The 55432-nt window shown below is 69.0% G+C and carries 60 protein-coding genes, 1 tRNA gene and 2 rRNA genes (1 of these 63 cut by a window edge); 48 read left to right on the forward strand and 15 right to left on the reverse strand.

Annotated elements, in window-relative coordinates; translation table 11 throughout:
* From ACTIFV_RS17665 to der, 18 genes are all read left to right on the forward strand, one after another.
* Nucleotides 1–711, forward strand: a 23S ribosomal RNA gene (locus ACTIFV_RS17665); the annotation flags it as partial.
* A gap of 103 nt (nucleotides 712–814) precedes the next feature.
* Nucleotides 815–931, forward strand: a 5S ribosomal RNA gene (gene rrf / locus ACTIFV_RS17670).
* A gap of 498 nt (nucleotides 932–1429) precedes the next feature.
* Complete coding sequence (locus ACTIFV_RS17675; protein WP_439594120.1) at nucleotides 1430–2359, forward strand: hypothetical protein; 930 nt, start codon at nucleotides 1430–1432, stop codon at nucleotides 2357–2359.
* Entirely contained in the window at nucleotides 2359–3393 is a 1035-nt protein-coding gene (locus tag ACTIFV_RS17680; protein WP_439594121.1) for an HAD-IIA family hydrolase, read from the forward strand. Before ACTIFV_RS17675 ends, ACTIFV_RS17680 begins: the two co-directional genes overlap by 1 nt.
* Before the next feature lie 40 nt (nucleotides 3394–3433).
* Nucleotides 3434–3592 (forward strand): hypothetical protein, encoded by a 159-nt coding sequence (locus tag ACTIFV_RS17685; protein WP_439594122.1) that lies wholly within the window; start codon nucleotides 3434–3436, stop codon nucleotides 3590–3592.
* Nucleotides 3593–3602: 10 nt separating this feature from the next.
* Nucleotides 3603–4397, forward strand: a complete 795-nt coding sequence (locus ACTIFV_RS17690; RefSeq protein WP_439594123.1) for a TlyA family RNA methyltransferase — start codon at nucleotides 3603–3605, stop codon at nucleotides 4395–4397.
* The gene (locus ACTIFV_RS17695; RefSeq protein WP_439594124.1) at nucleotides 4394–5329 is read left to right on the forward strand and encodes an NAD kinase; all 936 of its coding nucleotides are present in this window, start codon (nucleotides 4394–4396) and stop codon (nucleotides 5327–5329) included. Before ACTIFV_RS17690 ends, ACTIFV_RS17695 begins: the two co-directional genes overlap by 4 nt.
* On the forward strand, nucleotides 5326–7032 hold the full coding sequence (gene recN, locus ACTIFV_RS17700; protein ID WP_439594125.1) for a DNA repair protein RecN: 1707 nt from the start codon (nucleotides 5326–5328) through the stop codon (nucleotides 7030–7032). The genes ACTIFV_RS17695 and recN overlap by 4 nt, the downstream gene beginning before the upstream one ends.
* 21 nt (nucleotides 7033–7053) lie before the next feature.
* Nucleotides 7054–8754, forward strand: a complete 1701-nt coding sequence (locus ACTIFV_RS17705) for a CTP synthase (protein ID WP_439594198.1) — start codon at nucleotides 7054–7056, stop codon at nucleotides 8752–8754.
* Nucleotides 8747–9313 carry an NUDIX domain-containing protein gene (locus tag ACTIFV_RS17710; RefSeq protein WP_439594126.1) on the forward strand — a complete coding sequence of 189 codons (567 nt, stop codon included), beginning with the start codon at nucleotides 8747–8749 and terminating at the stop codon, nucleotides 9311–9313. The genes ACTIFV_RS17705 and ACTIFV_RS17710 overlap by 8 nt, the downstream gene beginning before the upstream one ends.
* Before the next feature lies 1 nt (nucleotide 9314).
* A complete protein-coding gene (gene xerD / locus ACTIFV_RS17715; protein ID WP_439594127.1) occupies nucleotides 9315–10238 on the forward strand; it encodes a site-specific tyrosine recombinase XerD in 924 nt (307 codons plus the stop codon).
* A gap of 73 nt (nucleotides 10239–10311) precedes the next feature.
* The gene (locus ACTIFV_RS17720) at nucleotides 10312–11217 is read left to right on the forward strand and encodes a ParA family protein (protein ID WP_439594128.1); all 906 of its coding nucleotides are present in this window, start codon (nucleotides 10312–10314) and stop codon (nucleotides 11215–11217) included.
* Nucleotides 11204–12052 carry a segregation and condensation protein A gene (locus ACTIFV_RS17725; RefSeq protein WP_439594129.1) on the forward strand — a complete coding sequence of 283 codons (849 nt, stop codon included), beginning with the start codon at nucleotides 11204–11206 and terminating at the stop codon, nucleotides 12050–12052. Before ACTIFV_RS17720 ends, ACTIFV_RS17725 begins: the two co-directional genes overlap by 14 nt.
* Nucleotides 12042–12647, forward strand: a complete 606-nt coding sequence (scpB, locus tag ACTIFV_RS17730; RefSeq protein ID WP_439594130.1) for an SMC-Scp complex subunit ScpB — start codon at nucleotides 12042–12044, stop codon at nucleotides 12645–12647. The genes ACTIFV_RS17725 and scpB overlap by 11 nt, the downstream gene beginning before the upstream one ends.
* Nucleotides 12644–13429 (forward strand): pseudouridine synthase, encoded by a 786-nt coding sequence (locus ACTIFV_RS17735; RefSeq protein ID WP_439594131.1) that lies wholly within the window; start codon nucleotides 12644–12646, stop codon nucleotides 13427–13429. Before scpB ends, ACTIFV_RS17735 begins: the two co-directional genes overlap by 4 nt.
* Entirely contained in the window at nucleotides 13426–14556 is a 1131-nt protein-coding gene (locus ACTIFV_RS17740) for a prephenate dehydrogenase (RefSeq protein WP_439594132.1), read from the forward strand. The genes ACTIFV_RS17735 and ACTIFV_RS17740 overlap by 4 nt, the downstream gene beginning before the upstream one ends.
* Complete coding sequence (gene cmk / locus ACTIFV_RS17745) at nucleotides 14549–15241, forward strand: (d)CMP kinase (protein WP_439594133.1); 693 nt, start codon at nucleotides 14549–14551, stop codon at nucleotides 15239–15241. Before ACTIFV_RS17740 ends, cmk begins: the two co-directional genes overlap by 8 nt.
* Nucleotides 15234–16766, forward strand: a complete 1533-nt coding sequence (der, locus tag ACTIFV_RS17750; protein WP_439594134.1) for a ribosome biogenesis GTPase Der — start codon at nucleotides 15234–15236, stop codon at nucleotides 16764–16766. The genes cmk and der overlap by 8 nt, the downstream gene beginning before the upstream one ends.
* Here the strand turns inward: der and ACTIFV_RS17755 are convergent.
* Entirely contained in the window at nucleotides 16763–17176 is a 414-nt protein-coding gene (locus tag ACTIFV_RS17755) for a GNAT family N-acetyltransferase (protein WP_439594135.1), read from the reverse strand. The genes der and ACTIFV_RS17755 overlap by 4 nt on opposite strands.
* 83 nt (nucleotides 17177–17259) lie before the next feature.
* On the opposite strand from ACTIFV_RS17755, the gene ACTIFV_RS17760 reads away from it, so the two are divergent.
* Complete coding sequence (locus ACTIFV_RS17760) at nucleotides 17260–18156, forward strand: NUDIX domain-containing protein (RefSeq protein ID WP_439594136.1); 897 nt, start codon at nucleotides 17260–17262, stop codon at nucleotides 18154–18156.
* A 23-nt stretch (nucleotides 18157–18179) separates the two neighbouring features.
* Here ACTIFV_RS17760 and ACTIFV_RS17765 read toward each other — a convergent pair whose 3' ends face one another.
* The gene (locus ACTIFV_RS17765; protein WP_439594137.1) at nucleotides 18180–18554 is read right to left on the reverse strand and encodes an RNA-binding S4 domain-containing protein; all 375 of its coding nucleotides are present in this window, start codon (nucleotides 18552–18554) and stop codon (nucleotides 18180–18182) included.
* Nucleotides 18551–19225, reverse strand: a complete 675-nt coding sequence (locus tag ACTIFV_RS17770) for a lysoplasmalogenase family protein (protein ID WP_439594138.1) — start codon at nucleotides 19223–19225, stop codon at nucleotides 18551–18553. Before ACTIFV_RS17770 ends, ACTIFV_RS17765 begins: the two co-directional genes overlap by 4 nt.
* A 37-nt stretch (nucleotides 19226–19262) precedes the next feature.
* Between ACTIFV_RS17770 and ACTIFV_RS17775 the strand changes: the two genes are divergently transcribed.
* The gene (locus tag ACTIFV_RS17775; RefSeq protein WP_439594139.1) at nucleotides 19263–20453 is read left to right on the forward strand and encodes a low temperature requirement protein A; all 1191 of its coding nucleotides are present in this window, start codon (nucleotides 19263–19265) and stop codon (nucleotides 20451–20453) included.
* Nucleotides 20454–20464: 11 nt separating this feature from the next.
* Here the strand turns inward: ACTIFV_RS17775 and ACTIFV_RS17780 are convergent, their stop codons facing one another.
* Nucleotides 20465–21046: a GNAT family N-acetyltransferase gene (locus tag ACTIFV_RS17780; RefSeq protein WP_439594140.1), complete on the reverse strand. Its 582-nt coding sequence runs from the start codon at nucleotides 21044–21046 to the stop codon at nucleotides 20465–20467.
* Between the two features lie 101 nt (nucleotides 21047–21147).
* Between ACTIFV_RS17780 and ACTIFV_RS17785 the strand changes: the two genes are divergently transcribed.
* Nucleotides 21148–21221: transfer RNA gene (locus ACTIFV_RS17785), tRNA-Pro, on the forward strand.
* Nucleotides 21222–21440: 219 nt separating this feature from the next.
* On the opposite strand, the gene ACTIFV_RS17790 is transcribed toward ACTIFV_RS17785, so the two are convergent.
* The 3 genes from ACTIFV_RS17790 to ACTIFV_RS17800 all read right to left on the reverse strand — a co-directional run bounded on the left by ACTIFV_RS17790 (nucleotide 21441) and on the right by ACTIFV_RS17800 (nucleotide 23864).
* Entirely contained in the window at nucleotides 21441–23072 is a 1632-nt protein-coding gene (locus tag ACTIFV_RS17790) for a SulP family inorganic anion transporter (protein WP_439594141.1), read from the reverse strand.
* Nucleotides 23073–23082: 10 nt separating this feature from the next.
* The gene (locus ACTIFV_RS17795) at nucleotides 23083–23451 is read right to left on the reverse strand and encodes an ArsR/SmtB family transcription factor (RefSeq protein ID WP_439594142.1); all 369 of its coding nucleotides are present in this window, start codon (nucleotides 23449–23451) and stop codon (nucleotides 23083–23085) included.
* Nucleotides 23452–23555: 104 nt separating this feature from the next.
* Nucleotides 23556–23864 (reverse strand): MerR family transcriptional regulator, encoded by a 309-nt coding sequence (locus ACTIFV_RS17800; RefSeq protein WP_439594143.1) that lies wholly within the window; start codon nucleotides 23862–23864, stop codon nucleotides 23556–23558.
* Nucleotides 23865–23986: 122 nt separating this feature from the next.
* Between ACTIFV_RS17800 and ACTIFV_RS17805 the strand changes: the two genes are divergently transcribed.
* Both ACTIFV_RS17805 and ACTIFV_RS17810 read left to right on the forward strand, forming a co-directional pair.
* Nucleotides 23987–24424, forward strand: coding sequence for an Hsp20/alpha crystallin family protein (locus tag ACTIFV_RS17805; RefSeq protein WP_439594144.1), 438 nt, complete (start codon nucleotides 23987–23989; stop codon nucleotides 24422–24424).
* A gap of 9 nt (nucleotides 24425–24433) precedes the next feature.
* Nucleotides 24434–24691, forward strand: coding sequence for a hypothetical protein (locus ACTIFV_RS17810; protein ID WP_439594145.1), 258 nt, complete (start codon nucleotides 24434–24436; stop codon nucleotides 24689–24691).
* Nucleotides 24692–24734: 43 nt separating this feature from the next.
* On the opposite strand, the gene ACTIFV_RS17815 is transcribed toward ACTIFV_RS17810, so the two are convergent.
* Nucleotides 24735–25073, reverse strand: a complete 339-nt coding sequence (locus ACTIFV_RS17815) for a TfoX/Sxy family protein (RefSeq protein ID WP_439594146.1) — start codon at nucleotides 25071–25073, stop codon at nucleotides 24735–24737.
* Nucleotides 25074–25122: 49 nt separating this feature from the next.
* Here ACTIFV_RS17815 and ACTIFV_RS17820 point away from each other — a divergent pair, with 49 nt between their 5' ends.
* The 3 genes from ACTIFV_RS17820 to ACTIFV_RS17830 are packed head-to-tail and all read left to right on the forward strand — an operon-like array spanning nucleotide 25123 to nucleotide 27061.
* The gene (locus ACTIFV_RS17820; protein ID WP_439594147.1) at nucleotides 25123–25692 is read left to right on the forward strand and encodes a mismatch-specific DNA-glycosylase; all 570 of its coding nucleotides are present in this window, start codon (nucleotides 25123–25125) and stop codon (nucleotides 25690–25692) included.
* Complete coding sequence (locus ACTIFV_RS17825; protein WP_439594148.1) at nucleotides 25689–26072, forward strand: DUF2809 domain-containing protein; 384 nt, start codon at nucleotides 25689–25691, stop codon at nucleotides 26070–26072. Before ACTIFV_RS17820 ends, ACTIFV_RS17825 begins: the two co-directional genes overlap by 4 nt.
* A complete protein-coding gene (locus ACTIFV_RS17830) occupies nucleotides 26069–27061 on the forward strand; it encodes an aldo/keto reductase (protein ID WP_439594149.1) in 993 nt (330 codons plus the stop codon). The genes ACTIFV_RS17825 and ACTIFV_RS17830 overlap by 4 nt, the downstream gene beginning before the upstream one ends.
* 58 nt (nucleotides 27062–27119) lie before the next feature.
* On the opposite strand, the gene ACTIFV_RS17835 is transcribed toward ACTIFV_RS17830, so the two are convergent.
* A complete protein-coding gene (locus tag ACTIFV_RS17835) occupies nucleotides 27120–29003 on the reverse strand; it encodes an adenylyl cyclase (protein ID WP_439594150.1) in 1884 nt (627 codons plus the stop codon).
* Between the two features lie 182 nt (nucleotides 29004–29185).
* On the opposite strand from ACTIFV_RS17835, the gene ACTIFV_RS17840 reads away from it, so the two are divergent.
* The 12 genes from ACTIFV_RS17840 to ACTIFV_RS17895 all read left to right on the forward strand — a co-directional run bounded on the left by ACTIFV_RS17840 (nucleotide 29186) and on the right by ACTIFV_RS17895 (nucleotide 39218).
* Nucleotides 29186–29983: a glycosyltransferase family A protein gene (locus ACTIFV_RS17840; protein ID WP_439594151.1), complete on the forward strand. Its 798-nt coding sequence runs from the start codon at nucleotides 29186–29188 to the stop codon at nucleotides 29981–29983.
* Nucleotides 29984–29986: 3 nt separating this feature from the next.
* Entirely contained in the window at nucleotides 29987–30283 is a 297-nt protein-coding gene (locus ACTIFV_RS17845; RefSeq protein WP_439594152.1) for a DUF1905 domain-containing protein, read from the forward strand.
* A gap of 287 nt (nucleotides 30284–30570) precedes the next feature.
* Nucleotides 30571–30972 (forward strand): type II secretion system protein, encoded by a 402-nt coding sequence (locus ACTIFV_RS17850; RefSeq protein WP_439594153.1) that lies wholly within the window; start codon nucleotides 30571–30573, stop codon nucleotides 30970–30972.
* 78 nt (nucleotides 30973–31050) lie between these two features.
* Nucleotides 31051–31464, forward strand: a complete 414-nt coding sequence (locus ACTIFV_RS17855) for a prepilin-type N-terminal cleavage/methylation domain-containing protein (protein ID WP_439594154.1) — start codon at nucleotides 31051–31053, stop codon at nucleotides 31462–31464.
* Nucleotides 31461–32006 (forward strand): hypothetical protein, encoded by a 546-nt coding sequence (locus ACTIFV_RS17860; RefSeq protein WP_439594155.1) that lies wholly within the window; start codon nucleotides 31461–31463, stop codon nucleotides 32004–32006. The genes ACTIFV_RS17855 and ACTIFV_RS17860 overlap by 4 nt, the downstream gene beginning before the upstream one ends.
* On the forward strand, nucleotides 32003–33523 hold the full coding sequence (locus ACTIFV_RS17865) for a hypothetical protein (protein ID WP_439594156.1): 1521 nt from the start codon (nucleotides 32003–32005) through the stop codon (nucleotides 33521–33523). Before ACTIFV_RS17860 ends, ACTIFV_RS17865 begins: the two co-directional genes overlap by 4 nt.
* Nucleotides 33520–34389, forward strand: coding sequence for a prepilin peptidase (locus ACTIFV_RS17870; protein WP_439594157.1), 870 nt, complete (start codon nucleotides 33520–33522; stop codon nucleotides 34387–34389). Before ACTIFV_RS17865 ends, ACTIFV_RS17870 begins: the two co-directional genes overlap by 4 nt.
* A gap of 41 nt (nucleotides 34390–34430) precedes the next feature.
* Nucleotides 34431–35483, forward strand: coding sequence for a type IV pilus biogenesis protein PilM (pilM, locus tag ACTIFV_RS17875; RefSeq protein WP_439594158.1), 1053 nt, complete (start codon nucleotides 34431–34433; stop codon nucleotides 35481–35483).
* Nucleotides 35483–36154 carry a hypothetical protein gene (locus ACTIFV_RS17880; protein ID WP_439594159.1) on the forward strand — a complete coding sequence of 224 codons (672 nt, stop codon included), beginning with the start codon at nucleotides 35483–35485 and terminating at the stop codon, nucleotides 36152–36154. The genes pilM and ACTIFV_RS17880 overlap by 1 nt, the downstream gene beginning before the upstream one ends.
* 3 nt (nucleotides 36155–36157) lie before the next feature.
* A complete protein-coding gene (locus ACTIFV_RS17885) occupies nucleotides 36158–36835 on the forward strand; it encodes a hypothetical protein (protein ID WP_439594160.1) in 678 nt (225 codons plus the stop codon).
* Between the two features lie 3 nt (nucleotides 36836–36838).
* A complete protein-coding gene (locus tag ACTIFV_RS17890) occupies nucleotides 36839–37981 on the forward strand; it encodes a type IV pilus twitching motility protein PilT (protein ID WP_439594161.1) in 1143 nt (380 codons plus the stop codon).
* A gap of 1 nt (nucleotide 37982) precedes the next feature.
* Complete coding sequence (locus tag ACTIFV_RS17895) at nucleotides 37983–39218, forward strand: type II secretion system F family protein (protein ID WP_439594162.1); 1236 nt, start codon at nucleotides 37983–37985, stop codon at nucleotides 39216–39218.
* Between the two features lie 70 nt (nucleotides 39219–39288).
* On the opposite strand, the gene ACTIFV_RS17900 is transcribed toward ACTIFV_RS17895, so the two are convergent.
* On the reverse strand, nucleotides 39289–40956 hold the full coding sequence (locus tag ACTIFV_RS17900; protein ID WP_439594163.1) for a GspE/PulE family protein: 1668 nt from the start codon (nucleotides 40954–40956) through the stop codon (nucleotides 39289–39291).
* A gap of 146 nt (nucleotides 40957–41102) precedes the next feature.
* On the opposite strand from ACTIFV_RS17900, the gene ACTIFV_RS17905 reads away from it, so the two are divergent.
* Nucleotides 41103–42095: a YihY/virulence factor BrkB family protein gene (locus ACTIFV_RS17905; protein WP_439594164.1), complete on the forward strand. Its 993-nt coding sequence runs from the start codon at nucleotides 41103–41105 to the stop codon at nucleotides 42093–42095.
* A gap of 73 nt (nucleotides 42096–42168) precedes the next feature.
* Complete coding sequence (locus ACTIFV_RS17910) at nucleotides 42169–44667, forward strand: glycogen/starch/alpha-glucan phosphorylase (RefSeq protein ID WP_439594165.1); 2499 nt, start codon at nucleotides 42169–42171, stop codon at nucleotides 44665–44667.
* A gap of 4 nt (nucleotides 44668–44671) precedes the next feature.
* Here the strand turns inward: ACTIFV_RS17910 and ACTIFV_RS17915 are convergent, their stop codons facing one another.
* Entirely contained in the window at nucleotides 44672–45403 is a 732-nt protein-coding gene (locus ACTIFV_RS17915; RefSeq protein ID WP_439594166.1) for a glutamine amidotransferase, read from the reverse strand.
* 44 nt (nucleotides 45404–45447) lie between these two features.
* Here ACTIFV_RS17915 and ACTIFV_RS17920 point away from each other — a divergent pair, with 44 nt between their 5' ends.
* The 3 genes from ACTIFV_RS17920 to ACTIFV_RS17930 are packed head-to-tail and all read left to right on the forward strand — an operon-like array spanning nucleotide 45448 to nucleotide 46791.
* A complete protein-coding gene (locus tag ACTIFV_RS17920; protein ID WP_439594167.1) occupies nucleotides 45448–45675 on the forward strand; it encodes a response regulator in 228 nt (75 codons plus the stop codon).
* A complete protein-coding gene (locus tag ACTIFV_RS17925; RefSeq protein WP_439594168.1) occupies nucleotides 45665–46288 on the forward strand; it encodes a CYTH domain-containing protein in 624 nt (207 codons plus the stop codon). Before ACTIFV_RS17920 ends, ACTIFV_RS17925 begins: the two co-directional genes overlap by 11 nt.
* Before the next feature lie 2 nt (nucleotides 46289–46290).
* Nucleotides 46291–46791, forward strand: a complete 501-nt coding sequence (locus ACTIFV_RS17930) for a PaaI family thioesterase (protein WP_439594169.1) — start codon at nucleotides 46291–46293, stop codon at nucleotides 46789–46791.
* A gap of 61 nt (nucleotides 46792–46852) precedes the next feature.
* On the opposite strand, the gene lpdA is transcribed toward ACTIFV_RS17930, so the two are convergent.
* Both lpdA and ACTIFV_RS17940 read right to left on the reverse strand, forming a co-directional pair.
* Nucleotides 46853–48253: a dihydrolipoyl dehydrogenase gene (gene lpdA, locus ACTIFV_RS17935; RefSeq protein WP_439594170.1), complete on the reverse strand. Its 1401-nt coding sequence runs from the start codon at nucleotides 48251–48253 to the stop codon at nucleotides 46853–46855.
* Between the two features lie 9 nt (nucleotides 48254–48262).
* Nucleotides 48263–48934, reverse strand: a complete 672-nt coding sequence (locus ACTIFV_RS17940; protein ID WP_439594171.1) for a copper resistance CopC family protein — start codon at nucleotides 48932–48934, stop codon at nucleotides 48263–48265.
* Between the two features lie 202 nt (nucleotides 48935–49136).
* Here ACTIFV_RS17940 and ACTIFV_RS17945 point away from each other — a divergent pair, with 202 nt between their 5' ends.
* Nucleotides 49137–49535, forward strand: a complete 399-nt coding sequence (locus ACTIFV_RS17945; RefSeq protein WP_439594172.1) for a hypothetical protein — start codon at nucleotides 49137–49139, stop codon at nucleotides 49533–49535.
* A 14-nt stretch (nucleotides 49536–49549) separates the two neighbouring features.
* On the opposite strand, the gene ACTIFV_RS17950 is transcribed toward ACTIFV_RS17945, so the two are convergent.
* A complete protein-coding gene (locus ACTIFV_RS17950) occupies nucleotides 49550–49900 on the reverse strand; it encodes a hypothetical protein (RefSeq protein WP_439594173.1) in 351 nt (116 codons plus the stop codon).
* A gap of 171 nt (nucleotides 49901–50071) precedes the next feature.
* Here ACTIFV_RS17950 and ACTIFV_RS17955 point away from each other — a divergent pair, with 171 nt between their 5' ends.
* From ACTIFV_RS17955 to ACTIFV_RS17965, 3 genes are all read left to right on the forward strand, one after another.
* The gene (locus tag ACTIFV_RS17955; RefSeq protein ID WP_439594174.1) at nucleotides 50072–50581 is read left to right on the forward strand and encodes an FHA domain-containing protein; all 510 of its coding nucleotides are present in this window, start codon (nucleotides 50072–50074) and stop codon (nucleotides 50579–50581) included.
* Entirely contained in the window at nucleotides 50581–51267 is a 687-nt protein-coding gene (gene ftsR / locus ACTIFV_RS17960) for a transcriptional regulator FtsR (RefSeq protein ID WP_439594175.1), read from the forward strand. Before ACTIFV_RS17955 ends, ftsR begins: the two co-directional genes overlap by 1 nt.
* A gap of 94 nt (nucleotides 51268–51361) precedes the next feature.
* Nucleotides 51362–51907 (forward strand): MerR family transcriptional regulator, encoded by a 546-nt coding sequence (locus ACTIFV_RS17965; RefSeq protein WP_439594176.1) that lies wholly within the window; start codon nucleotides 51362–51364, stop codon nucleotides 51905–51907.
* 113 nt (nucleotides 51908–52020) lie between these two features.
* Here ACTIFV_RS17965 and ACTIFV_RS17970 read toward each other — a convergent pair whose 3' ends face one another.
* A complete protein-coding gene (locus ACTIFV_RS17970; RefSeq protein ID WP_248147653.1) occupies nucleotides 52021–52821 on the reverse strand; it encodes a ParA family protein in 801 nt (266 codons plus the stop codon).
* Nucleotides 52822–52893: 72 nt separating this feature from the next.
* Between ACTIFV_RS17970 and ACTIFV_RS17975 the strand changes: the two genes are divergently transcribed.
* Nucleotides 52894–55432 carry the 5' portion of a pyruvate carboxylase gene (locus ACTIFV_RS17975; RefSeq protein ID WP_439594177.1) on the forward strand. 869 nt of this gene lie beyond the right edge of the window, so 2539 of the gene's 3408 nt are visible here — the first part of the coding sequence; its start codon is at nucleotides 52894–52896; the stop codon falls past the right edge of the window.

The raw sequence follows: 55432 nt of genomic DNA on the forward strand, positions 1-55432 counted from the left end.
CTGGATATCTAACTTAGAACCGTAATCCGGTTAATGGACAGTGCCTGATGGGTAGTTTAACTGGGGCGGTTGCCTACCAAAAAGTAACGGAGGCGCCCAAAGGTTCCCTCAACCTGGTTGGCAATCAGGTGTCGAGTGTAAGTGCACAAGGGAGCTTGACTGTGAGACTGACAGGTCGAGCAGGGACGAAAGTCGGGACTAGTGATCCGGCAGTGGCTTGTGGAAGCGCTGTCGCTCAACGGATAAAAGTTACTCTAGGGATAACAGGCTGATCTCCCCCAAGAGTCCACATCGACGGGGAGGTTTGGCACCTCGATGTCGGCTCATCGCAACCTGGGGCGGAAGTACGTCCCAAGGGTTGGGCTGTTCGCCCATTAAAGCGGTACGCGAGCTGGGTTTAGAACGTCGTGAGACAGTTCGGTCCCTATCCGCTGCGCGCGCAGGAAATTTGAGAGGATCTGACCCTAGTACGAGAGGACCGGGTTGGACGAACCTCTGGTGTGTCAGTTGTTCCGCCAGGAGCACCGCTGATTAGCTACGTTCGGGATGGATAACCGCTGAAAGCATCTAAGCGGGAAGCCGGCCTCAAGATGAGATTTCCATGCCTTCGGGCGAGAGGCTCCCAGCCAGACTACTGGGTTGATAGGCCGGATGTGGAAGCGTGGTAACACGTGAAGCTGACCGGTACTAATAAGCCGATGACTTGATAACACACCGTTTTTGGTGCTTGCGTCCACTGAGTGGTTCTCGATGTACGGTCGAGAACCGCATGACAATGACTTATTTGTTGTGCAGACTGAAACATCAATAGTGTTTCGGCGGCCATAGCGTGAGGGAAACGCCCGGTTACATTCCGAACCCGGAAGCTAAGCCTCACAGCGCCGATGGTACTGCAGGGGGGACCCTGTGGGAGAGTAGGACACCGCCGGACTTCTTTCGAGAAATGGCCACCCAGTGTTGGGTGGCCATTTCGCGTTAACGCGACATCCGCCATGATCAGGTGGAGTGCAGGGGAGTGACCATGGCCGACGACAAGCCCGAGCGCGACGATTCGCAGCGCTCGTCGAGCTCAGGGCGTGGCCCCGCCCGCTCGCAGCCGGCGCGGAGCAATCACGCTTCTCGTGACGGTCAGAGGAAGTCATACCCGCCTCGCGATGGGGACCGTAAGCCGTACGCTCCGCGCGATGGTGAACGGAAGTCGTACCCGCCCCGTGATGGGGACCGTAAGCCGTACGCTCCGCGTGACGGTGAGCGGAAGTCGTACCCGCCCCGTGACGGGGACCGTAAGCCGTACGCTCCGCGTGACGGAGACCGCAAGCCTTATGTCTCGCGCGACGGCGACCGCAAGCCCTATCAGAAGCGCGAGCACGCTCCCCGCGCGGGCGCGGAACGTGCACCCCGCGATCCCGTGCAGGATGCCCTGCGCTCCGTGCGTCCACGTCATGATGACCCGTTCATTCCGGATGAGGTCACGCCGAGCGATCTCAGTTCGTCAGCACGCAACGAGCTGAAGACGCTGTCCAAGGAGAACGCCGAGTGGGTGGCGCGCCACCTGGCCATGGCGTCCTCACTCATCGAGGACGACCCGGCGCTCGCGCACCAGCACGCCCTGTCCGCGTCGCGGCGCGCAGGACGCATCGGAATCGTGCGAGAGACCCTTGCGATCACGGCGTATGCGACGGGGGACTACGCGCTCGCGCTGCGCGAGCTGCGGACGTACCGCCGCATCTCGGGCAAGGACGACCAGATCGCCCTCATGGTCGACAGTGAGCGCGGTGTCGGTCGTCCTGACCGCGCGCTCGAGGTCGGACGCGCGGTGGATCGCGCGACTCTGCCGGCATCCGTCCGCGTCGAACTCGCCATCGCGATGTCGGGCGCGCGCCTCGACCTCGACGACCCGGCGCGCGCTCTCACGGAGCTCGACATCCCCGAACTGGATCCCGATCGAGCGTTCGAATGGAGCCCGGGCCTGTTCGCGGCTCGCGCGGCGGTGCTCGAAGAACTCGGCCGCACCGAGGAGGCCGCGCAATGGCAGGGGCGGGCGATCGTCGCAGCGGACGCTCTGTACGCAGCCAGCGGACTCGGCGACCTCGAGACGATCGAGATCGAGGAGATCTTCGAGACGCCTCAGGATGAGGCAGCGATCGCCGCCGGCGAGCCCGAAGCGGCCGAGCCCGAACCTTTCCAGGACCCGGAGTCAGAACCCGAAGAGACCGACGTCGAGGCCGCCGATCCCGAAGCGGGGACGGCACTCACGCCGGAGGTCGCTGTGACGAAGGCGTTCACGATCGAGGACGAGGTCGACGAGATCCTCGCCGAGGCGGGGATCGACGACGAAGAAGAGGGCGTCGACGACTGATGGCGCTGTTCTCCGGTCGGCGCGCGTCGTCGACCCCGCTCGACGGTGTGGACGTCGTGCTGGCCGACCTCGATGGCGTGGTCTACGCGGGCGCCGGGGCACTGCCGCACGCGGTCGACAGCCTCGAACGAGCGCGTGACGGTCGTCGGCTCGGGTTCATCACGAACAACGCGTCGCGCACCGATGCCTCGGTGGCGGCGCATCTGACCGAGCTCGGCCTCACGACCGCTCCCGACGAGGTGGTCACGAGCCCGCAGGCCGCGATGCGACTGCTCTCGGAGCGCGTCGCGCCCGGTGCCACCATCCTGGTCGTGGGCGGCGATGGTCTCGTGAACGAGGTCGAGAAGGCCGGGTTCGTCGTCACACGCAGCGCTGAGGACGCGCCCGCAGCCGTCGTGCAGGGATTCGCTCCGGAGGTCGGCTGGACGCAGCTCGCCGAGGCCGCCTACGCCCTCAAGGTTCCGGAAGACGAGGGCGGCATCCCGTGGATCGCCACCAACACCGACTGGACGATCCCGCAGGCGCGCGGCATCGCGCCGGGGAACGGCACACTCGTGTCGGCCGTCCACACGGCGGTGGGTCGCCTCGCGACCGTCGCGGGCAAACCCGAGGTGCCGATCTTCGAAGAGGCCGTCGCACGGTTCGGGGCGCAGCATCCCTTGTTCCTCGGCGACCGCCTCGACACCGACATCCTCGGCGCCAACCGCGCCGGCATGCCGTCGGCACTCGTTCTCACGGGAATCGACCGGCCAAAGCACGTTCTCGCAGCGCCCGCCGGTTCGCAGCCGACGTACATCCTCGCGGATCTGCGCGACCTGCACGCGCCTTATCCGGAACCGCGAGTGAAGGACGGCATCGTGACGGTCGGGGATGCGAAGGTGCGGATCGACGGACCTGACGTGCAGATCCTCGCTACGGGGGAGCCGATCGATCTGCTGCGCGCGGGAGCACGCGCGATCTGGGACACCGGGCGCGCGATCTACGGATTCCGTGTGCCCGAGCTGCTGTACGCGGATCCCTTCCACAAGCCGTGAGGCTCCTCGGCGCGCACGCCTGCTCACGTATTCTGAACGCATGACGGAATCCCCGAGCGAGGATGCCACGGCCGACCTGCTCTCGCATCTCGAGGTGATCGAGGCGCAGCCGCTCGCGTCGAGGGCGGCCGCGTACGAGTCGCTCCACGACTCCCTCGCGCGGCGGCTCGAGGCGGACCCGTCCGCATCGCGTTCGTGACGGCGACCGCATGAGGCTCGACGCCGCACTCGCCGCGCGCGGGCTCGCCCGGTCGCGTACGCACGCCGCCGCACTCATCGCGGACGGGCTCGTCACGGTGGACGGCAGACCGGTGGTCAAGGCATCCACACCCGTCGGCGATGAGTCCGTCATCGAGACCGCGGGTGCCGACCACTACGTCAGCCGCGCCGCGCACAAGCTCATTGCGGGGCTGGACGCCTTCCATGTCGCGGTCGGCGGACGCGTCGCCCTCGACATGGGGGCATCGACCGGCGGTTTCACCCAGGTGCTCCGCGAACGCGGCGCCGAGCCCGTGATCGCCGTCGACGTCGGCCACGGGCAGCTCGCGGCATCCATCGCCTCCGATCCCGGGGTCATCTCGGTCGAGGGCTTCAACGTGCGCCACATGACGCGTGCGTCGCTCGCCGAGGCGAGCGGGGTCGACCGGGCGCCGTCCGTCGTGACGGGAGACCTGTCGTTCATCTCGCTCGAGCTCGTGCTGCCGGCGGTCGCGGCGGTCGCGCACGACGACGCCGACATCGTCCTGCTGATCAAGCCGCAGTTCGAGGTGGGGCGCACCGCGGTGAAGGGCGGCCTGGTGACCAACCCCGTCCTGCGGGCCGACGCCGTCGCGCGCGTGTTGTGGACGGCGTGGGATGCAGGCCTCGGCACGCTCGGCGTCGTCTCCTCCCCACTGCTCGGAACGCACGGGAATGCCGAGTTCATCGCGCACCTCGCGCCGGGGCGAGGCGCGAATCCGACAGAATGGTCGAGCACCGTGAACCGACTGGCGGGGAGCCAATGACACAGCCGCAGCGCAGCATCCTGGTCGTCGCGCATGCCCGCCGCGGAGACACCGTGCGCGCCGCCGAGCGCGTGATCGGAGCTCTGCGGGCGGCGGGGGCGACCCCGGTGCTCGCAGCCGACGACGCGCTCGAGCTCGCGGCCGCGCTCCCGACCCTCGGCCGCGTCGCGATCCTCGACGCGGACGTCGCGATCGCCGATGTCGAGCTCGCGATCGTCCTGGGCGGTGACGGCACGATCCTTCGCGCGGCCGAGCTCGTGCGCGAGGGCACCGCGCCCGTGCTCGGGATCAACATGGGCCACGTCGGCTTCCTGGCGGAGATAGAGCGGGACGACATGGATGACGCGGTCCGCCGCGTCATCGCCCGCGACTACGCCGTCGAGGAGCGTCTCGCGCTGCAGGTGCGGGTGAAGGACTCGCTCGACGCGGTGCTCTACGAGACGTGGGCCCTGAATGAGGCGACCGTCGAGAAGGCGAGCCGGGAGCGACTCCTCGAGGTGGTCATCGAAGTCGACGGTCGCCCGCTGTCGTCGTTCGGCTGCGACGGCGTCGTCGTCTCGACCCCGACCGGCTCGACGGCCTACAACTTCTCGGCGGGCGGTCCGGTGATCTGGCCGACGGTCGAGGCGATCGCGGTCGTGCCCCTCTCGGCGCACGCGCTGTTCGCCAAGCCGCTCGTGGTCGGCCCCGAGCACGCCGTCGCGATCGAGGTGCTCGAGCGCACCAACGGCGTCGGCATCCTGTGGTGCGACGGACGTCGTTCGCACGATCTGCCGCCGGGGGCCCGTGTCGTCGTGCGGCGCTCGGAGCGTCCCGTGCGACTGGCCCGCCTGCATCCCTCCGCTTTCACCGACCGGCTCGTGCGCAAGTTCCGGCTCCCCGTCGAGGGCTGGCGGGGCCCCTCCGCCCTGCCGCCGGGGGAGAACCCGTGATCGAAGAGATGCGCCTGCGCGACCTCGGCGTCATCGCCGAGGCGACGCTGGCGATCGGCCCGGGCTTCACGGCGATCACGGGCGAGACCGGAGCGGGCAAGACGATGGTCGTGACGGGGCTCGGGCTGCTGCTCGGGCAGCGAGCCGACTCGGGCGCCGTTCGCGCGGGCGCGGCGCAGGCATCCGTCGACGGCGTGTGGATCGTTCCCGCCGACGGTGCCGTCGCGGAGCGCGTGCGGGATGCCGGCGGCGATCTCGAACCGCTCGGCGACGGCCGCGCCGAGCTCTTCGTCGGGCGATCGATCTCGAGCGAAGGGCGCGGCCGTGCCTCGGTGGGCGGGCGGGCGGCTCCGGCGGGTGTGCTCGCGGATCTCGCCGACGAACTCGTCGTGGTGCACGGCCAATCCGACCAGCTGCGACTGCGCTCGGCCGCGGCTCAGCGCGATGCCCTCGACCGCTTCGGCGGCGCCCCCGTGCAGAAGGCGCTCGCACGGTACCGCGAGAAGTACGATCGCGCGCGAGCGATCGAGCGCGAGCTGCGCGACCTGGTCGAGGACCGCGATCTGCGCGCTCGTGAGGCCGACGAACTGCGGGCGCAGCTCGCCGAGCTCGAGCAGGCGGCGCCGACGGCTGGCGAAGACGACGAACTCGCCGTCCGTGCCGAGCGGCTCGCGAACTCCGAAGAGCTGCGACTGGCCGCGGCGACGGCGCACGAGGCGCTGTCGGGCGACGGCGAGCATCCCGATGCGGGGTCCCTCCTCGCCGACGCGCGTCGTGCGCTCGAGCGCGCACACGATCCCGCGCTCGAGGAGATCGCCGCGCAGGTGGCCGACATCGGCTATCGCACCGTGGATCTCGCGACGGCACTGGCCGCCTACCTGGCCGATCTCGACGAATCCGGTCCGCACGAGCTCGCGGCCGTCGAGGAGCGGCGTTCGGTGCTGGGTGGGCTCATCCGCCTGCACGGCACCCTCGATGCCGCGCTGGCGCTGCTCGAGACCGGGCCGATGCGGCTCGCCGAGCTCGACGACGACAGCGATCGCATCGAGCGTCTCGAAGCCGAGAGGGATGCCGCGGCATCCGACCTCGACGACGCGGCCGCCGCGCTCACGTCCGCCCGGCAGAAGGCCGCCACGCGTCTCGGCACGCAGGTGACGGCGGAGATGCGCGCTCTCGCGATGCCGGATGCGCGCGTGGAGGTGCAGGTCGCGCCGGGACAGGCATCCGCGGCCGGCCGCGACGACGTCGCGATCCTGCTCGCACCGCATCCCGGCGCCGAGGCCCGATCCGTCGCGCGCAGCGCCTCGGGAGGGGAGCTCAGCCGCGTCATGCTCGCGATCGAGGTCGTGATCGCGGGAGTGGATCCCGTCCCGACGTTCGTCTTCGACGAGGTGGATGCCGGGATCGGCGGTGCGGCCGCGATCGAGGTCGGCCGACGTCTCGCGCGTCTGGCCGAGTCGTCGCAGGTCATCGCCGTCACTCACCTTGCACAGGTCGCGGCATTCGCCAACAACCACCTGTCGGTCGTCAAGGCGAGCGACGGATCGGTCACGGCATCCGACGTCCGCCGCCTCGAGGGCGACGACCGCGAGGCCGAGATGGCGCGACTGCTGTCGGGGATGCCGGACTCCGAGGCCGCACTGCTGCATGCGCGCGAACTGCTCGCGCTGAGGGGCGCGTCACCGGCGAGCTCCCAGAACTGACTGATAGGATCAAAGCCCGTGATGCAGACTTCTGACGCGACTCTTTCCACGGATACTTCGAACGACACCACCCGGCACATCTTCGTCACCGGCGGTGTCGTTTCCTCGTTGGGCAAGGGGCTGACGGCGGCAAGTCTCGGCAATCTGCTCACCGCGCGAGGCCTCCACGTCGTCATGCAGAAGCTCGACCCGTACCTCAACGTCGACCCGGGGACGATGAACCCGTTCCAGCACGGCGAGGTCTTCGTGACCGACGACGGCGCCGAGACCGACCTCGACATCGGGCACTACGAGCGGTTCCTCGACATCGAGCTCAGCCAGGCGGCGAACGTCACGACCGGGCAGATCTACTCGCAGGTCATCGCGAAGGAGCGTCGCGGCGAGTACCTCGGCGACACGGTGCAGGTCATTCCGCACATCACCGACGAGATCAAGCGCCGCATGCGGCTGCAGGCCGACGAGGACCCGAAGCCCGACGTCATCATCACCGAGATCGGCGGCACCGTCGGCGACATCGAGTCCCAGCCGTTCATCGAGTCCGCACGCCAGATCCGCCACGAGCTGGGTCGTGCGAACGTGTTCTTCGTGCACGTCTCGCTCGTGCCGTTCATGGGAGCCTCGGGCGAGCAGAAGACGAAGCCCACGCAGCACTCCGTTGCGGCACTGCGGAGCATCGGCATCCAGCCCGACGCCCTCGTGCTGCGCAGCGATCGCCCCGTGACCGAGTCCAACAAGCGCAAGATCGCGCTGATGTGCGACGTCGACGAAGGGGCGGTCGTCAACGCGGTCGACGTGCCGAGCATCTACGACATCCCGACGATGCTCAACGAGCAGGGGCTCGACGACTACATCGTGCGCGCGCTGGGCCTCTCGAAGGCCGCCGACGTCGACTGGGCGCGCTGGCAGAAGGTGCTGCAGGCGGTGCACAACCCGAAGCACGAAGTGACGATCGGGCTCGTCGGCAAGTACATCGACCTGCCCGACGCCTACCTCAGTGTCACCGAGGCGCTCAAGGCCGGCGGCTTCGCGCAGGAGACCCACGTCAACATCCGGTGGATCCCGTCGGACGAGTGCGAGACTCCCGAAGGCGCCGAGAAGGCGCTCGCGCCTCTCGACGGCATCGTGATCCCGGGCGGCTTCGGCATCCGCGGCATCGAGGGCAAGATCGGCGCGTTGAAGTTCGCCCGCGAGCAGGGCATCCCGACGCTCGGCATCTGCCTGGGCCTGCAGTGCATGGTCATCGAGTACGCACGCCATGTCGCGGGGATCGAGGATGCGTCCTCGAGCGAGTTCGACCCCGACACGACGGCACCGGTCATCGCGACGATGGAGGAGCAGATCGACATCCTCGAAGCCGGTGACATGGGCGGCACGATGCGCCTCGGCCTCTATCCGGCGCAGCTCGCGGAGGGCTCGATCGCCGCGGAGATCTACGGCTCCACGACCGCGTCGGAGCGCCACCGCCACCGCTACGAGGTCAACAACCGCTATCGCGACCAGATCGCTGCGGCCGGCATGGTCTTCTCGGGCATCAACCCCGACCTCGACCTGGTCGAGTACATCGAGCTCCCGCGCGACGAGCACCCGTACTACATCGCGACCCAGGCGCACCCCGAGCTGCGTTCGCGTCCGACCGACGCCAACCCGCTGTTCCGCGGCCTCGTGGCCGCGGCCCTCGAGCGTCACAGCGCGAGCGAGCTCTTCGACGTCGACAATGGCTGATCTGCGCGACGAGCCCTTCGAGCCCGAGGTGCTCGAGAGCGAGCTCGTGTACGAGGGCCGGGTATGGGATGTCCGCAGCGACACCGTGCAGTACGGGGACGGGCGGATCGTGCGCCAGTACGTCCATCACCCGGGCGCTGCGGCGATCGTCGCGGTGGACGAGCAGGAGCGCGTGCTGCTGATCCAGCAGTACCGGCATCCGATCCGCCATCGCGATTGGGAGGTCCCCGCGGGGCTCCTCGACGTCGCGGGCGAGACGCCTCTCGAGAGCGCCGTGCGCGAACTCGCCGAAGAGGCCGACCTCGAGGCGTCGTCGTGGGAGCCGCTCGTCAGCATCTTCACGACACCCGGCGGCAACGACGAGGTCGTGCACCTCTTCCTCGCGCGAGGGCTCTCGCCGCTCGCCGAGGCCCACGAACGCGAAGACGAAGAGGCCGACATCCGTGTCGAGTGGGTGCCGCTGGCGGATGCCGTCGCCGGTGTCCTCGCGGGTCGGCTGCGCAACGGCATCCTCGCCGTCGGCGTCCTCGCCGCGGCCGAGAAGCTCCGCGCAGGCTGACGTGCAGCTCGAGCGGGCCGTCGACGCCTACCTGCGTCACAGCTCCATCGAGCGCGGGCTCTCCGATCACACCGTCGCCGCCTACGGGCGGGATCTCGCGATCTACCGAGGGTGGCTGGGCGAGCGGGGCGTGGCCGACACGACGGACGTGACTCCGGCGCTGGTCGTCGAGTTCGCAGCCGAACGGGCCTCCGCGCAGCCGCCGGTCGCGGCATCCAGTCTCGCGCGCCTGCAATCCTCCGTCCGGGGACTGCATCGCTTCCTCGTGCGGGAGGGGATCGACGACACCGACCCGTCGTCGAAGCTCACGCCGCCGAAGCAGGCGCGGCGACTGCCGAAGGCGATCACCATCGAGCAGGTCGAGCGGCTGCTGGATGCCGCGGGCCCCGCGCCCGCGGACGCCATGCCCGGCGAGCTCGTGGGCATGCGCGACCGCGCGCTGCTGGAGCTGCTCTACGCGACGGGGGCGCGCGTGAGCGAGATCGTGCAGCTGGATGTCGACGACCTGACCCACGGCGATGTGCTGCGGGTGCGGGGCAAAGGCTCGAAGGAGCGGATCGTGCCGATCGGATCGTATGCGCGCGCGGCCGTCGACGCGTATCTAACTCGGGCGCGACCCGAGCTCTCACGGCGGGGTCGGGCCACACCGAAGCTGTTCCTCGGTGCACGCGGAGCTCCTCTGTCGAGGCAGAGCGCGTGGCTGGTCATCCAGTCCGCATCCGAGCGTGCCGGGCTCACGGCGCACGTCTCGCCGCACACGCTGCGGCACTCGTTCGCGACTCACCTGCTGCAGGGCGGTGCCGACGTGCGTGTCGTGCAGGAGCTCCTCGGGCACGCGTCCGTCGCGACGACGCAGATCTACACGCACGTGTCGGTGGACGCGCTGCGCGACGTGTACGCGACCTCGCATCCGCGGGCGCGCTAGTCATCCGGCGGACGCTTCGACGGCACGCCTCACCGAGGGGTGAACAGCAGGTGTGCGAGAATCGACGCACGACATGGCGAAGGCAGGAGAGTCGGTGGCGGGCAGCACGCGGGGAGCGACGAAGGTGTCGGAGGACGACGTTCCGATCGGCCCGACGGGTCGTCCGTACCACGGATTCCCGACGCCCCACGCGCTGAAGAGTCACGGTCCGGCGCGCATCATCGCCCTGTGCAATCAGAAGGGCGGGGTCGGCAAGACGACGACCACCATCAACCTCGCCGCGTCGCTCGCGAGCTACGGCCGCAAGGTGCTCGCCGTGGACTTCGACCCGCAGGGCGCCCTGTCGGCGGGTCTCGGCATCCAGACCCACGATGCCCCGACGATCTACGACCTGCTCCTCGATCCGAAGCGCGATCCGGCCGACGCCATCGTGCACACGGGCACCGAGAACCTCGACGTCATCCCGGCCAACATCGACCTCTCGGCCTCCGAGGTGCATCTCGTCAACGAGGTCGCGCGCGAGACGATCCTGAGCCGTGTGCTGCGCAAGGTCACCGACGACTACGACGTGATCCTCATCGACTGCCAGCCCTCGCTGGGCCTTCTGACCGTGAACGCCCTGACAGCCAGCCACGGCGTCGTGATCCCGCTCGAGTGCGAGTTCTTCGCGCTGCGCGGCGTCGCGATGCTCATCGAGACGATCGACAAGGTGCGCGATCGGCTCAACCCCTCGATCAAGCTCGACGGGGTGCTCGCGACCATGTACGACGCACGCACGCTCCACTCGCGCGAGGTTCTCGAGCGGGTCGTCGAGGCGTTCGGCGACGACGTGCTCGAGACGGTCATCGGTCGCACGGTGAAGTTCCCGGATGCCTCGGTCTCGGGCATGCCCATCACGGAATTCGCGCCGGAGCACGCGGCCGCCCAGGCCTACCTGCGCCTCGCGCGGGAACTGGTCGCCCGCGGTGCCGTCGCCTGATCCCGTCACGGATCCGATCTCCGAGAGTCCTGCCGGAGACGAGGCGGCCGACGAGCCCGGCTTCCGTGTCTCGCTCGGCGTCTTCGACGGGCCGTTCGACCTGCTGCTGACCCTGCTGTCGAAGCACGAACTCGACATCACCGAAGTGTCCCTGTCGCGGGTGACGGCGGAGTTCATCGCCTACCTGCGCGAGCTCGGGCCAGATGAGGAGCTGGAGGAGGCATCCGAGTTCCTCGTCGTCGCCGCCACTCTGCTCGACATGAAGGTCGCGGGACTCCTGCCGCAGGGGGAGCTGGTGGATGCCGAGTCCGTCGCACTCCTCGAGGCCCGCGATCTGCTCTTCGCTCGTCTGCTGCAGTACCGGGCGTTCAAAGAGGTCTCGGCGTGGTTCGCGCGCGCGCTCGCTCTCGAGGATCGTCGACACGTGCGCTCCGTGCGGCTGGATGAGAAGCACCGCAACGCGGTGCCCGAGCTGGTGTGGACCCTCAGTCTCGACGACTTCGCCGCGCTCGCCCTCCTCGCGATGTCGCCGAAGGAGATCCCGCATGTCGGCCTCGACCACCTGCACGCGCCGCTCGTGAGCATCCGCGAGCAGGCCGCCGTCGTGGTGACGCTGCTGCGTTCGGCGGGAACGCTGTCTTTCCGCGAGCTCATCGCCGGTGTCGCGCAGCAGGGCGTCATCGTCGCGCGATTCCTGTCCATCCTCGAGCTCTACCGTCACGCCGCGCTCTCGTTCGAGCAGCTCGAGCCGCTGGGTGAACTCACGCTCCGCTGGACCGCCGAGCGGTGGTCCGACGAGAACCTCGCCACCTTGGGGGCCGACTATGACCGATGATCCGATCGAGCGCGAGACGCCCGTGCGGGCGCAGGATGCGGCATCCGTCGCCCGTCGACTCGAGGCGATCCTCTTCGTGGTCGACGAGCCGCAGAGCCTCGTGAGCCTCGCGACCGCCGTCGGCTCGCCCGTCGCCGCCGTGCGACAGGCGGTCGAGGGCCTGGTCGAGGACTACGACGGACTCGCCGGCGGACCGCGGCGCGGTTTCGAGCTGCGCGAGGTCGGTGGCGGGTGGCGCCTGTACGTGCGCGACGACCACGACGATCTCGTGAGCGAGTTCGTGAACTCCCAGGCGCCGTCTCGCCTGTCGCAGGCGGCCCTCGAGACGCTCGCCGTCATCGCGTACAAGCAGCCCGTCACGCGTGGGCAGGTGGCATCCATCCGCGCCGTCAACGTGGACTCGGTCGTGCGGACGCTCCTCTCGCGCGGACTCATCACGGAGGTGTTCACGGATGCCGAGACCGGCGCGATCAACTACGGGACCACCGAGGCGCTGCTGGTGAACCTGGGCATCAACTCGCTCGACGAGCTGCCGCACATCTCGCCTCTGCTCGACGACGGCGCCGACGGATTCGACGCGGAGGTCGTGCGATGACGGAGCCGGAGGGCGTTCGCCTGCAGAAGGTGCTCGCGAACGCCGGTGTGGCGTCGCGGCGCGTCATCGAGGACTACATCGTCGCGGGGCGGATCAGTGTCAACGGCGAAGTCGTCACGGAGCTGGGGCGACGGATCGACCCCGAGAACGACCTCGTCGACGTCGACGGGACCGCCGTGCAGCTCGATCAGTCCAAGCGGTACGTGGTCCTCAACAAGCCCACGGGTGTCGTCTCGTCGATGAAGGACGACCGCGGGCGACCGGATCTGCGGCGCTTCACGAAGGAGTGGGACGAGCGCCTGTACAACGTCGGCCGGCTGGATGCCGACACGAGCGGCCTGCTCGTGCTCACGAACGACGGCGAACTCGCGCACGTTCTCGCGCACCCGTCGTTCGGTGTGACGAAGGTCTACATCGCGAAGGTGGACGGGCGCGTCACTCCGCAGACGATCGCGAAGCTCACGAAGGGGTTCGACCTCGACGACGGCTTCATCAAGGCCGACAGGGCTCGGCTGCTGGACACCGGGTCGCGCGACTCGCTCGTCGAGCTCACCCTGCACTCGGGCCGCAATCGGATCGTGCGCCGCATGATGGCGGAGGTCGGTCATCCCGTCGTCGAGCTCGTCCGCCGCCAGTTCGGGCCGCTGCACCTGGGAACCCTCCCAGTGGGTCGCGCCCGGGAGTTGACTAAGGTTGAACGGGGCGCGCTGCTGACGCTGTCGCGTAGCGCGTCGGTACCTCAGAGCGGGGGCGAGGACCCGCAAGACCAGGAGACCGAGTGAGCGATTCGAGCGGCGCATCCGTGCGCGCAGGGGCGCTCGCTCCGCGCGTCCACGGAACGGTGCGCATCGTCGGCGCCGGTCTGCTGGGTGCGTCGATCGGGCACGCCCTGTCGGCGCTCGGCGTGGATGTCGCGCTCGCCGACACCTCGCCCGCGCAGCTGCGCCTGGCGGTCGACTACGGAGCCGGGCGCGCCGCGCGCGACGACGACCGACCGGGACTCGTGATCGTGGCGGTGCCACCGGACGTCACGGCCGATGTCATCGAACGAGAGCTCACGGCATTCCCCGACGCGGTCGTGACGGATGTCGCGAGCGTCAAGCTCGAGCCCCTGCGGGCACTGCGCGCGCGGGGTGTCGACCTCACGCACTACATCGGATCGCACCCGCTCGCCGGACGCGAGCGGGGCGGAGCGATCTCGGCCCGCGCCGACATCTTCATCGGGCGTCCGTGGGTGGTGTGCCGCGACGAGGAGACCTCCGCCGCCGACCTCGCGATCGTCGAAGGACTCGCGCTCGACCTCGGTGCGACGCCGATCGAGATGAGCCCCGAGGAGCACGACCGTTCGGTCGCGCTCGTCTCGCACGTGCCCCAGCTCGTCGCGAGCCTGCTCGCCGGCCGCTTCGTCGGCGCCCCCGACGGCTCGCTCCGCCTCGCCGGGCAGGGAGTGCGTGACACGACGCGCATCGCCGCATCGGCGCCGGAGCTCTGGGTGCAGATCCTCGGCGCCAACGCCGCGCCCGTCGTCGACGTGCTCGACGCGCTCGCCGCCGACCTCTCATCGGTCGCCGACGCGCTGCGGGCCCCGGACGCGCCCGGCGCGCGCCGCGCCGTGGCCGACACCATCCGCCGCGGCAACGAGGGCGTCGAGCTGCTGCCGGGAAAGCACGGCCAGAACCGTCGATTCGAGAACGTCGTCGTCATGGTCGACGACACGCCCGGTCAGCTCGGCCGTCTCTTCGGAGAGCTGGGCGAACTCGAGGTGAACGTCGAAGACCTCCGCCTCGAGCACTCACCCGGTGCGCAGTTCGGCCTCGCCGAGATCAGCGTCGTGCCGAGTGCCGTCCGCCCCGCCGTCGAGGGTCTCGAAGCCCGCGGCTGGAAGATTGCGAGCACCACCAATGACTGATCCCGTCATCGTCGCGATCGACGGCCCCGCGGGCAGCGGCAAGTCGAGCGTCTCGAAGCAGGCTGCGCGTGCGCTCGGCTACGGCTACCTCGACACGGGCGCGGCGTATCGCGCCCTCGCATGGCACGCGCTCGAGCACGGCATCGACACGTCGGATTCGGCAGCCGTCCTCGACGTCGCCGGCGACTTCGACTTCGCGATCTCGCTCGATCCCGACGCGTACGTCGTGCGCGTGGGCACCGCCGACGTCACCGCCGCGATCCGCGAACCCCGCGTCGCCGAGGCCGTCAGCGGCGTCGCGCGGGTGCCGGCGGTCCGCGAGTCCGTCAACGCCCTCTTCCGCGCGCTCGTGGCCGGCTCGGGGCGGCCCGGCGTCATCGTCGAGGGCCGCGACATCACGACCGTCGTCGCGCCCGATGCCCCGGTGCGCATCCTCTTGACGGCGGCCCCCGAGGTGCGCGCCGCGCGGCGCAGCGCTGAAGTGTCGACGCAGGATGCCGCATCCGTCGCCGCCGCCATGCACAAGCGCGACGCATCCGACTCTTCCGTCGTCGACTTCCTCACCGCCGCGCCCGGCGTGACCGTCGTCGACTCGACGGATCTCGATTTCGAACAGACCGTGGAGGCCGTGCTCGACGTCGTTCGCACGGGTCTGCGCACACAGGCAGGAGCCGGCAATGGCTGATTCAGGATTCGACGACGACTTCGAGGCCGGTGACGACAACCTCGTCGAGACCCTCGCCGAGCTCGACGACGACCTCGCCGAACAGCGGGCGACCGCGCTGCGGGCGGCGCTGGCCGAATACGATCTCGACGAAGAGGATGCCGCGCTCCTCGCGGGCCTCGAGGGCGGGGTCGACGGCATCCAGCTCCTCCCGGCGCTTCCCGTCGTGGCGATCGTCGGGCGGCCGAACGTGGGCAAGTCCGCACTCGTCAACCGCATCCTCGGCCGTCGTGAGGCGGTCGTCGAGGACACCCCGGGAGTCACGCGCGACCGAGTGACCTACAAGGCCGAGTGGATGGACCGCAAGTTCACCCTCGTCGACACCGGCGGGTGGGAGCCGGATGCGAAGGGCATCGACAAGTCGGTCGCGGCGCAAGCGGAGATCGCGATCGATCTGTGCGATGTCGTGCTGTTCGTCGTCGACGCGATGGTCGGAGCGACCTCGACCGACGAGCAGGTCGTCCGACTGCTGCGCAAGAGCGGCAAGCCGGTGTTCCTGGTCGCGAACAAGATCGACGACGCCCGACAGGAGCCCGAGGCTGCGGCGCTGTGGAACCTGGGTCTGGGCGAACCGCATCCCGTCTCGGCGATCCACGGCCGCGGCGTCGCGGACCTCCTCGACGAGGTCATGAAGGTGCTCCCCGAGATCTCGGCGGTGGCGAAGGCCGAGATCGGCGGTCCGCGCCGCGTCGCGATCCTCGGCCGCCCGAACGTCGGCAAGTCGTCGCTGCTCAACAAGGCCGCGGGCGAGGAGCGCGTCGTCGTCAACGAGCTCGCCGGCACGACCCGCGACCCGGTCGACGAGATCGTCGAACTCGGCGGGAAGCTCTGGCGCCTCATCGACACCGCCGGCATCCGTCGCCGCGTCCATCTGCAGCAGGGGGCCGACTTCTATGCGTCGCTGCGCACCTCGGCCGCTCTCGAGAAGGCCGAGGTCGCCGTCGTCGTGCTCGATGTGAGCGAGACGATCAGCGTGCAGGACATCCGCATCATCGACCTCGTGCTCGAGTCCGGTCGCGCGCTCGTGCTGGCGTTCAACAAGTGGGATCGCCTCAACGACGACGATCTCGAGAACCAGGATCGTCGTCGCTACCTCGAGCGGGAGATCGAGCAGGACCTCGCGCACGTCGCCTGGGCGCCGCGCGTCAACATCTCGGCGAAGACCGGCCGACACCTCGACAAGCTCGTGCCCGCGCTCGAGACGGCTCTGGACTCGTGGGATCAGCGCGTGCCGACCGGCAAGTTCAACGCGTTCATCACCGAGCTCATCGCCGAGCACCCGCACCCGCTGCGCGGTGGCAAGCAGCCGCGCATCCTGTTCGCGACGCAGGCGTCGACGCGTCCGCCGACCTTCGTGCTCTTCACGACGGGCTTCCTCGACCCCGGCTACCGCCGCTACATCGAGCGGCGCCTGCGCGAGGTCTACGGGTTCGAGGGCACACCCATCGTGATCAACATGCGGGTGCGCGAGAAGCGTCAGCGCTAGCCGACCCGCGCGGGACGCACCATCGCGGTGGCATCGGGCTCGGTGAAGCCGAACCCCCGGTAGAGACCGTGCGCGTCGCCCGTGAAGAGCACCCAGCGGAAGTCGCGCCCGGGGCCGTCGTCGATCATGACCCGCATGAGCTCCTTCCCGAGGCCGTGACCCCGGTGCTCGGCGAGCACGAACACGTCGGCCAGGTACGCGAAGCCGACGCCGTCCGAGACGGCGCGCGCGAAGCCGACGAGAGCGCCCGTGTCGCGGCGGTAGGCGCCGACGACACGCCACGCGCCGTCGAGCTGCGCCTCGATGTCGGTACGCGACCGCCACCGGCCCCAGTAGGCCTCGGTCGACAGCCATTCCCAGACGACCTCACGATCGACGCGGGTCGGGTCGTCGTCCAGCTCGTAGTCCATGGCGACATTCTGACGGGTGTCATGCTTCGACGCGGCGGGCCGATCGCGAGTCCGCGGCCTGCTGCATGTGACAGTCTGGCTGAGTGACGATCGAGCCCCCCGCCTCGGGTGAACCGCGCCGCCCCCACGGGCCACGGGACCCGGGCGACGCCTGGGTGGTCGCTCCGACGGGGGAGCGCTACTGGGGCGCGTTCGGCGCCGCCGGCCTGCTCGCCCTGGACGCCGAGCGCGGCGTCCTCCTGCAGCATCGTGTGTCGTGGAGCCACTTCGGCGACACGTGGGCGCTCCCCGGCGGCGCACGGCATGAGGGGGAGTCGGCGGTCGACGGCGCGATCCGCGAAGCGCAGGAGGAGGCGGGCGTTCCGGATGCCGCGACCCGCCCGCGTCTGCTGAGCGTGCTCGATCTGGGGTACTGGAGCTACACAACGCTCATCGCCGATGTCATCCGGCCGTTCGAACCGAAGATCAGCGATCCCGAGAGCCGCGAGCTCGCGTGGGTGCCGGTCACCGAGGTCGATGAGCGACCTCTTCATCCGGGATTCGCGGCGTCGTGGGAGCAGCTGCGCGGGGTGCTGGCCGTCCGGCCCGCTGTCGTCGTGGACGCCGCGAACGTCGTGGGCTCTGTGCCCGACGGATGGTGGCGCGACCGCGCGGGCGCGGCATCCCGTCTCCTCGAACGCGTCGCGGGACTCGCTGCGCGCGGTGTGGCGGCCGCTCAGCTGGGGCTCGGCGAGGACACGTGGTACCCGGAGTGGTCGGTCGTCGTCGAGGGAGCGGCACGCGCTGTCGACGAGACCGCTGGACTCGAGATCGTCCGGGCCGAAGCATCCGGAGACGATGCGATCGTCGCCGAGGCGGCTCGGCTCCGCTCGCTGGGTCGGCAGGTCACCGTCGTGACGAGCGACCGCGGGCTGTCCTCCCGGATCGCGGAAGACGGCGGCTCGGTGCGCGGCGCCCGCTGGCTGCTCGACCAGCTCTGACGTCGAACCTGCCCGGCGGGCGATCAGCTCGGGCGGTCGCGCAGCTTGTCGATGTCGCGACGCTCGCGTTTGGTCGGCCGTCCCGCGCCGCGATCGCGCACGGGAACGAAGGCCGTGAGCTCGCGCGGGGGCGGCGGGGGAGTGCGATCGTCGACGGATGCCTCGACCAGGGCGGCACCGACGCGCTTGGTGGTGGTCTGCTTGACCACGAGATGCCGGTCGAAGCCCGAGATGCGCACGCGCACCTCGTCGCCCGGCCGCACCGGCTGTGCGGCCTTGGCGCGTTCGCCGTTCACCCGTACATGCCCCGCGCGGCACGCCGCCGTCGCGAGCGACCGCGTCTTGTAGACGCGCACGGCCCAGAGCCACGCATCGACCCGGGCTGAAGCATCCGTCATGCCGTCACCTGCACGTGCGTCTGCGCCCTTGCGCGCAGGGACACGACGGCGCCCGCTGCGATGAGTCCCTGGCCGAGCGTGTACGTGAGCATGACGAGCGGACTGGTCCAGCCGGGCATGGCGTCGGGCGTGAACAGCCGGAACGCGAGCACGGTGTCCGAGATGAGGAAGAAGACGCCGCCCCACAGGATCAGCGGATGGCAGCGGGATGCCGCGACCGCCGTGCCGCCGAGCACGAGCCCGTAGAGCGCGACGGGGATGAGAAGCGCGCCGATGCTCGGCCAGAGGATCGCGAGGAGCACGCCCCACCAGACGGCGTAGACGAGCGACCAGACGGGCAGCGGTCGCACGGCGAGCACACGCCAGAAGAGCACGATGTAGCAGACGTGCGCGAGGCCGAAGAACAGCAGCATCGTCGGCACCTCTGGCGCGAATGCGAAGAACGCTCCGGCCCCGTCGCCCAGCCACGACAGGGCGATCGCGGCGAGGAGAAGGGCCGCCGCCAGCGCCCACCGGATTCCGCGTATGCCCCAGACGACGGCGAATGCCAGCAGCGGCATGAGAGCGAGCTTCGTCGGGCCTGCGACGACATCCGACCTCGCGGCCAGGGCGCAGACATGCACGATCGAGACCGCCATGTAGGGGATGAACCCGATGAGAAGCCGTGGCATGGTCCTCCTCGAACGCGTGCGGCGACATAATCGTCGCATGCCCGACACCCTCTCTCGCCTCGGCCTGCGCCGGATGACCGCTCGCGATGCCGATCAGCACCATCGTGTCGCGAGTCCGCTGGAGCTGCTGTTCGACCTCGTGTTCGTCGTCGCGGTGTCGCAGGCGTCGCAGAACCTGCACCATCTGATCAGCGAGGATCACACGGGCCAGGGCGTGCTCGCCTACCTCATGGTCTTCTTCGCCGTCTGGTGGGCGTGGATGAACTTCACGTGGTTCGCATCGGCGTTCGACACCGACGACTGGCTGTACCGGGTGCTGACGATCGTGCAGATGGGCGGCGTGCTCGTGCTGGCGGCAGGCGTGCACGCGGCGATGGTCGAGTTCGACTTCGTCGTGGTCACGTGGGGCTATGTCATCATGCGCCTCGCCATGGTCGCGCAGTGGCTGCGCGCCGCGGCATCCGATCCCTCCTCGCGCCGCGCAGCGCTGCGGTTCGCAGTCGGGATCGCGGCCGTGCAGGTGCTCTGGGTCGCGCGGCTGTACCTGCTCGACGGCACGGCCGAGTTCTGGAGCTTCTTCGTGCTCGTCGCGCTAGAGCTGCTCGTCCCGGTGTGGGGCGAGTCCGCGGGGCGGACCACGTGGAATCCGCACCACATCGCGGAGCGCTTCGGGCTGTTCACGCTGCTCCTGCTGGGCGAGAGCCTGCTGGCATCCGCGAACGCCCTCTTCGACGCCCTCGGCGAGGGTGAGCATGTGCCCGAACTCATCGGGCTCGGGGTGTCGGGGCTCGTGATCGCGGCGGGCATATGGTGGGTGTACTTCGCGCACGAGCAGCACGGCAGGCTGCGGGGGATGTCGGCGGGCTTCCGATTCGGCTACCTGCACTACGTGATCTTCGCCGCGGTCGGCGCCGTCTCTGCGGGTGTCGAAGTCGAGATCGACGAGATCACGGGCCACGCGCAGGTCTCGGAGGTCATCGCCGGCCTGTCGCTGACCCTGCCGGTCGCCATCGTCGTCGCGAGCTCGTGGCTCATCCTGCTCCGCACGCGCATCGCTCCCTGGGCGTCGGCGCTCGTCGTGGTCGGCGCCGTGCTGATCGCACTGGCCGGCCTGCTGCCCGAGGGGGAGTACGCGGCGACGGCCGTGCTGCTCGCAGGAGTCGTGATCGTGATCGAGACGGATGCCGTGCGCCGTGGTCGGCGTGCATCGCTGGGGCCCGTCGTCTGACGTGGTCGGGCTCAGCTGACCGTCAGCGAGACGATCGGCCGATCGGGCTTCGGGCGCGCGACCTCTTCGAATCCGGCGTCCGCGAAGGTGGAGAGCACGCCGTGGTACAGATCGTTGGCCGGGTGCTTGCCGACGGCCGCGTCGACGGGGTAGCCCTCGATCACCCTCGCGCCGTTCGCTCGCGCATGCTCGACCGCGGCATCCAGCAGCTTCGCGTTGAGGCCCTGCCCGCGATGCTCCTTGCGCACGACGAAGCAGGAGATCGCCCACACGGTCGGATCGTCGAGCGGCTCGGCCGTGGCGTCCTTGATCATCTTCGTGCGCGCGATCCGCTGCTGGATGGGGCGCGGCGAGACGCGCACCCACCCGGCTGCCTCGCCGTCGACGTACGCGATGAGTGCGGGAGCGACGGATGCGGAGAGGTCGCCTCTCAGCAGCTGCTCGCGCTCTGCGACGGACGTCGACTGGAATCGGGCGTTCGTGAGCGTCCACCACTGGCACTGGCAGCCGTGCCCGTCGCCGCCCCCGGTGAGAGCGTGCTCGGCGTCGTCGAAGCGGTCGGCGGTCGCGGGCTGGATGACGATCTCGGGCATGGCGTCGAGGCTAGTCACGGTCGCCGACATCCCGCCGCGGTTCGCGGCGGCTCCGGTGAACGGGTAGGATAGGGGAGTTGTCCGGACGCGAGTCCGGGTGACGGGATGTGGCGCAGCTTGGTAGCGCACTTGACTGGGGGTCAAGGGGTCGCAGGTTCAAATCCTGTCATCCCGACAGAACAGAAGGGCTGATGGCAAACCAGCTCGAAGAAGTCGGAAGACACGAAGGGCCCCTGCGGATCGCAGGGGCCCTTCGCGTTTCTGCTCGTCGCGCACTGAGCGCGACGCCGCGGCGGCTGAAGTCCTTGGACCGGCCGCAGGCGTCTCCCTTGTCCGGGGTGGCGCAGCTCGCGCGGCCGATCGCCCGCGACAGCGTGCGAGCGGAACACACAGGTCAGTCGCCGACGCGATCGACGTGCGATCGCGCGTGGGCGATGGCGGGCTCGAGTTCGGTGAAGAGATGGCGTCGGTCGCGCAGCGACGCGATCACCCCGAGCCGTTCGAGGACGGCGGCATGCTCCGGACGGATGCCCTTGATCAGCACCGTCACCCCGCGACGCTCGAGCGCCGTCGACAGCTCTGTCAGCGTGCGGGCGCCGGTCGCGTCGATGAGCTGCAGCTGCGACAGCCGGAGGATCACGACGTCGATGCCGTCGTGGTCGCTGATGCGTTCGAGGATCCGATCCGACGCGCCGAAGAACAGCGACCCGTCGATGCGGAAGAGCGCGATGCGCTCGTCGCCGGCGGCGGGCGGGCCGGGCAGCTCCTCTCGGTGCACACCGCTGGCCCTGCTGAGGGCGCGGAGTGCGAAGAACGCGGCCACGGCGATCCCGATGCCCACGGCGACGATCAGATCGAAGCTCACGGTGATGACCGCCGTGATGACGAAGACGGCTGCGTCCGCGCGTGTGGACCTCATCACCATCGTGATCGTCGCCGGTGATGCCATGTGCGCCGCCGTGACCATGAGAACGCCCGCGAGCGCGGCGAGAGGGATGACCGCGACGACGCTGGTCGCGAGGTAGACGACGGCCAGGAGCGCGATCGAGTGGACGATGGCCGAAAGTCGCGTTCGCGCGCCGGCGCGCACGTTCACGGCCGTCCGTGCGATCGCTCCGGTCGCCGGCATCCCTCCGAACAGTCCGGCCGCGATCGAGGCGAGTCCTTGTCCCACGAGTTCGCGATCCGCGTTGACCGGCCCGGTGTCGGAGATCGACGCAGCGACGCGGGCGGAGAGCAGCGATTCGATCGCCGCGAGAGCGGCGACGGCGAACGCGGGGCCGATGAGACTCGACAGACCCTCCAGATCGATCGTCGGGAACGAGGGGAGGGGCAGCGACTGAGGCAGTTCGCCGATGGCCGGCAGCGGGAGCCCGAGAAGCGCCGTGACGGCCGTCACGACGACGATCGCGATGAAGGATGCCGGAATCCGACCGCTCAGCCGGCTCAGGGTCAGCATGATGATCGCGACCGTCGCGACTGCTCCGAGCGGCAGCAGCGCCTGCGGCCATTCGGCGGCGAGGACGGACTGGACAGCGGCGATCACGGCGTTGCCGCCGTGCCCCGATCCGCTCTCGCCCACGGCGGCGGGCACCTGCTGCAGGAAGATGATCACGCCGATCCCTACGGTGAAGCCCTCGATCACCGGCCAGGGGATGTAGCTGACCGTCCGGCCCCAGCGCAGCACGCCGGCCGTGAGCACGATGACGCCGGCGAGGAGGCTGACGACGACCACGGATCCCGCTCCGTGCGTCACGACGATCGGGGCGAGCACGACGACCATGGCGCCCGTCGGGCCCGACACCTGCACGTTCGATCCGCCGAAGACCGCGGCGACCAGGCCGGCGACGATCGCCGTGATCAGACCCGCCTCAGCGCCCACTCCCGAACTCACCCCGAAGGCCAGGGCCAGCGGAAGTGCGACGATTCCGACCGTGATGCCCGCGAGCAGGTCTCCTCGCCAGCTGCGATGCAGGCCGCGGTAGTCCTCCCGGCGAGGGAGCAGAGATCTCAGCGAGCCGCGCACGGCGCCGCGCTCATCTCGGGCCGGTCACGATGTCGGGCAGCGCACGGGCTCGAGTGCGGCGGATCTGGGCGTCGTCGAGCAGCTCGCCGAGAAGCGCCCGTGCCACGCGCAGAAGCTCGGCGACCTGCGGATAGGCCAATCGGTAGAAGACCTCGTTCGCGCGACGCTCGGACACGACCAGTCCGTAGCGGCGGAGCACCGACAGATGCTGGGAGAGGTGGGACGGCTCCAGTCCCGTCTCGGCGAGCAGCTGCGCGACCGGGGCTTCCTCGATCCCACTGAGGATCTCGAGCACCCTGATCCGGTAGGGGTGCGCGAGTCCCTTGAACAGGTTGGCCTTGATCTCGTACAGCGGCCGCTCGTCGTCGCCGAAAGGCACGGGGTTCCTCTCGATGCAGCGGAGTCATGGAATATGACTTGATGAAATCATCATATCGTTCGGCGGTGCCCGTGGCGCCGCTTGGTACGGGTTCTCGGCTCCCGTCACGCCCCGACGGTGAGTGCGGCGATGCGCGAGCTGAGGGCCTCGTTCGAGTCTTCGAGTGCGATGATCCGGCGCGCGCCCGCGAGATTGATCCCCTCCGCGAGGAGCACGCCGACGCGGAGCGACGTGTCGACGTCGGCCTGGCTGTATCTGCGGGTCCCGCCGCTCGTGCGCTCGGGTTCGATGATGCCCTTCGCCTCGTAGAGGCGGAGCGTCTGGACGCCGACGCCGACGAGCTCGGCGGCCACGGCGATGCTGTAGAGCCCGCGGTGGCTGCGCGAGTCATCCTCAGGTCGGGCGGCGTTCATCCGCACACTCCATATCCTCATCCGGGGACTTGCATTCTTCTGGCGATTGATGTATTAAATCTATTGCATTCGACATAGATCGTCGATGTGCCCACCTTACTGTGAAATGGAGGAGATCAAGAATGCTCATGCAACACGACCCGTTCCGCGACCTCGACCGGCTCACACGGCAGGTCTTCGGTACTGTCGCCCGACCTGCCAGCATGCCGCTCGACGCGTGGCGAGACGGCGACGAGTTCGTCGTCGAACTCGACCTTCCGGGCATCGATCCCGGCAAGCTCGACATCGACGTCGAACGGAACGTCCTCACGATCCGGGCGGAGCGGCTCAGCCGCATGCCCGATGCGGCGAACTCCGTCGCATCCGAGCGTGCCTGGGGTGTCTTCAGCCGCCAGCTCGTCCTGGGCGACTCGCTCGACACCGAGCACGTCGACGCCGACTACACGGCGGGCGTCCTGCGACTGCGGATCCCCATCGCCGAGCGTGCGAAGCCCCGCAAGATCGACGTGTCGCGCGGCGATGCCATCACTCAGCACGAGAGCACATCGATCAGCGCGTAGGCGGTGAGGATGATGCCCGTCGAGACCTCGATCGATGTGCGACCGATCGACATCCTCATCGAGCTCGATGACTGGGTGGCGTCGGAGTTCGCCGCGATCATGGCGGCGTCGGGCATCCTCGCATCGACCGCGGTCGCTTTCGCTCCGCGCACTCACCTCCCGCCACCGAGGAGAACCGCCCTCCGGATCCTCGCTGCCCCGTGCGCGGAGCTGATCGGCCGCAGTCGCGGCCGGGCGCGGGTGCGGTCGCCGCCTCGAGAGATCTGATCAAGTGCGACGGGCCGGCCGAGTGGCCGGCCCGTCGCACCGTTCAGGCGCGTCCGCGAGCGCGCGCGGCATCCACCCAGAACAGCAGCCGCTCGTCGTCCGCGATCGCGGCGCGCTCGATGAGCAGCCAGCCCGGGCCCATGTCGCGTCGATTCGGGCCCATGAACGCCCGGCCGGCGCCCGGCTCGAGCATGTACTCGGACTCGTGAGCCTCGTCGACGCGCACCAGCAGATCGGCTGCGCGGAAGACCGCCACGACGATCCGATCGTCCACCATGAAGGCGCGCGAGCCGAACATCGACTTCTCGCTCAGGCTGGGCTCATCGGCCAGCAGCGCCCGGACGCGGTCGGCCATCGCGCTCTGGGCCTCGTTCATCGGCATGGACCGATCTTGACAGGCGGTTCGGACACGGTCCAGGCAGACTGTACCGATGGGCTTCACGCGCGCCGAGCTCGAAGGCTACCGGGATCGAACGATCCCGGAGTTCATGCCGCGGCATCCACGACTCGTCTTCGTCGGCATCAATCCGGGCCTGTGGACCGCCGCGACGGGCGTGCCGTTCGCGCGACCGGGCAATCGCTTCTACCCGGCGCTCGTCGAAGCGGGGATCGTTCCGCGACTGCCGGTGATCGACGGCGGCGGGATGCCGGAGCCCGACCGCCGCATGTTCTTCGACGCCGGCATCGGCATCACGAGCATCGTCCTGCGCGCGACGGCCCGTGCCGACGATCTCACACGCGACGAGCTGCGCGAGGGCGCGCGGCGACTCGCGGGCGAGATCGAGCGCCTGCGGCCGAAGGCCGTCGCGATCGTCGGGGTGACCGCGTACCGCGAGGGATTCGATCGGCCGAAGGCGCGGGTCGGCCGTCAGCCCGAGTCGCTCGGAGGCGCTGAGCTCTGGGTGCTGCCCAATCCGAGCGGGCTCAACGCGCACGACACGGTCGCGACCCTCGCCGCCGCGTATGCCGAGCCCGCCCGAGCCGCAGGAGTCATCGCGTGAAGCGCCGTGCCGTCGCGGCGATCGCACTCGCATCCGTCGTCGTCATCGGCCTCGCGGTGCACGCGCTGCTGCCCGACATCGCCGCCACCGACATCGCGGGGGATGCGCTGTACGCCGCGGCCGCGTACGCGGGCACCGTGCTGCTCGCTCCGCGACTCAAGCCGTGGCTCGCGGCATCCATCGCCGGGGCATGGTGCATCGCTGTCGAACTCTTCCAGTTGACGGGCATTCCGCTCGCGCTCGGCGGGTCGTTCCCGCCCGCGATGCTGCTGCTCGGCACCGTCTTCGATGCGCGAGACCTCGTCATCTACGTCGCCGCGGTCGTCGTGGCCGCGGTCATCGACACCGCGGTCGCGAGGCCTGGCAAGCTGGAGGAATGAATCAACGACCCCTCGGGCGCACCGGACGACAGGTATCGGCCATCGGCCTCGGCACATGGCAGCTCGGCGCCGACTGGGGCGAGGTGAGCGAGACGGACGCGACGGCGGTGCTCGAAGCATCCGTCGCCCACGGCGTCACGCTCTTCGACACCGCCGACGTCTACGGCGACGGCCGCAGCGAGTCACTCATCGGGGCGTTCCTGCGCGCGCATCCCGGACACGGCATCACCGTGGCGACCAAGATGGGCCGGCGCCTGCCCCAGGAGCCCGAGAACTACACGCCGGAGAACTTCCGCGCGTGGACGGAGCGCTCGCGTCGAAACCTCGGGGTCGAGACGCTCGATCTCGTGCAGCTGCACTGCCCGCCGACGGCGGTGATCGAGGACGCCGCGACCTACGATGCCCTCGACGTGCTCGTCGCCGAGGGGGCCATCGCGGCGTACGGTGTCTCGGTCGAGACCTGCGACCAGGCGCTCGCGGCGATCGCGCGACCGCACGTCACGAACGTGCAGATCATCTTCAATCCGTTCCGCCTCAAGCCCCTCGACGAGGTGCTGCCCGCTGCCGAGGCTGCGGGCGTCGCGATCTTCGCGCGCGTGCCGCTCGCGTCGGGCCTGCTCTCGGGCAGGTACACCGCCCAGACGACCTTCGCGGCGAACGACCACCGCACGTTCAACCGCCACGGCGAGGCGTTCGATCGCGGCGAGACCTTCTCTGGCGTCGACTTCGAGGTCGGCGTCGCCGCGGCCGCGGAGCTCGCGGCATCCCTTCCCACCGGCGTCAGCCTGCCCGCCGCGACCCTCGCGTGGATCGCGGCGCAGCCGGGAGTGACGAGCGTGATCCCGGGTGCGCGCAACGTGCGGCAGGCGGAGTCGAACGCGGATGCCGCGGCGCTGCTCGACCACGGGTTCGACGTCGTTGCGTTCGGCCGTGTCGTGCGCGAGGTGTACGACCGCGACCTGCGCGAGGCCATCCACCCCCTGTGGTGACAAGAGGGATGCCTCGGCCCCCGCAGCGGGCCGAGGCATCCGTTCTCCACCTCCTGGGTCAGGGCGCGGGGTAGTCGACGACGAACTGGGGCGTGCCCGTGTTCGTGCTGTCGGCTTGACCGCCGATGCCGTTGACGACGTGCTGGACCGTGCCGGCCGAGAGGTTGACCGTCATGATGTGGTGCAGCTGCACTCCGGGCTTGTTCGGCACAGAGAGCCCGTTCGCCGTGACGATCGACGGGTTGTTCTGGTTGAACACGTAGACCCCGGCGCCGTCGAGGCGGTGGTTCTGCACCTTCTCGTCGACGACGTAGCCGGGGTACCCGAGCGTGCCGTCGGGCTGCGTCCAGTCCGCCTGCGTGGGCGGGTCGTATGGCAGCTCGTTCTGGTACAGGATGACGCGGCCGTTCTCGCCCTTCCACAGCAGGTTGTACTTCTGGAAGTGCTCGACGAACAGACCCGTCGCCGTGACGTTGTCGCCGTTGATGATGGCGCCGTTCGTGCCGGTGTTGATCTTCCACCGGTCGGTGTCGCCGTTCACGCCGTTCGTGAAGCCTTCGACGCCGTGGTCGCCGCGCCACACCCACGTGTGGTCGATGAGCACGTTGTCGGCGTTGACCTCGAGCGCCGTGGTCGTCTTGCCGATGTGCGGACCGCCGACGCGGAAGTACACGTCGCTGAGCGTGATCGGGTTCGACTTCGACACCTTGCTCGACAGGTTGAGGCTCTTGGTGAGGCCTACCTTGAGCAGTACGGGCGAGAGCTTCTCGCCGGCGTCGATCGTCACGCCCGCGACGACGACTCCGGGAACGTCGACGATGGCGAGCGGCGTCGCGCCGTTCTTGGCCGTCAGAGTCGCGTGACCGAGGCCGAGCACGACGGTGTTCGGCCGCCACACGAGGATCGTCGACGAGATGTCGTAGACCCCGGGCGTGAAGATCAGGTGCTTGCCGAGCGCGAGCGCCGCGTTGATCCGCAGGGCCGAGTCGCCGGGCTTGGCGATGAAGAAGTCCTTGATCGGGATGCTGCGGCCCGCCGTCTCACCGGCGCCCCACGAGATCCCGCTCGTGTTCTGGGCGAAGTTCGGCACGCGCACCTGGTACTTGCCGGCTCCGTCGACGTGGAGGTACGGCTTCTCGCGGCTCGCGGGCGTCTGCGCGACGGTGGTGTACGTCTCCGTCGGGAAGTTCGCCTCGGACGGAGCGCCGACGACACCGGAGAACACCTGGTTCCACACGCCGTTGCTCCACGACCCGATGTCGCTGTTGCGGGTCAGCCACTGCTGCTGCGAGCCGTTCACGACGGTCGGCAGCTTCGAGTCGGCGATGAACCCGCCGCTCGCGAACTGCGGGCCCGCGGTGCAGTAGTCCATGAGCGAGAGGTTGCCGCCGCGGACCTCGACGCGGCGCATCGAGACCGCCTGCGAGACGGCCCAGAAGTTGGCGCTCTGCCGGCATCCATCCTGTCCCGCCTTGTCGACCTCGACCGTGAGGTTCGAGATCGTGCGCCAGAAGTTGACGAGGGCCAGGCAGTTGTCGGGCGTGAGGCAGCGGTTGTAGACCTCGACCGCGCCGTGGATCACGACGTCGGACGGGGATGCCCCGAGGCCGGCGACCTCGGTGTAGTAGCCGACCTCGAACTGGAGGGGCTGGGCGGCCGAGCCGTAGGTGCCGGGCAGGAAGAAGACCGACTGCCGAGCGGTGCCCATCTCGGCGTCGCGCTGCGCGGCGGCGAGGGCGTCCATCTTCGCCTTGATCTCGGTGACGGGTGTCTCGGGCGAGAAGATCGTCACGTTCGCGCCGAAGCCGGGATCGGCGGGGAGCGCGGCCGGTTGGACGGCGGTGGCGGCCGGTGCCGCCATCAGTGCGCCGGCGACGAGGGCCGCGCCGGTGACGGCGGCGAGCCATCGCCGCAAGCGGCGGGTGGGCGGGGGAGTTGTCATGCGGAATACCTCTCCGTCGAGGGATCACGATGGCGGCGGGATCGCCGTTACTTACAGGACTGTAACCAACTCGCAGGTACGGTTCAAGGGGGAGGGATGAGGGTGCTCTCACGCTCGCCCGGAAGCGCTATGCCCCGGCGGGCTGGCCGCGTCCCGCGGCAGCCCGGGAGTATTCTGACGCCGTGCCCCTCCAGCTTCGCGTCACCGTCGTGATCCCGTGCCGCGACGATGCCGAGTTCCTCGAGCACTGCCTGCGGGCGCTGGCGGTGCAGACGCGTGTCGCGGATCGCATCATCGTCGTCGACAACGGGTCGACGGATGCCACGGCCGCCGTCGCACGCCGTTTCGGCGCGATGGTGGTCGAAGAGCCGACGCCGGGCATCTGGCCCGCGGCATCCCGTGGCTACGACGAGGCGCTCGCCGACGCCGACGTCATCGCCCGTCTCGACGCCGACTCGCGCCCGCACCCCGACTGGATCGCGCGGCTCGTGCGCGCCTTCGTCGCCGATCCGGGGCTCGGAGTGCTGACGGGTGGCGCGGAGTTCTACGGCGCAGGCCCCATCGTCAACTATCTCGGCGAGCACTGGTACATCGGCGGCGGGCATTACTGGATCAAGAAGTTCCTCGGCATCCCGCTGGTCTTCGGCTCGAACTTCGCGATGCGTGCGCACGTGTGGGAGCGCGTACGCGACCGCGTCGATCGCGCGAACGCCCGTATCCACGACGACCTCGATCTGACGATCCGCCTGCGCCCGACCGATGGGGTGCGCTACGACCCTGAGCTGAAGATGCCCGTCTCGGCGCGTCCGCTCGTGACGCAGCGCGGGCTGTGGCGGCGCGTCTGGCGCGTCGTGCCGACGTTCGCGGCGAGCTGGCCCGAGGGAGCTGCGTGGAATCGTCGTGCGACGGCGGATGCCGCGGTCGTCGAGGAGTGGGTTCCCGACGCCGACGAGGGCCTGGCGCCGGGCTTCGGGCGCTGAGTCGTGATCGTCGAGTTCGAGGGCGAGGTGTTCCGTTGGGATGCCCGCACCGACGCGGCGTGGTTCTTCACCTCGGTGCCGGCGGACCTGAGCGCGATGATCGCCGAGATCCCGCGCCCGCACCGTGGCTTCGGGTCTGTGCGGGTGGCGGCGACCGTCGGCGGATCGCGCTGGCGGACGTCGATCTTCCCGTCCGCCGAAGGCACCTACGTGCTGCCGCTGAAGAGGTCGGTGCGGGATGCCGAGGCCCTCGTCGACGGCGGCCCCGTGCGTGCGCGGCTCGAAGTGCTGGATGCGTGAAAATGCTGTTTTACCAGGGTTTTAATCATTTCAGGGACCAGGTGCGAGGACGCCAATAGGAAATCCTGAGCATTCCCTGAGCCTCCCGTGATCGTTTCGTGATCAATCTCCTTGACTTGGAATGAGAATGCTCTCATCATTTGATTCGGGAGGGGAAGCGGGCTTCGAGAAGGGCGCTCGCAACCGCACCTAGCTCTGGGGAGAACTAGGTACAACTGGGGATCGAAGGCACGCATGTGTGTGCGGTCAGAGCTGACCATTTCATGTATATCTGGGGAGATACGCACATGCGTGCATCAATCAACAACTACATCGCGGCCGAGAAGGCTCGCCGCGAAGAAGAAGGCCGCGAAGCGGGCTTCTCGCTCATCGAACTGATCGTCGTCGTCGTCATCCTCGGCATCCTCGCCGCGATCGCGATTCCGATCTTCCTGAACATCCAGGGCACCGCGAACACGAACGCGCTGAAGGCCAGTGCGGCCACGGGCGCCACCCAGGTCACGGCTCAGATCGCTCAGGGCACGGCCCCCGCGACGGGACAGATCGCCAACCTGAGCACCGGTGGCATCACGGTCACCTATGTGTCGGGAGCGACGACCGACAACGTCTGTGTCTCGGCGGCGAAGACTGGCGCGACGACGCAGTTCGCCGGCCCGGGCGCGAACGCCGCCGGCACCGCCTGCAACTGACGCTCATTCGTCCGGGGTCGGCGACTCATCGCCGGCCCCGGACGTCGCCTCGACTCATTTTGGGGGTGAGTACACGGCATGCTGCTTTCGCAGACACGCAAGGACGACGGATTCAGCGTCGTCGAGCTGATCATCGCGATGTTCCTGCTCGCGATCCTGGCACTGGCCGTCCTGCCGCTCCTGATCGGGGCGACCAAGACGAGCACGGTCAATCGGTCGCTCGTTGCTGCCACCACCTACGCCAACTCGCAGCTCGCGCCCATCCGCGTCCAGTTCCCCAACGACGGGACGAACAGCTGCGCGGCGGTGAGCGCACGCGCGTCCACCGGCGTCACAGACACCGCGTCAGGATTGCTCGCCGACATCGGCGTCTCGGCTTGCCCGACCGCGCTGCCCGGCACAGTCACCGTCACGGCGAAGGTATACAAGACCGGGTCTGCGGCGAGCCCGCTGACGACGCTGTCGACGAAGATCGTGGTGACGTCGCCGTGACCTCCCGCAACGCTGCCAATCCCGGCGACGATTCCGGCGTCACCCTCGTCGAGCTCATCGTGTACATCGCCGTGGCCGCCTTGTTCCTCGGACTGATGGCGGGCATCTTCGCGGCCGGTCTGAGAACCGAGTCTGCGACGCGAGACCGGACCACTGCGACCGGGAAGGCGCAGGTCGTGAGCGACTCCATCGCCACTTCGATCCGCAACGCGAGCGCGTTCCAGATCGACGGCAAGCTGCTCCGTGCTCGCGTCGCGACCGGCGCCAGCGGATGGGAATGCCGTGCCTGGGTGCTCACCGCGGGCGGCGATCTGGCCTACAAGACGTCGACGACGGCGATTCCGTCGGGCAACTACACCGGCTGGAAGTCGCTCGCGACCGGCGTCGTCGGCACCAAGACCGCCGGGTCGCCCTTCGCGGCTTCAGGCAACCGCCTAGATCTCGGGTACAGCGTGACCCAGGGCGCATCCGTCGTCGCCATCACGAACGGTGTGACCGCTCAAGCCGTCTCCACCGGAGGGACACCCACGACATGCTGGTGAGCAGGCCCACATCGCAGATCTCGCGCGATGAGCGTGGATCGACACTCATCGTCACGCTCATCATCATGCTCGTCCTCACGGTCGCCGGGCTGGCACTGGCCGCGATCGTCACGTCGACTACGTCGTCGCTCGTCGGCAGCCGCAGCACCGCGCAGGCGCGCGCGGCTGCAGACGCGGGTGTCGCCGATGCCGTCAGCACGGCACGGCGCACCGGCGAGTTCTGTGCGCTCAGTCTCTCTTCGACGTCGCCGGCATACACCGTGACCAGCGCGTGCGCCGCGAACCAGGTCACATTCACCTCGGTGGGCGTTGGCCCAAACGGGCGGACGACCACGACGAAGGCGGTGTACGCGTACGCGGCGAACCAGGCTGCCGGCCCTGGCGCCGACATGATGTTCTTCGCCAACACCACGTTCAACAGCAACGTCATCGTGAACCCGCCGGTGAGCCGACTCATCAGCATCACGATTCCCAACGGATCCTTCAGCTGCAACTCCACTCTTCCCGCCGACATCATCGCGTCCGGCTCGTTCTCGACGAGCGGAAGCTGCAACGTCGCAGGTGACGTGACGGTGGGAGGAACCGTCGACGGTTGCTGTGCATCCGACACGGTCCAAGGCGATCTCATCGCCTCAGGAACGGGGTCGAGCGGATTCCGCGGAACGGTCGGCGGCAAGGTGCACACCGGTGGAGCCCTGTCTTTCAGCGGCGGCTCCAAGGTCGTGTCGGGCTCGGTGACGGCGGGCGGGAACGTCGTCGTCGGCGGTCAGACGATCAACGGATCGCTGACGCTGCCCGCGGCGGCGAGCATCAACCCGTCCAACCCCTCGGCCAGCCAGGTCAAGGGCGGCGTCATCCGCGCCACGGTGCCCGCGCCTGTGCTTCCGACCGTGCCGACGTGGTTCGACTACAAGTACGCAGCGAGCGACTGGCCGGGCTACACGATCGTCACACTGGCGTCCGCTGGCTCGGGCGCTGGGACCTGCAGGTATTTCTCCAGCTCGCCCAACGCGGGGTGGACCGCCCTGTCCACCCTCACGACCCCGACCGTCATCGACGCACGCGCCTGCAACAGCTTCACGTCGAACAACGGCGGCAATCCCGTTGCGACGCTCAAGACGAACGTCGTGATGCTGGCGAGCTCCTTCAACCTGACGACCCTCACCGTGAAGGCGGCGGCAGGAGCGACTCCGAGCATCTGGTTCGTGACGGAGGACACGAACGTCAACGGCACTCCGACGTGCGCCAACGGCGGAAGCACGATCACGATCAACGGGACGGTGATCCAGGCGCCGGTCAAGGCGATGGCCTACACGCCCTGCAGGATCGACATCGCCGGTCAGAACGTCGACACCTGGAGCGGGAACTTCTACTCCGGTCAGTTCACACCGGGCGGGACGTTCACGTTCAACGGTGATCCGCTGACGCTTCCTCGGATGCCGGGCGGTGCCGGAAGCGGCTCGGCTCCGGGCACCAACAGTCTCGGGACGCTGGTCTCGCAGCGTGATGTGCCATGATCGCGCTCACTCCCGCGGCCCTGGTGGTCGCCACCGTCTTCGCCGGCATCCTAGGCCTCGTCATCGGCTCGTTCCTCAATGTGGTCGTGTACCGGGTTCCGGCCGGACTGTCGCTCATGCGCGAAAGCCGCTGCCCGCACTGCGACGCACCGGTGCGTGCGTGGCAGAACGTGCCGGTCGTCTCATGGCTCGTCCTTCGGGGGCGTTGCGCGTCGTGCGCGGCTCCGATCTCGGTCCGCTACCCGCTCGTCGAACTCGGCACCGGTCTCGCCTTCGCCGCGTTGACGTGGTGGATGCTGGCTTCTCCGGCTTCGACGGATCTCTGGCTGGCCGACGCGCGGTCCGACACCGTCTTCGCCGCCGTACTGGTGGTGCTGATCGCATATCTCTACCTCGCCGCGATAAGCATCGCGCTGACATTGATCGACCTGGACACGCATCGTCTGCCCAACAGCATCGTGCTGCCGAGCTACCTTGTCGCCGCCGTGCTCTTCACGGCCGCGTGCCTGCTGGGTGCCGACTGGTGGGCGCTCGCCCGCGCAGGCATCGGCATGGCCGCCCTGTACGGCTTCTACCTCGTGCTGCGCCTGGTTCGCCCGGGCGGGATGGGCGGCGGTGACGTCAAGCTCGCGGGTGTGCTGGGCGCCTATCTCGGGTGGTTCGGCTGGGGCGCCCTCATCGTCGGCGCCTTCGCAGCCTTCCTGCTCGGTGGGCTCTTCGGCATCGCGCTGCTGGTGCTCCGGCGCGCCGGACGACGCACGGCGATTCCGTTCGGACCGTGGATGATCGTCGGCGCGTGGGTCGGCATCGTGGCCGGCGAAGCGCTCGGACGCTGGTATGTGGGGGTTGCCCATGTCGGGCAATGACGGCAGGCGCGCTGGGGAGCACAGCCGGAAGGGGAATGACCATGGCTAAGACTCGAGTGGGGCTCGAGATCACCGAAGAGAGCGTGAGGGCCGTCGAAGTCACACGCGGCCGACGGCCTTCGATCGTCGCGTGCGGCGAGGTGCCGCTGCCCACCGGGGCGGCGAAGGACTCGGAGATCATCGACTCGGATGCCGTCGCACTCGCGCTGCGCGCGCTGTGGGCGCAGGCGGGGATCTCATCGCGCAACGTCGTGCTCGCGATCGGCAATCGCCGCATCCTGGTGCGAGAGCATTCCGCACCCGCGATGCCGATGTCGATGCTCCGTGAGGCGCTCCCGTATCAGGTGCAGGACCTCCTTCCCGTGCCGGTCGATCAGGCCGTGCTCGACTTCTACGCGATGGGGGAGTCGGACGGGCAGCTGCACGGATTGCTCGTCGCGGCCGTCTCGGAGCAGATCGAGCAGCTCATCGAGACCTTGAAGAAGGCCAAGCTGCACGCGGACGCGGTGGATCTGGCCCCCTTCGGCCTGGCACGCATCTCGCAGTCGGTGGCACCCGACGCCGAGACGGTCGCGATGGTGCACATCGGCGAGCACACGACATTCGTCGTCGTGGCGAATCACGGGATGCCACGGTTCGTCCGCATCATCCCTGCGGAGATCTCCTCTATCGCGACACAGCGCCGCGCGGCGATCGAGATCGTGGAGGAGCCGCTCGTCGAAGTGGCGGTCGTCGCGGACAAGGCGGGACGGTCGTCGCTGCGCGTGGGACAGGCGGAAGCAGCGCGACCTCGGGACCCCGACCTCGTCGCGCAGTCCGAGCGCGGCGTGGCAGACCTCGTCAATCGCATCCGCAGCACCCTCGCCTTCTACGCGCAGCGGCCGGGCTCGACGCCCGTCAGCATGGTCAAGCTGAGCGGCGCGGGCGCGGCCGATCCCGCCATCACCGCGGCGCTGTACAGCTCGCTGGGCATTCACGCCGACCTCGTCGCCGTCGGCGACGTGGCGCCGATCCGCGGCAAGCACACGCCCGGCGGAGAGTCGGCATTCAACCTCGTGACCACGCTCGGCGTGGTCTTCGGAGAGGAGAGCTGATGTCGCGCACACGCAGCGGTCAGCCGGCGTACGCGGCCATCCCGCACGTCGATCTCATGCCACGAGTCGAAACGGAGCGTCGCTCGCGAGCCGCTCTCTGGCGGATCTGGGGCTGGGTCATCGTCGGCGCCCTCGCCATCGTGGTCATCCTGGCGGCCCTCATGTTCTGGCTGCGGTGGGCGGCGGAGCAGCAGCTCGCCGCCGAACAGGTCCGCACGCAGGCGCTCATCTCGGAGCTCGCCTCGCTGTCGGACGTGAGCGCCGCGCTCGCAGCGCAGGCCGAACTCGAGTCGTTCGCGGCTGAGGCCGGAAGCGCCGCCCCGACGTGGTCGGCGACCCTCGCCGCGGTCAGCGCGGTGCTGCCGGCGGGCGTCGCACTCTCGGGCTTCGATCTGAACGTCGGCGGAATCGCGACGACGACTCCCGAGGAGAGCGCCGGTGTCGACGGAACCCTCACCCTGCAGAGCCCGACGCCCGTGGACATCGCTCCCGCGATCCGCGCGATCCGCGCGCTCCCCGGGGTCATCGCGGCCGACGGCCGAGAGGTGACGTCCACCGTCTCGGAGCCGGTCGTCGTCGAGGGCGAAGAAGCGGTGCCTGCCGGGCGCCTCTACGCCTACGAACTGACCATCACGTTCGATCAGACGGTCTACGCCGGAAGCGAGGGCTGAGTCGTGAACCTTCCCAAGCAGCTGATCAACGCGATCGGCGCGATCGTCGTCGTCGTCGTCCTCGCGGCGGGCGCCGGGCTCGTGGCGTACCCGTTCTTCGCACAGGCGACAGCGACGTCGCTCGAGGCGGCGAACGTCGCGATGGGCAACGCGACCTACCGGACACAGGTCGATGTGCTGCGCGACGCCGAAGCGAACCTCGATGAGACCGAAGCGGATCTCGCAGCTCTGCGCACCGAGATCCCCGCCGACGCGAACCTCGACGAGGTGTTCGAACTGGTCGCGAACGCGGCCGCCACGACCGGAGTCACGGTCGTCTCGGTGACGGCCCAGGATCCTCTGAGCTACGCGCCCCGAGATGCGGCCGCCGAAGCGCCGGCGACCACCGATCCGGCGGCGACGGAGCCCGACCCGGCGGTCACGCCGGATGCGTCGACGGATGGAACGGTCGTCGCCGATGGCACGGAGACCGAGACGCAGCCGGAGGTCGTGGACCGTCTCGCGCAGATTCCGCTGACGATCGAGGTCACAGCCCTCGACCCCGCCGCGGCCGAGGCGTTCCTCGATCAGCTGCAAGCCGGCCCGAGGCTCCTCGCCGTCCTGCACACGGTGTTGGGGCCGGCCGACGGTGCTCTGCGACTGACGGTGGACGCTCTGGCGTTCTCGCTCGGGGAGGGCTGACCCATGTTCGATTCATCCGCGTTCGATCGGATCCTCGCGACCGCCGCCGCAGCCGAGGCATCCGACGTCCATCTCACCGCCGATCATCCGCCGCTGATGCGCGTCGACGGCGACCTCGTCCCGATCCCCGGATCCACGGATGCGCTGTCGGCCGGATGGGTGGAGGGGGCATCCTTCAGCCTCATGACTCCGGGTCAGCGCAGCGAGTTCCAGGATCACGGTGAGGTCGACCTCTCCTACACGTCTCCCGGACTCGGACGGTTCCGTGTCAACGTGTTCCGCCAGCTCGGCGAGGTGGCGGCCGCTCTGCGGTTCGTCCCGCCGAAGGCGTTCACGCTGGAGGAGCTCGGTGCGCCGGCGATCGCCGCCGACCTCGCGCTCAAGCCGCGCGGTCTCGTGCTGCTGACCGGTCCGACCGGTTCGGGGAAGTCGACGACGCTCACGGCGATGGTCGACATCATCAACGAGACGAAGGCCGCGCACATCATCACGATCGAGGATCCGATCGAGTACCGGCACGAGAACAAGCGCTCGCTCATCCACCAGCGCGAGATCGGCAGCGACACCGCGTCGTTCAGCGAGGCGCTGCGGCGCGTGCTGCGTCAGGATCCCGACGTCATCCTCATCGGCGAGCTGCGCGACACCGAATCGATCGCCACGGCGCTCTCGGCCGCCGAGACCGGCCATCTCGTGCTGTCGACCCTGCACACGCAGGGCGCGGCGAAGAGCATCAACCGCATCGTGGATGTCTTCCCGTCCCATCAGCAGGCGCAGATCCGCACCCAGTTGGGCGACACGCTCCAGGGCATCGTCAGTCAGACGCTCATCCCTCTCTCGCAGAGCAAGGGGCGCATGATCGCGACAGAGGTGCTCGTCAATACGCCCGCCGTGGCCAACCTCATCCGCGAGGGGCAGATCGCGCAGCTCTACTCGGCCATGCAGGCGGGGGCGTCGGTGGGCATGCACACGCTCGATCAGGATCTCAAGCGTCTCGTCGAGCAGGGCTCGATATCGCGTCAGGCGGCCGGCCAGTACGCCGTCGATCCCGAGAGCCTGGCGGGCGTGCGTGTGCGTCCGCTCGATCTCGACGCCGAGGCCTGGACGATGCACGCGAGCGAGCGCTTCGCTCCGAACACGGGGGTGTGACATGACACTCGTCCACCGGTTCTCCTACCGCGCGGTGAGCCCCGCGGGCGGCGCCGTCGTCAAGGGCACGATCGAGGCGGCGACCGAGGGCGCCGTCACGAGCAAGCTCCACGCGCAGGGTCTGATGCCGCTCGAGATCTCGGAAGTCTCCAAGACCGGCCTGCGTCGTGACGTCGTGATCCCGGGATTCGAGCGTCGGGTCAAGGTCAAGGCGCTCGCGCTGTTCGCGAAGCAGCTCGCCGGGCTCCTCAACGCCGGCCTGCCGCTGATGCGCAGCCTCGCGATCCTGATCGAGCAGACCGAGGATCGCACGCTGCAGACCGCGATCGTGAGCGTCCAGGCCGATGTCGAAGCAGGTCTCGCGTTCTCCGCAGGGCTGGCGAAGCAGCCGAAGGTGTTCCCGCCGCTCATGGTGAGCATCGTCCGCGTGGGGGAGTCCGGCGGGTTCCTCGGAGAATCGCTCACCTCGATCGCAGAGACCTACTCGCGGGAGGTCGACCTCCAGAACAAGATCCGTGCGGCGACGACCTACCCGATCGTCGTCCTGATCATCGCCGTGCTCGGCATGCTCGCGATGGTGACCTTCGTCGTGCCGATCTTCGAGGGCATGTTCGCCGGGATCGGATCAGAGCTGCCGCTTCCGACGCAGATCCTCGTGACGCTCTCGCACAACATGTTCTGGATCCTGCCGCTGCTCTTCGTCGTGTGCGCAGGCGCGTGGGTGTGGTGGTCGCAGTCGAAGGAGAATCCGGGCTACCGGCGCGTGGTTGATCCGATCAAGCTCAAGATGCCGATCTTCGGACAGCTCGCGACCAAGATCGCCGTGGCGCGCTTCGCCCGCAACCTGTCGATGATGCTGAATGCGGGCGTGCCTCTCATCCAGGCGCTGTCGATCGTCGGCGAGGCGTCGCACAACTGGGCGATCGAGCGCGCGGTGCACGACATCCAGGAGTCCGTCCGGCAGGGCCGGTCGTTCTCGGCGCCGCTGGCGAAGGCGGAGGTCTTCCCTCCCATGGTCGCGCAGATGGTCTCGGTCGGGGAGGAGTCCGGCACCCTGGCCGAGATGCTCGCGAGCGTCGCGGACTTCTACGAGAACGAGGTCGAGACGGCCACCGCTCAGCTGACGGCGACGATCGAGCCCTTGCTCATCGTCGCCGTCGGCGTGCTGATCGGCGGGATGGTCGTCTCGCTCTATCTGCCGATCTTCACCCTTTACGGCGAGCTCAGTCAGGGCTGAGCGCCGCAGGCGTCTCCGCGGCTGAACCCCCCACGCCCCACAGCCGCGTGAGACCGATTGGTCCTGCGGGTCACACCGTGACCCGCAGGACCTCTTCGATCGTGGTGAGACCCTGCGCCACCTTGTCCCAGCCGTCCTGGCGCAGCGGGATCATGCCCTCTGCGATCGCCAGCTGACGGAGATCGGATCCGGTCGCGCGCAGGACGACCTGCTGCTCGATGTCGTCGCTCAGCGTCATGACCTCGTGGAGCGCGACGCGGCCGCGGTAGCCGGTGCTCGAGCATGCGGGGCACCCGATGGCCCGGTAGATCGTCGGGGGGTTCCACTCGTCATGGGGGAACCCGAGCGCTGCGAGCACCTCGGAGGACTCGCCGTACGGCTCGCGGCACCGCACGCAGAGCTTGCGCGCCAGGCGCTGGGCGACGACGGCGCTCAACGCCGTCGCCACCAGGAACGGCTCGCAGCCGATCTCGGTGAGACGCGTGAGGGCGCTCGGCGCGTCGTTCGTGTGGAGCGTCGAGAGCACCAGGTGGCCCGTCAGAGCCGACTCGATCGAGATCGTCGCGGTCTCGTTGTCGCGGATCTCGCCCACGAGGACGACATCGGGGTCGCTGCGCAGGATCGAGCGCAGGGCCGAGTGGAACGTGAGGCCGGCGCGGGTGTTGACCTGCACCTGATTGATGCCCGGGATGCGGTACTCGACGGGATCCTCGACGGTGATCACGTTGATCCTGGGATTCGCGATCGCGCGCAGCGCCGTGTAGAGAGTGGTCGACTTTCCTGATCCGGTCGGCCCGGTCGCGAGCACCATTCCGTGCGGACGGTCGATCGCGCGCCGGAACCTGTCGTGATTGGCCTGCGACATGAGCAGGTCGGACATCGCCATCGTCTGACCCGTGTTGTCGAGGATACGCATGACGATCTTCTCGCCCCACACGGTGGGCAGAGTGGCCACGCGCAGATCGATCTGTCGTCCCTCGTGCTGCACCGACAGTCGACCGTCCTGCGGGCGACGGCGCTCGGCGATGTCGATCGTCGACATGATCTTCAGGCGCGAGATGATCCCGTCCTGGATGGCGCGGTCCGCGCGCTGCATCTCGTGGAGCACTCCGTCGATGCGGAAACGCACGGTCAGCTGGTGCTCGCCGGGCTCGACGTGGATGTCGCTCGCACGGTCGTTGATGGCCTGCGCGATGAGGAGGTTGACGAAGCGCACGACGGGCGCGTCGGCATCCTGCTCCTCCAGCGACTCGGTGAACGTGAGCTGGGTCGGTCCCGCGTTCTCCTCGATCGCCATCGACAGCTCGGTGAGCTCTTCATCCGAGCGCAGGAAGCGTTCGAATGCCTGATGCAGCGCATCCGCCGCGACGACGACCGGTTCGATGAGCAGGTCGGTCACGCTCGCGACGTCGTCGAGCGCGAAGATGTCGTTCGGATCGAGGATGCCGACGGTCAGCCGGTCGCCGGCCCGCGAGATCGCGATGAGCCGGTACTTGCGGCACAGGGCGCTCGGAACGAGACCGATGATCGTCGGGTCGAGCGTCGTCGAGGCCAGGTCGACGTACCGGGTGCCCGATTGCACGGCGACGGCTTCGGCGACCTGCGCGTCGGTCACGACGTGATGGTCGACGAGGTAGCGCATCAGGTCGTCGGTGTCGCCGAGCTCGGCGAGCGCCTCGGACATCTGGGCAGCTCTGACGGCACCCGTCAGCACGAGCGTTTGTGCAATACCTCTCACAGGAGTCCCCAATCCTCCAGCGTCGCGACGTCGCGACGATTCCCCGATGGGGCTCCCCAGCCCCCGGTCACATCCTACGGTCTGACCTGCGGATCCACTCCTGTCAAGAGCAAGAACTGAGGCAACCCCGCCGATAGCCTGACGAAGTGAAAGGCATCATCGCGTGGGCGCTCGCACGCAAGCCCGTGCGCGCATTCCTGCTGTACTCCGAGCACCGCGGGCCGATGCTCGCCGACAGCATCACCTACCGCACGCTGTTCAGCGTCTTCGCCGGGGTGCTGCTGGGGTTCTCGCTCGCCGCGCTGTTCCTGGCGGGCAACCCGGCCGCCTGGGACGCGCTGGTGGATGCGGTGGATGCCGCGATCCCCGGCCTCGTCGGCGAGGGCGGCCTCATCGACCCCGCCGACATCCAGGCGCCCGTCGGGCTCACGATCTCCAGCATCCTGTCCCTCGTCGGTCTCATCGGCGCGGCGATCGGCGCCATCGGGTCGCTGCGCACCGCGCTGCGCTCGCTCGCCGACAAGGTGCACGACGACGTGCTGTGGGTATGGGTCCTGCTGCGCAACCTCGCGCTCGCGATCGGAATCGGCGCGGCGCTGGTCGTGTCGGCGGCCATCACGATGCTCGCGACGGCGGGCACGAGCGTGCTGAACGGATGGCTCGGGCTGGCCGATGACGATCCCCTCGTCGCGATCGGGGCCCGTCTCGTCTCGCTCCTGATCGTCTTCGTGCTGGACGTCGCGGTGATCGCCGTCCTCTTCCGGCTGCTGTCGGGCGTTCGGCCGAAGCCGCGCGCGCTGTGGACCGGCGCGCTGATCGGGGGCGTCGGGCTCGTGGTCCTGCAGGAGCTGTCGAGCCTCTTCGTGGGCGGAGCATCCAGCAATCCGCTCCTCGCGACCTTCGCCTCGCTCATCGCGCTGCTGCTGTGGATCAACCTGTCGACGCAGGTGATCCTGATCGCGAGCGCCTACATCATCGTCGGCGTCGAGGAGGACACCGATCGCGTGCGCGCCCGCTACGGTGCGACGACGTTCGCCGAGCGTCGTGCGAAGCAGGCGGAGAGGGCGGTCCAGGTCGCGACGGAGGAGCTCGCGCACGCGCGTGCGGACGTCGAGAAGGAGCGCTCGCCGTCCGTGTGACGGCCGTGTGAAATCTCGGCCGCACGGGCGGCTCCGATTCACGGCGATCACGGATCATCGGTAGGTTTTCCCTGTGTCTGCACATGAGCCCACGCCGCCCGCCGCGTCGCATCCCCTCGCCCTCGCTCCCGTCGCCGCGCCGCCCGCGTCCGTCGACGGGTTCGTGCGCGAGTTCCTGCGCAATCTGAACTTCGAGCGGGGCGTCGCGCTCTCGTCGTCGGCTCCGAACGACCGCTACATGGCACTCGCGTACACGGTGCGCGACTACCTCATGGCCCGCTGGCTCGAAGACCAGCGCCGGCAGCGCGAAGCCCAGGCCAAGGGCGTCTGCTACCTCTCGGCTGAGTACCTGCTGGGGCGCCAGCTCGACAACAACCTGCTCGCCGCCCGGCTCACCGAGGTCGCGACCGAGGCGATGGCCGCGTGCGGCATCGACATCGACGAGCTGCGGCAGCAGGAGGTCGAGCCCGGTCTCGGAAACGGCGGCCTCGGCCGGCTCGCCGCGTGCTTCATCGACTCGCTCGCGACGATGAGCGTGCCGAGCATCGGCTACGGCATCCGCTACGAGTACGGCATCTTCCGCCAGACGTTCGTCGACGGCCAGCAGGTCGAGCAGCCCGATGCGTGGCTCACCCTGGGCTCGCCGTGGGAGTTCCCGCACCCCGAGGCGGCGCAGAAGATCTGGTTCGGCGGTCACACCGAGCAGACGACCGACGATGACGGCGTCAGCCGCTCGAAGTGGGTCCCGGGCTGGCACGTGCTCGCCGTGCCGTACAACTACATGGTCCCCGGCTATCACAACGGCCGCGTCAACACGCTGCGTCTGTGGCGGGCCGTGGCATCCGACGCCTTCGACCTGCGCATCTTCAACTCGGGCGACTACGAAGAGGCGGTGCGCGCGCAGACGTTCGCCGAGAACATCTCCAAGGTGCTCTACCCCGAGGACTCGACGCCGCAGGGCAAGGAGCTGCGGCTGCAGCAGCAGTACTTCTTCGTCGCGGCATCCATCGCCGACTTCCTCGACCACCAGCTCTCCCACGACTACGACCTCGAGAAGCTCCCCGACCGCGTCATCTTCCAGCTCAACGACACGCACCCCGTCATCGCGGTGCCGGAGTTCATGCGCGTGCTCGTCGACGAGCGGGGGATGGACTGGGATGCCGCGTGGGCGATCACTCAGAAGTGCTTCGCGTACACGTGCCACACGCTGCTGCCCGAAGCGCTAGAGGTGTGGTCGGTCGAGCTTCTCGGACGTCTGCTGCCGCGTCACCTCGAGATCATCTACCGCATCAACGAGGACTTCCTGCTCCAGGTCCGCGAGCGGTTCGGCGACGACGAGATGCGCATCCGCAACATGTCGATCATCAGCGAGAATCCCCGCTCGGTGCGGATGGCGTACCTCGCCACCGTCGCGGGGGCGAAGGTCAACGGCGTCGCCGAGCTGCACTCGCAGCTGCTTCGCGAGAAGGTGCTGCCCGACTTCGACGAGTTCTATCCGGGCAAGTTCACGAACGTCACCAACGGCGTGACGCCGCGCCGCTTCGTCCGGCTTGCGAACCCGGGACTCGCCGGGCTCATCACCGAGGCCCTCGGCGCGGGCTGGACGGTCGACCTCGAGCGGCTCCGCGGGCTCGAGGCGTTCGCCGAGGATCCGGAGTTCCGGGACAAGTTCGCCGAGGTGAAGCGCGCCAACAAGCGCGTCCTCGGCGAGGTGCTCCGCGAGCGCGACGGGTTCGCGCTGAGCGAGGACCACATGCTGGATGTCATGGTCAAGCGGCTCCACGAGTACAAGCGGCAGATGCTCAAGGTCCTGCACATCGTGACGGCGTACGAGGGCATCGTCTCCGGTCGGACGCCGGCCTCCGCCGTGCAGCCGCGCACCTTCATCTTCGGCGCGAAGGCGGCGCCCGGCTACGCGATGGCCAAGCGCATCATCCACCTCATCAACGCCGTCGGGTCCGTCGTCAACGACGACCCGCGCGTCGAAGGCCGTCTCAAGGTGCTCTTCCCGCCGAACTACAACGTCACCCTCGCCGAGCGGGTGATCCCCGCGGCCGACCTCTCGGAGCAGATCTCGCTCGCCGGCAAGGAGGCTTCCGGCACGGGCAACATGAAGTTCGCGCTCAACGGGGCTCTGACGATCGGCACCGACGACGGCGCCAACGTCGAGATCCGCGAGCTCGTGGGCGACGACAACTTCTTCCTCTTCGGCATGACCGAGCCCGAGGTCGAGGCGCTCTGGGCCAAGGGGTACAAGCCGGCGGAGTTCTACCAGGCCGACCCGAGCCTGCGCCGCGCGATCGACCTCATCGCCTCCGGCGCCTTCTCGGACGGCGACCGCTCGGTGTTCGAGCCGATCGTGTCGAACCTGCTGTACGACGACCGTTTCATGGTGCTCGCCGACTACTCGTCGTACATCGCCGAGCAGGCGAAGGTCGACGCCGCGTATGCGGATCAGGATGCCTGGACCAAGGCATCCATCCTCAACGTCGCGCGGACGGGCTTCTTCTCGTCTGACCGCTCGATCCGCGACTACATCGACCGCATCTGGCACACGCCGCCGATCCTGTGAGCGCTCAGCGCGCGTAGCGCTCGACGAACGTCCGCAGGATGCGGCCGGTGTGCGTGACGGATGCGCGTCGCACGGCGGCGAGGGTGAGGTCGAGCTCGCCGGCGGCGAAGTAGCCGTGGTCGGCGTAGGCGTGGATGCGCGTCGTGATGCCGTCGAGGTCGAGCTCGGGGTGGAACTGCGTCGCGTAGACGTTGCGCCCGACCCGGAACATCTGCACGGGGCACGTCGGTGACGACGCGAGCAGCGTCGCCGACGGCGGAAGGACCGAGATGGCCTCCTTGTGGCCGACGAACGCGTCGAACGTGCGCGGCATCCCGACGAGAAGAGGATCGGATGCGCCCGCCTCGGTGAGGGTGAGTGGCACGACGCTGATGGGTTCGCGATAGGTGTCGTCGATCGTGGCGCCCTGGTGTGCGCCGACGGTGCCGATGCCGTAGCAGGCACCGAGGAACGGGAAGTCGCGCGAGACGACGTCGTCGAGCAGGGTCTGGAACTCGGCCTCGACCCGGTGCTGAACGGGGGACTTCTTCTCGGGCGGATCCGACGCGTTGAACGGCCCGCCGCCGACGAAGATCCCCGACAGGTCGTCGAGGTCGAATGAGGGCATCGGTCCGGCCTCGAGCCGGACGCGGATCAGCTCGTCGGGCGTCAGCCCCGTGAACCGCAGGAAGAGCGCGTACTCCTCATCGGCGGGCACGTCTTCGGCGCGGGTCGCGAGCAGGAGGAAGGGCTTCATCGCCTGCGATCCTATCTGTCGGGCGGCCGGGATAGGCTGGCGCCATGGCTATCGCACGACTTCACGGAGGCCCGCTCGACGGGCAGATCATCCCCCTCGAGCCGGGTGTCTCGGACGCCTACATCGTCCCGTACGGCGAGGGGCAGCTCGTGTACCACCGCGAAGGAGACGAGCAGCACACGGGCACCGACGACGGTCCGACCGAGGTGCGCTTCGTCTACGTCGAGGCGACGGAGGACATCGACCCGAACCCCGACGGACGTGACGACTGAGCCGCAGCGCTCCGTCGAGATCGAGCTGAAGTTCGACGTCGACGGCGACGCCGGCACGCCCGACTGGTCGGGCGTGCCCGGCGTCGCGTCGGTGTCGGCGCCCGAGTGGCGCGAGCTCGACGCGGTGTACTTCGATGATCCGGATACCGCGCTCGGCCGGGCCGGGTACGCCGTGCGTCGCCGCACCGGCGGCCCCGACGCCGGCTGGCACATCAAGGGTCCGCGTGGCGCGGACGGCGGCCGCGTCGAGCTGCACTGGCCGCTGGGCGACGGCGACGCGCCGCCGGCGGCCCTGACCGAACGGGTCTCGGCCGTTTCAACGGGCCCGTTCGCTCCGCTCGCCCGCATCAGGAACGCGCGTGCGGTGCAGTATCTGCTCTCGCCCGACGGCGATGTCGTGGCGGAGTTCGCCGACGATCACGTCTCCACCCGCGACGAGAGGTCCGGCGTCGAGCGCGCGTGGCACGAGTGGGAGATCGAGCTCGGCCCCGCCGGGCCGGAAGAACCAGCGGCGCGTGACGCGTTCTTCGCCGCCGTCGAGCGCGCAGCGATGGCTGCGGGCGCTCGTGCCGCGACATCCGATTCCAAACTCGCCCGCGCGTTGGGGGTGTGATCGTGGACTCCGAGACCTTCGAACGCTCGCGCACCGTCACGTGGGACGACCCGATGCCGCCGCTGGAGGCGTCGGCCGAGCTGTCCGGCTTGGAGTACCTCCGCGCCCTGATCGCGGGCGAGTACCCGCCCCCGCCGATCGCCCGCCTGCTCGGCTTCGACATCGTCGAGGCGCGCGAGGGCGAAGTGGTCTTCGAGTGCGAGCCGGGCGAGTACCACTACAACCCGCTCGGCACGGTGCACGGCGGGCTCGCCTGCACGCTCCTCGACACCGTGGTCGGCTGCGCCGCGCACACGACCCTCGCGAAGGGCGTCGGCTACACGTCGATCGACCTGAACGTGTCGTACCTGCGACCGATCCTCGCGACGAGCGGCACGCTGCGCGCGGTGGGCCGCGTCGTCAAGACCGGCAGCCGGGTGATCTTCGCCGAGGGCGTGCTGCAGGATGCCGCGGGCCGGTCGCTCGCGACGGCGACGAGCTCGCTGCTCGTGCTGGCCCGCTGAGCGCACCCGCAGACGAAGAACGGGCCCGGAGTGATCCCGGGCCCGTTCCTCTGTCGCGAGATCAGAGGTTGATCATGTGGCCGGCGAGACCGTGGAAGGCCTCCTGCACGGCCTCCGACAGGGTCGGGTGCGTGTGGACGTTGCGCGCCGCCTCGAGGGCCGTGAGGTCCCACTTCTGTGCGAGCGTGAGCTCGGGCAGAAGCTCGGACACGTCGGGGCCGATGAGGTGGCCGCCGAGGAGCTCGAGGTGCTCGCCGTCGGCGATGAGCTTGACGAAGCCGATGGGCTCGCCGAGGCCGTTCGCCTTGCCGTTGGCGGAGAACGGGAACTTCGCGACCTTGACGTCGTAGCCGGCATCCCGCGCCTGCTGCTCGGTGAGGCCGAAGGAGGCGACCTGCGGAGAGCAGAACGTCGCGCGCGGCATCATGCGGTAGTCGCCGAGCGTCATGGTCTCGGCCTTGCCGATGGTCTCGGCGGCGACGACGCCCTGGGCCTCGGCGACGTGCGCGAGCTGCAGCTTCGCCGTGACATCGCCGATCGCATAGATGTGCGGCACGTTGGTGCGCATGTAGTCGTCGATCTCGATCGCGCCGCGGTCGGTGAGCTTGACACCGGTCGCTTCGAGCCCGAAGCCCTCGACGTTGGCGGCGAATCCGATCGACATGAGGACCTTGTCGGCCTCGATCGACTGCTGCTCGCCGCCGCCCGCGGGGGAGTAGGTGACGGTGACCTTGTCACCCGAGTCGACCACGGTCTCGACCTTGGTCGAGGTGAGGATGTCGACCCCGAGCTTCTTGTACTGACGCGCGATCTCCTTCGAGACATCGGCATCCTCGTTGGGGAGAGCACGGTCGAGGAACTCGATGATCGTGACCTTGACGCCGTAGTTCGTCATGACGAAGCCGAACTCCATGCCGATCGCGCCGGCGCCCACGATGACGATCGACTCGGGCAGCTCCCGCGTCATGATCTGCTCTTCGTACGTCACGACGTTCTCGCTGAGCGTGACGCCGGGGAGGAGCCGCACGCGCGAACCGGTCGCGATGATGGCGTTGTCGAACGTGACCTCCTCGCTGGAGCCGTCGCTCTTGGCCACCGTGATGGCGTTCGGTCCCGTGAAGGTGCCGCGGCCCTCGTACTCGGTGACCTTGTTCTTCTTCATGAGGAAGTGGATGCCCTTGACGTGCGTCTCGGACACCTTGCGGCTGCGGTCCCACGCGACGCCGAAGTCGAACGACACGTCGCCCGAGATGCCGAAGAGCTCGGCCTGGTCGCGGAAGATGTGCGCGAGGTCGGCGTTGCGCAGAAGCGCCTTCGAGGGGATGCAGCCGACGTTGAGGCAGACACCGCCCCAGTACTTCTCTTCGATGATCGCGACGGAGAGGCCGAGCTGAGCACTGCGAACGGCCGCGACGTACCCGCCGGGGCCGGCACCGAGGATGACGACGTCGTAATGAGGCATACGAAAATCCTACTGGTCGGCGGGCGGCTCGGTTCCGTCCGAAAGCGCCCGCGCGCGGGCCTCGGCGAGCGCCTTCTGCTCGCGGGCGCGGGTGATCACGAGGAAGAGGACGGCACCCAGCGCCCCGACCAGGACGATCCCGCCGATGACCCACGGCCATGCGCTCGAGAACGCCGAATCCTCGGGCTCCGGCGCGGTCGTCGGCGTCGGCGTGGCAGTCTCGACGGGGGTGGTCTCGGTGGGCGTCGGAGTGGGTGTCGGGGACGCCGTCGGAGTCGGTGCCCCGGCGACGGTGAAGTCCAGTTCGCCCGAGATCGGGTGCCCGTCGCTGGAGACGACCTTCCACAGCACCTTCACCGCGCCCGACGCGTCGCCCTCGAGCGGCACGATGAGCACGTTGTCGGTCGTGACCAGGTCGCCGACCGCGATCGGGCCGGCGGCGTCGCTCAGTTCGACGATGGATGCCCCGGGCTCCTCCGAGATGTTGCCGCTGAAGGTGAGTGTCACCTGCGCGGGCGACGCGGGCATCTCCTGCCCCGGTGTCGGGTCGGAGCCGATGAGCTCGTCGTGCGCACTCGCCGGCGAGGCGATGAGCAGTCCGCCGAAGGCGAGCACCGTCGCGGCGAGCGCGGCGGCGGCGAAGCGGGCGGAAGACCTGGGGGAGCGGCTGTATCGAGACATCCCCTCCAGGCTATCGCCGCACCCTGTGTGCTTCGGATGCGTGCCCGCCGTGCGGCGAGGCGCACCGCGAACCGAGATCGGCGCCGCATATGACGGGCGTGTGAATTGCTCCTGAGGGTGCGCGCCATGGGGTGACGTGCGCATGCGGCCGGAGTAACGTGCCGATCACCGGGCACCCGGCCCGGGGGATGCGGAGTGCGAGATGGACTCGATGATGATGGGCGCGATGTCGAAGGCGTCGATGCCGGGCATGGAGAAGATGGACATGGCCGTCATGCAGGCGTGTATCGACGCCTGCTCGGCCTGCGAGCAGGCGTGCACGATCTGCTCGATGCAGGGCATGGACTGCGCTCCGGCGTGCATGAACTGCGCCGACATGTGCAACACGATGATGCGCTCGATGCTGCGCATGGAGGGCATGACGCCCGCCGTCATGATGGCGATGCTCGACGCCTGCATCGCCATGTGCCAGATGTGCATGGACGAATGCATGGAGCACGCCGACATGAGCGACGTCTGCCGCATGTGCGCTCAGTCGTGCAAGGCCTGCATGGACGCCTGCATGGCGATGAAGGACGCCATGATGCCGATGATGGCCTGACTCCCTCTCGGGGATCAGACCCGCGCGGTGTTGAAGCGCTCGCGACCGATCGCGAGCACGTCGTAGCGCCCGTGGATCGCGACGGGCGTTCCGACGACGGCGATGGATGCCGCACCTCCGGCGCTCCAGACCGTGATGGCGGCACCGCCGTCGAGCGGCGCGACGACGACCTCGCCGCGCGCGGCGTCCGCCGCCGAGACGACGCCGTCGACCCATTCCGTCGGCGTCGCCGACGCGAGACGCGTCTGGATGAGGTGGAGCGCGTGACCCGGAGCGTACGAGGAGCAGGTCCCGCCCGTCGCGCACATGCACGCCGCACGCTCACGCACCGAGCGGGGCGGAAGGTGAAGGCGCGGGGTCGACACGGGAGTCTCCTGTCAGTAGGTTCGATCTCTGATCAGGCTAGGTCGAGCGCCGGGGCGGAGCATCCGGAGCGACACAGTGTGAAACATGACGGACGAATGCTCTGGGGGCGGAATCCGGACATCGTCGTCGACCGCCGATCAGTTAGGCTTGCAAGCCAGAGGAGGATCATCGTGAGCGACAATCGCCGACCCGAACCGGATGAGATCCGACGGGTTCCCGGCGTCGAGGGTGACGGGGGATCGTCCGAGCGCTCGACCGATACCACCCAGACGTTCGGCCATGACTCCGACCTCTCGTTCGTGCCTTTCGGCAGCGAACTCTCCGAGGCCGAGCTCGAAGCGATCGGAGCGCTCCCCACCGGCGCCGCTCTCCTGGTCGTGCGTTCCGGACCGACCGCCGGAGCCAGGTATCTCCTCGACACCGACGTGACGACGGTGGGCCGGCATCCCGAAGCCGACATCTTCTTCGACGACGTCACGGTGTCCCGCCGTCACGCCGAGATCACCCGCGACGGGGTCTCCTTCGAGCTCGTCGACCAGCGATCGCTCAACGGGACCTACGTCAACGGCGAGCGCGCCGACCGGTCCACGCTGCGCAACGGCGCCGAGGTGCGGATCGGCAAGTTCCGACTGAACTTCTTCGTCTCGCCCGCCGATCTCGCGCAGGCTGCGGCCGACTGATGCCGGCGGTGGCACCCGGCGAACGGTCCTCGTCCGCCGGGCTCTTGAGCATCGGTCAGGTCCTCGCGCGACTCTCGCCGGACTTCCCGGGCCTGTCGGCGAGCAAGCTGCGCTTCCTCGAAGTCCAGGGCATCATCTCGCCGACGCGCACCGAGTCCGGCTATCGCAAGTTCTCGCCCGCCGACCTCGACCGTCTGCGCCTGGCGCTGACGCTCCAGCGCGACCACTTCATGCCGCACAGCGTCATCCGCGACTACCTCGCCGACCTCGACGCCGGTCGCGATCCCGTGCAGCCCTCCGCCGTGCCGTCGATCGTCGCGGCGCCCCGTCGCTATCGCCGTGCGGAGCTCCTGGCCGCGGCGGGCGCCGCCCCGCAGCTGCTCAACGATGCGATCAGCACGGGGGTCATGGTGGGCACGGACGCCTACACCGACGAGTCCGTCGCCCTGCTGCGCGCCCTGGTAGCGCTCGACCGTCACGGCATCGAACCGCGTCACGTGCGCGCGCTGCGTCAGAGCGCGGAGCGCGATGTGACCCTTGTCGAGTCGGCGCTGTCGCCCCTGCTGCGTCGCACCGACGCGACATCCCGCGGGCGGGCCGCGGAACTCGCACCCGAGCTCGCGAAGCGGCTCGACGAGGTGCGAGGGATCTTCGCGCGCGCGGCGATAGAGAAGCTGCTGGGCTGAGCAGATCAGCGCGACACGCCCGAAGCGGATGTCGTTGCCGCAGGCTCGGTGCTGATCTAGCGTTGAGGTGTCCGATGTCGGAGGGGGGATGAGCATGAATGCTCGTGAAACGACGGGCGAAGCATCCTTCGCCGACGACCTCCTTTTCACCGACGGCATGCCGCAGATGGACGACGAGGTCGGCTACCGCGGTGCGGTCGCCGCTCGAGCCGCCGGGATCACCTATCGCCAGCTCGACTACTGGGCACGCACCGAACTCGTCCAGCCGACGGTGCGCGGCGCGTCGGGCTCGGGCTCGCAGCGGCTGTACGGGTTCCGCGACATCCTCGTCCTCAAGCTCGTCAAGCGTCTGCTCGACACCGGGATCTCGCTCCAGCAGATCCGCACGGCCGTCGAACAGCTGCGCGCCGCCGGCATCCGGGATCTCGCGGGCACGACGCTCATGAGCGACGGTGCGTCGGTCTACCTCTGCACGTCGAACGACGAGGTCATCGACCTCGTGAGCCGCGGGCAGGGCGTGTTCGGCATCGCCGTCGGCAAGGTGCTGCGCGAGGTCGAGACGACGCTCGTCGAGTTCGATCCGCAGGCACCCGACGTGCAGGACGAGCTCTCGGCTCGCCGCGCCGCACGCACGGCCTGAGACCTGACGCCCACCGGGGGTCCTCGGTCCGAGTACCGGAACCGCGGGAACACACAGCCCGAGAAGTGGGGCACGGTGCGCAGCCACGGCCGCGCGGGGGAGGGCGGCGGGCGTTATGCGCCGGGAGTCGGGATGCGGCCCGTGCGCATGACGCGATCGAGCAGCGCGTCGAAGTCGGCTGCGAGCTCCTGAGCGGAGTCGCCGGGCCAGATGTGCAGGGGCTTGGCAGCGCCCTGCGCCTGCTGCAGCGACGTGCGCTCGGGCAGCTGCGGCGAGAGCACGAGCGGGCCGAACATGTCGCGGAGCTCCTTGATGCGGAACTGGTGCTCGATCGACTGCGGGCGCACGCGGTTCACGACGATGCCGAGGGGCTGCAGACGCGGTGAGAGTCCGCGGCGGATCTCTTCGATCGCGCGCAGGGCGCGGTCGGCGGCCGCGACCGAGAAGAGTCCCGGCTCGGTCACGACGATCACCCGGTCGCTGGCAGCCCACGCCGTGCGGGTGAGCGCGTTGAGCGAGGGAGCGCAGTCGATGAGCACGAGGTCGTAGTCGGGCTCGATCGTGGCGAGCGCCTCTTCGAGCTTCCAGACGTCGCGCACGCTCGGGTGCGGGCCGTCGAAGTTGATGGCCGACGGGCTGCCGATCATGACGTCGATCGTGCCGGGATGCACCTTCGCCCACCCGCTCGAGGTGATGGCCTGACGGACCACCTTCTCCTTGGGGTTGGCGAGGACGTCGGCGACATTGAGTCGGCCGGCGACCTGGATATCCATGCCTGTCGAGACATCCGACTGGGGGTCGAGATCCACCACGAGGGTCCGGACGCCCCGCGCGAAAGCCGCGGATGCGAGCCCCAGCGTCACGGTCGTCTTGCCGACCCCGCCTTTGAGCGAGCTGACGGAGAGTACGTGCACAAGCGTCTACGTTACCGTCCAATAGGCTGTGTTCACACTCAGCCCCGCCGGTGGGCCTGTCTGCGAGGTGTCATGTTCCGCAAGATCCTGGTCGCCAATCGGGGCGAGATCGCCATCCGAGCCTTCCGCGCCGCATACGAGCTGGGGGCCAAGACGGTCGCCGTCTTCCCGTTCGAGGATCGCGGTTCGCTGCACCGGCAGAAGGCCGACGAGTCGTATGCGATCGGCGAGCCCGGGCATCCGGTCCGCGCCTATCTCGACGTCGAGGAGATCATCCGCGTCGCACTCGAGTCGGGTGCCGACGCGATCTACCCGGGCTATGGATTCCTCTCCGAGAATCCGCAGCTCGCGGCGCGCGCGGCCGAAGAGGGCATCACGTTCATCGGGCCGCCGTCGAAGGCGCTCGAGATGGCCGGCAACAAGGTCACGGCGAAGGAGTACGCGATCGCCGCCGGAGTGCCCGTGCTGCGTTCGACCGAGGCCTCGGAGGACGTCGACGAACTCGTCGCGCAGGCGGAGGGCATCGGGTTCCCCATCTTCGTCAAGGCCGTCGCGGGCGGTGGCGGGCGCGGGATGCGCCGCGTCGAGACCCCCGGCGACCTGCCGCCCGCGATCGCCGAGGCCATGCGCGAAGCCGGCGCCGCCTTCGGCGACTCCCGCGTGTTCCTCGAGCAGGCCGTCGTCCGCCCGCGGCACATCGAGGTGCAGATCCTCGCGGATGCCACGGGCCACACCGTCCATCTCTTCGAGCGCGACTGCTCCGTGCAGCGCAGGCACCAGAAGGTCATCGAGATCGCGCCGGCCCCCAACATCACCGACGAACTGCGCGCGGCCCTGCATCGGGATGCCGTCGCCTTCGCCGAGTCGATCGGCTACGTCAACGCCGGCACCGTCGAGTTCCTCGTCGACACCGCAGGAGAGCGCGCGGGCGAGCACGTCTTCATCGAGATGAATCCCCGCATCCAGGTGGAGCACACCGTCACCGAAGAGGTGACGGACGTCGACCTCGTGCAGTCGCAGATGCGCATCGCGGCGGGCGAGACGCTGAACGATCTCGGGCTCGCGCAGGACCAGATCGTGCTGCGCGGGGCGGCTCTGCAGTGCCGGATCACGACCGAGGACCCGTCGCAGGGCTTCCGCCCCGACACGGGCCGTATCACGACGTACCGCTCGCCGGGCGGCGCCGGCATCCGTCTCGACGGCGGAACGACCGCTGCGGGGTCGCAGATCAGCCCGCACTTCGATTCGATGCTCGCGAAGCTCACGTGCCGCGGACGCGACTTCCCGGCGGCCGTCGCTCGCGCCAAGCGCGCCCTCGCCGAGTTCCGCATCCGAGGCGTCGCGACGAACATCCCGTTCCTGCGTGCCGTGCTCGACGATCCCTCGTTCGCCGAAGGCGACCTGTCGACCGCGTTCATCGAAGAGCGTCCGAAGCTGCTCACGGCGAACCCCTCGCGCGACCGCGCCACCAAGCTGCTCACGTGGCTCGCCGATGTGACGGTGAACCGTCCGTACGGCGAGAAGCCGCTGTCGGTCTCGCCCGGCAGCAAGCTGCCCGAACTCGATCTCACGTCGGCTCCGCCGGCGGGCAACCTCCAGCGCCTGCGCGAACTCGGCCCAGAGGGCTTCGCGAAGGCCCTGCGCGCCCAGACGGCCCTGGCCGTCACCGAGACGACCTTCCGCGACGCGCACCAGTCGCTTCTCGCGACGCGCGTGCGCACCCGCGACCTCGTGCGCGTGGGTCCCCACGTCGCCCGGATGACGCCCGAGCTGCTCTCGGTCGAGGCGTGGGGTGGAGCGACCTACGACGTCGCGCTGCGCTTTCTCGCCGAGGACCCCTGGGAGCGCCTCGCGGCCGTGCGCGAAGCCATCCCCAACATCCCGATCCAGATGCTCCTGCGCGGACGCAACACGGTCGGCTACACGCCGCGCCCCGTCGAAGTCACCGACGCGTTCGTGCGCGAGGCCGCCGCGACCGGCGTCGACATCTTCCGCATCTTCGACGCGCTCAACGACGTGAGCCAGATGCGGCCTGCGATCACGTCGGTGCTCGAGACCGGCACGGCCGTCGCCGAGGTCGCCCTCTGCTACACGTCCGACCTCCTCGATCCGAACGAGAAGCTCTACACGCTCGACTACTACCTCCGCCTCGCCGACGACATCGTCTCGTCGGGCGCGCACATCCTCGCGATCAAGGACATGGCCGGCCTGCTGCGACCCGCGGCCGCCACGAAGCTGGTGACGGCGCTGCGTGAGCGGTTCGACGTCCCCGTCCACCTCCACACCCACGACACGGCGGGCGGACAGCTCGCGACGCTGCTCGCCGCGAGCGCGGCGGGGGTGGATGCCGTGGATGCCGCGGCCGCGCCGCTGTCGGGCACCACGAGCCAGCCGTCGCTCTCGGCGCTCGTCGCCGCCCTCGCCCACACCGAGCGCGACACGGGCATCAGCCTGCAGGCGGTGAGCGACCTCGAGCCCTACTGGGAGGCCGTGCGCCACCTGTACCGGCCGTTCGAATCGGGCCTTCCGGGCCCCACCGGTCGCGTGTACCACCACGAGATCCCGGGTGGTCAGCTGTCTAACCTGCGTCAGCAGGCGATCGCCCTCGGCA

It is taken from the genome of Microbacterium sp. (genome assembly GCF_051860965.1).
Lineage (GTDB): Bacteria > Actinomycetota > Actinomycetes > Actinomycetales > Microbacteriaceae > Microbacterium.

Coding starts and splice junctions, on each gene's coding strand:
- ACTIFV_RS17680 (WP_439594121.1), top strand. CDS start 2,359: ATGGCGCTGTTCTCCGGTCGGCGCGCGTCGTCGACCCCGCTCGACGGT.
- ACTIFV_RS17685 (WP_439594122.1), top strand. CDS start 3,434: ATGACGGAATCCCCGAGCGAGGATGCCACGGCCGACCTGCTCTCGCAT.
- ACTIFV_RS17690 (WP_439594123.1), top strand. CDS start 3,603: ATGAGGCTCGACGCCGCACTCGCCGCGCGCGGGCTCGCCCGGTCGCGT.
- ACTIFV_RS17695 (WP_439594124.1), top strand. CDS start 4,394: ATGACACAGCCGCAGCGCAGCATCCTGGTCGTCGCGCATGCCCGCCGC.
- ACTIFV_RS17705 (WP_439594198.1), top strand. CDS start 7,054: ATGCAGACTTCTGACGCGACTCTTTCCACGGATACTTCGAACGACACC.
- ACTIFV_RS17710 (WP_439594126.1), top strand. CDS start 8,747: ATGGCTGATCTGCGCGACGAGCCCTTCGAGCCCGAGGTGCTCGAGAGC.
- ACTIFV_RS17720 (WP_439594128.1), top strand. CDS start 10,312: ATGGCGAAGGCAGGAGAGTCGGTGGCGGGCAGCACGCGGGGAGCGACG.
- scpB (WP_439594130.1), top strand. CDS start 12,042: ATGACCGATGATCCGATCGAGCGCGAGACGCCCGTGCGGGCGCAGGAT.
- ACTIFV_RS17735 (WP_439594131.1), top strand. CDS start 12,644: ATGACGGAGCCGGAGGGCGTTCGCCTGCAGAAGGTGCTCGCGAACGCC.
- cmk (WP_439594133.1), top strand. CDS start 14,549: ATGACTGATCCCGTCATCGTCGCGATCGACGGCCCCGCGGGCAGCGGC.
- der (WP_439594134.1), top strand. CDS start 15,234: ATGGCTGATTCAGGATTCGACGACGACTTCGAGGCCGGTGACGACAAC.
- ACTIFV_RS17755 (WP_439594135.1), bottom strand. CDS start 17,176: ATGGACTACGAGCTGGACGACGACCCGACCCGCGTCGATCGTGAGGTC.
- ACTIFV_RS17765 (WP_439594137.1), bottom strand. CDS start 18,554: ATGACGGATGCTTCAGCCCGGGTCGATGCGTGGCTCTGGGCCGTGCGC.
- ACTIFV_RS17770 (WP_439594138.1), bottom strand. CDS start 19,225: ATGCCACGGCTTCTCATCGGGTTCATCCCCTACATGGCGGTCTCGATC.
- ACTIFV_RS17775 (WP_439594139.1), top strand. CDS start 19,263: ATGCCCGACACCCTCTCTCGCCTCGGCCTGCGCCGGATGACCGCTCGC.
- ACTIFV_RS17780 (WP_439594140.1), bottom strand. CDS start 21,046: ATGCCCGAGATCGTCATCCAGCCCGCGACCGCCGACCGCTTCGACGAC.
- ACTIFV_RS17800 (WP_439594143.1), bottom strand. CDS start 23,864: ATGAACGCCGCCCGACCTGAGGATGACTCGCGCAGCCACCGCGGGCTC.
- ACTIFV_RS17805 (WP_439594144.1), top strand. CDS start 23,987: ATGCTCATGCAACACGACCCGTTCCGCGACCTCGACCGGCTCACACGG.
- ACTIFV_RS17810 (WP_439594145.1), top strand. CDS start 24,434: ATGATGCCCGTCGAGACCTCGATCGATGTGCGACCGATCGACATCCTC.
- ACTIFV_RS17815 (WP_439594146.1), bottom strand. CDS start 25,073: ATGCCGATGAACGAGGCCCAGAGCGCGATGGCCGACCGCGTCCGGGCG.
- ACTIFV_RS17820 (WP_439594147.1), top strand. CDS start 25,123: ATGGGCTTCACGCGCGCCGAGCTCGAAGGCTACCGGGATCGAACGATC.
- ACTIFV_RS17830 (WP_439594149.1), top strand. CDS start 26,069: ATGAATCAACGACCCCTCGGGCGCACCGGACGACAGGTATCGGCCATC.
- ACTIFV_RS17835 (WP_439594150.1), bottom strand. CDS start 29,003: ATGACAACTCCCCCGCCCACCCGCCGCTTGCGGCGATGGCTCGCCGCC.
- ACTIFV_RS17850 (WP_439594153.1), top strand. CDS start 30,571: ATGCGTGCATCAATCAACAACTACATCGCGGCCGAGAAGGCTCGCCGC.
- ACTIFV_RS17855 (WP_439594154.1), top strand. CDS start 31,051: ATGCTGCTTTCGCAGACACGCAAGGACGACGGATTCAGCGTCGTCGAG.
- ACTIFV_RS17870 (WP_439594157.1), top strand. CDS start 33,520: ATGATCGCGCTCACTCCCGCGGCCCTGGTGGTCGCCACCGTCTTCGCC.
- pilM (WP_439594158.1), top strand. CDS start 34,431: ATGGCTAAGACTCGAGTGGGGCTCGAGATCACCGAAGAGAGCGTGAGG.
- ACTIFV_RS17880 (WP_439594159.1), top strand. CDS start 35,483: ATGTCGCGCACACGCAGCGGTCAGCCGGCGTACGCGGCCATCCCGCAC.
- ACTIFV_RS17890 (WP_439594161.1), top strand. CDS start 36,839: ATGTTCGATTCATCCGCGTTCGATCGGATCCTCGCGACCGCCGCCGCA.
- ACTIFV_RS17895 (WP_439594162.1), top strand. CDS start 37,983: ATGACACTCGTCCACCGGTTCTCCTACCGCGCGGTGAGCCCCGCGGGC.
- ACTIFV_RS17915 (WP_439594166.1), bottom strand. CDS start 45,403: ATGAAGCCCTTCCTCCTGCTCGCGACCCGCGCCGAAGACGTGCCCGCC.
- ACTIFV_RS17920 (WP_439594167.1), top strand. CDS start 45,448: ATGGCTATCGCACGACTTCACGGAGGCCCGCTCGACGGGCAGATCATC.
- lpdA (WP_439594170.1), bottom strand. CDS start 48,253: ATGCCTCATTACGACGTCGTCATCCTCGGTGCCGGCCCCGGCGGGTAC.
- ACTIFV_RS17940 (WP_439594171.1), bottom strand. CDS start 48,934: ATGTCTCGATACAGCCGCTCCCCCAGGTCTTCCGCCCGCTTCGCCGCC.
- ACTIFV_RS17945 (WP_439594172.1), top strand. CDS start 49,137: ATGGACTCGATGATGATGGGCGCGATGTCGAAGGCGTCGATGCCGGGC.
- ftsR (WP_439594175.1), top strand. CDS start 50,581: ATGCCGGCGGTGGCACCCGGCGAACGGTCCTCGTCCGCCGGGCTCTTG.
- ACTIFV_RS17965 (WP_439594176.1), top strand. CDS start 51,362: ATGAATGCTCGTGAAACGACGGGCGAAGCATCCTTCGCCGACGACCTC.